Origin of the sequence: Natribaculum luteum (assembly GCF_023008545.1) — an archaeon.
GTDB classification, from domain to species: domain Archaea; phylum Halobacteriota; class Halobacteria; order Halobacteriales; family Natrialbaceae; genus Natribaculum; species Natribaculum luteum.
In genome coordinates this window covers 1741841-1798339 of record NZ_CP095397.1, presented here as the reverse complement: position 1 = coordinate 1798339, position 56499 = coordinate 1741841, and the positions used below count along the sequence as shown (strand labels likewise).

Here is a 56499-nt window from a genome sequence, read left to right as displayed (position 1 = left end):
TGCAGAACACGGTGTGCAGCGCCGTGCCGAGCGACTCGCCGCGACTGCCCTCCCGCTCGTCCTGGGTGCCGCCGCCGTGGTCGGCGTGGTACGGTTCCTCCTCGGCGCGAGTCCGACGGCGACGCTGCTGGCCGTGCTCCTGACCGTGATCGTCTCGAGTCCGTGGGCGCTTGGCTTCGCGACGCCGCTTTCGGTCGCCTCGAGCATCCAGGAGGCGATGGAGCGGGGGATCGTCGTCTTCGACGAGACCGTCTTCGAACGGCTCCGGGACGTCGACGTCGTCGTCTTCGACAAGACGGGGACGCTCACGACTGGCGAGATGACAGTCCTCGAAGCCGACGCGTCGGAGGAGCTCCTGCGGGCCGCCGCCGTACTGGAGCGGCGGACGTCACATCCGGCCGCGAGGGCGATCGAGCGTGCGTTCGTCGACGAAACGGACGGGAGCGAGCCAGTGCGGTCTGACGGCGGACGATTCGACGGTCGGGCGGACGAACTGGACGTCCAGGAGTTCCGGAGCCACGCGACCGGCGTCGAGGGAGTCGTCGACGGACGGACGGTACTGGTGGGCCACCCCGACCTCTTTCGAGAGCGTGGCTGGACTCTCGACGAAGGGACTGAAGCGCGCGTTCGCGAGGCTCGAGACCGCGGTCGCCTCCCCGTCGTCGTCGGTCGAGATGGAGCGGCAGACGGCGTCGTGATCGTCGGTGACGAGCCGAGAGACGACTGGGAGGAGACCGTCACCGCGATGACCGAGGCGGGGATCGAGGTCGTGGTCCTCACCGGCGACGACGAAGCGGCGACCGACGTCTTCAGTCGCCACCCCGACGTCGAGTACGTGTTCGCGAGCGTCCCGCCCGAGGGGAAGACGGCGACGATTCGGCGACTGAAAGCCGACGGCAGGGTGGCGATGGTCGGCGACGGAACGAACGACGCGCCCGCGCTCGCCGAGGCCGACCTCGGGATCTCTCTCGGCGGCGGTACGGCACTGGCGTCGGACGCCGCCGACCTCGCCATCGTCGACGACGAGCTCGTGGCGGTCGAGCGAGCGTTCTCCCTCTCGGTTGCTGCGGGACGACGCGTCGAACGGAATCTCTGGCTGGGACTCGGCTACAACGCGATCGTGATCCCCGTCGCAGTAGTGGGCGCGTTGAACCCGCTGGTGACGACTGCTGCCGTCACGGTGAGCAGTCTCCTCGTCGTCGCGAACTCGTCGCGGCCGCTTCTCGAGTGAAGCCGAACGGGCGACGCGTCGTCTCGCACCTCGAAGGAGTAAATGTATTTCGAGTTTATTTTTAACCACATTAATAGACAATTCTAGTACTATTTCGTGCAATAGTCTCTATTTATACTTGTATACGACCACGAACATGCCTCCTTCGAGATCGGCGGACGATCGAGAGCGAAAGTCCTCGACAATCCGTTATACGGATCGTATCTCACGACTTCGAGCAATAGGGAAAATCGATCTCGGATCGGGGTTCATTCGAGATGAGCGAGTAGTAACCGGTTGGGATCGGCGATAACGAGCCCGATTCGGCGTATTCGAGCCATTTACCGATGGATTAGTGCTGCAGATAAAATTCAGCCATTTATCACATGTATACAGTACTGGTTTCTTTATAAAGTATACTATCGATCCGATAGAAGTGCCACAAGAACGGCGATTTCATAAACTAAAGAATCGTTTCTCGAGGCGGCAGGAATCGACTACCACGTCCGCACCGGTTCGCGTGATCTCCGAGAACGGACGTCTCGTCGACCGGTTCCACGAGTGTCGGAGTCGGGGTCGTCGATCGGTCCGCCGTCGCCGGCAAACGAGTTGGTCGCGACGGTGGAACCCGCTCGAGTGTGTCGAACGTAGAGGCGCTTCACTGCGCTGGCGATTTCAGTTGTCGATCGTGTTGCGCAGCTGTTCGCTGTGTTGCAGTCGATCTATGATATCGCCGTGAATGTGTCCGTTCGAGCCGACGAGTTCCTGCCGGTCTTTTTCGGTGTAGATCTCGAAGGGGTCGCCGCTCGTGTCGGTGAGCGTCGCGCCCGCCTCCTTCGCGATGACGACGCCCGCGGCGACGTCCCAGGGGTGGGTGTCGTACTCCCAGACGGCGTCAGTGCTGCCGTTGGCAAGATAACACAGGTGAAGCGCTGCGGCACCGAGCCGTCGGACGCCGCGAGTCTCGTTGTAGAAGTGGGTGAGAAAGCTACCGTCCGGGTCGTATCCCGAAATCAGCATGCTTTCGTCGAGTTCGGTCCGGTCTGTCGTCGTGATCCGATTGTCGTCCTTGTAGGCACCCTGGCCCTCGATCGCCGTCCAGAGTTCGTCGGTTTCGGGCGCGTAGACGACGCCCATGACGGGGACGTCCTCTTCCAGCAGCGCGATCGAGACCGCGTAGTTGGGGTTCCCGTTGGCGTAGTTTCCGGTCCCGTCGAGCGGGTCGATCAACCACGTGTACGTGCTCCCGCTCTCGACGGATACGTGTTCTTCCGACCGGATGTTGTGAGCGGGGTACTCGTTCTCGATGGCCGTCGTGATGATGTTCTCCGACAGATAGTCGGCTTCCGTGACGATATCCGCCTTGTCGGTCTTGAACTCCTCGGCCTCGACCCGACCGTGGAGTTCCCTGAGCGGATCGCCAACGCTTCTGGCGGCTTCTTTCGCCAGGCTGTGTGCCCGTTCGATCATGTCCTCCGGTTCGTCGTCGTCGGCCGCGACGGTCCGCGGGAGCGACTTCGCCTCTGAGCCGCGAGCGCCCCACCCGAGGAGTTCGCTGACCGCCGTGAAGAAGTCGTCGTCGTAACTCGTCCGCACGATGTCGGCGGTGCTCTGGGCACCGGTGATCGTGACCACGTCGTCGGTCTCGAGTCGGACGTGGTGGCGACCGCCGTCGACCAGCATGTCGGCGTCCTCGCTGCAGACAACCCGGATCGTCGTATCCTCGCTGACGATCACGGGACGAACGCCGATCTGGTGGGTGTGCAGCGGCACGATCTCGAGCGACGAATTGTTCGTCGGGCGGTGGATCGGGCCGTTCGCGGACAGCGAGATGCCGGTCGATCCGGTCGGCGTCGCAACCGCGAGTCCCGTCCCGTCGTACTCGCCGACGTACTGACTGTCCGCGAATACGTCGAGTTTCGTGATTTTCCGGTCGACCGGATCGTCCGGTGGGACGTGCTGGACCATGACGTCGTTGATCCCCGTGGCTTCCACCCCGTTGGCTTCGACTGCCAGCTGCTGGCGGTTGTCGATCGTCGACCGTCCCTGGACGACCTCGGTCAGGGCCGCCTCGAGGTCGTCGACCGCCACGCGAACGAGGAACGCGAGCGTCCCCGTGTTGATCCCGAGAAGCGGGACGTTTCGCGGCGCGAACTGCTTGATACCCTCGAGAAAGGTGCCATCGCCGCCGATGGTGATTCCGAGCGTCTCCATCTCCCCGGCATAGACGTCGTCGATGGAGGTTCCCACGTCGACGGTTTTCAACCGTAACCCGTTCTCCTCCGTCCACGTGCGCAGTCGGTCAACGGCTACGTCGCTTTCCTCGCCAGGGCTCGTGATCGCGATGATGTCCTCGACTGTCGACAGGCGTCTCCCTCGCATATACCAAGTGTTATCTATTCACAAGGATTTAAATTGCTTTTGTTTAGCGCAATACTATCGGCGAGGGTTCACTTCGTCGCGATTTCTCTCGGCCGACACTGTGGCTGGTGCGGACGAACTGACGCCACAGAATCGCCACGAAGAACTACGGGCGGTCGTGTCCCTCGGCGATCGCGACGCGCTCGGCCGCCGTCTCGACGGACGGGTGGACGTCGCGTTCGGCCTCGAGGTAGTCGCCGATCGCCTCGCGTCTGCGCTCGTCGACGGCAACTTCGAAGACGAATTCGCCGCTCCCGTGCAGACCTCGCTTGCGCTGTAGGCTCGCACTAACGAGTTCGTTGTCGAAGTAGAAAGGCGCAGCCTTCGTCATCAACCGTTTGTAGACCACGTCTTCGACCGACCGAACGACACCGCGACTCACCGAGTCCGCTGCTCTGGTGAGATACTGGATCGACTCCCGCCAGCGATCGATGGCTTCGGTGGTGTCGTCGAGCCGTTCGTAGGCACTCGAGAGTTCGTCACCGGCTTTCAGCAGATCCTCCCCGGGGGACTTGTCGGCCCGTTCGCCGGGGCCTTCGCTCAGATGTGCTTGCTCGACTGTCTTCTCTCGAATTTCCTCTGCCACCCGGTCGTGTCGCTTCGGCCGCCACTCGTCCCACTCCGCCAGCTCCGCGCTAGAACAGCCGTCCTCGCGGAGGGCCGTGGTGATGCGTTCGCCGAGTTCGACGACGGCTTCCCAGTCGCCGCGGACTTCGTATCCCGAGACTGTTTCTTTCATGGTCACTGCAGTTTGACTGGATCGCGTTACCGTCGCTCCCCGTCCGCACGGTCGACGTTCGCGGCGAGGGTCTCGAGGCGTGCAGCAGTTCGTGTCGCGAGCAGTTCGAACGACGCGCGCGTCTCGCCGCCGTCGGCTCTGACCCCGACGGGTGCGAGCTGTCCCCGTTGCTCGCGTTCGTCACGCGTTCGTGGCAACTGGAGGCGACCGAAGCCGGGAATGGAGATGCCGGGCGGGTCGCTCTCCTCGTCCGACGTGGTCAACTGCCCGACGGCGGGATCGAGCGGAAGGCGCTCGAGGACGGGGACGTCGAACTCGTCGCCGAGTCGGGCGGCGCCGCCAGCGTCGAAGATCTCGTGGACCGATTCGCAGTCCGGACACTCGAACTGGCTCATGTTCTCGACGAGGCCGAGGACGGGGACGTCGTAGCGGGCGAAACCGCGAAGGCCCCGCCGTGCGTCGTCGACGGCGACAGCCTGTGGTGTCGTCACGACGACGGCACCGGAGACGGGCAGGTGCTGGACCAGCGACAGCTGTGCATCGCCGGTTCCGGGTGGCAGGTCGACGACGAGGTAGTCGAGCGATCCCCACCGGACGTCGCCGAACAGCTGTTTGATGAACTCGTCGACCAGGGGCCCACGCCAGATGACCGGGTCGTCTTCGCCGGCGATGAATCCCATGCTCATCACCGACACGCCGTGTGCGGTCCGTGGCACCATCTCGTCGTCGGGCGTCGCGTCCGGCGTCCGCTCGGAGAGACCGAGCATCGCGGGCGCGTTCGGGCCGTAGACGTCCGCGTCGAGGAGCCCGACGTCGGCCCCGCCGGCGGCGAGTGTCGTCGCGAGGTTCACCGCGACGGTGCTCTTGCCGACTCCACCCTTGCCGCTTGCGACTGCGACGACGTTTTTCACGTCCGGGAGGAGGTCGATCCCCGGTCCGGTCGCCGTAACCTGCGGTCGCCACTCGACGCGAACCGACTCGACGCCCGCGAGGTCCGCCGTGGCCCCACGTATCTCGCGTTCGACGTGGGACCTGGCGGCCGCCGACGGGGCCACCAGCGTGACGGGCACCGTCAACTGGCCGTCCTCGACGGAGATCGCTCCGTACCCCTCGAGGTCGGCGAGGCTCTCGAACAGCAGTTCGCGACCGACCTCGGCGTCCGCGAGCGCCCGCTCGACCGTCGCGGGATCGACGCGCGTTCGGTCCGCCCGGCTCATGTCGGTGGGCCTGACGGACGAGTCGTTCGCCGACCGGTTCGAGGCGCTGAATCGGTGATCGTCGACCACATCTGTGTTCAGTGTTGGCTAGTACCGTCAGCAGAATCGAGCATAAACCTTGCGGCACGGGACCGCCCGCCGTCGGGCTATCCCTCGATGCTGTCGATGAGCGTCACGAGGTCGTCGAGGTAGCGCATCCCCTTCCAGACGGCGACGAGTCCCGTCATGAGTTCGTGCTGTGACACCGCGTCCGGGTAGATGCGATACTCGAGGAAGATCCGCTGGAGATCTTCGAACGCGACGTTGGTGCCGCGTTCGTCGACGAACCCGTAGACGACGGGGATCGTCGTGAGCGTCTCGCGGACGCGGGCGACCAGTTCGTTGCGGTCGGCCGCCGTCATGTTCTGAATGCGCGATCTGATTCCCTCGCCGTACTCGATTTCCTGCCCGAGAAGCAGCGGGCCGCCGGGACGGCGCTGAATGACGTGGACGAGCATGCCGGACATCTCGACGGTGAGATTGAAGTGGGCCGCCTCGTCGGGGACGGGTTCGACCGATTCGACGAGTTCGTCGTCGATCCACTCCGTGACCTGCGCTTGATCGATCGTCTGTGGCATGGCTACCAGATGTGTGGGGCCGGGAAATGAATCTTGCCCCCGACCGAGTCGCGTCCGAACCGGACGATTTACGTTACCAAGTGTCGTGATGTACCGGACAGATGCGAGAGCTCGTCTTCCAGATCGAGTACGACCACGGCGCGGATCCCGTCATGGACGTCTTCATCGAACAGCCAGAGCTTCGTGCCCGATCGCTCGCCTGTCACGCTTCGCTGCGGGGCGTCTGGCGACTCGACTGGATCACCGGGCCGCCCGCTGCCGTCGAGACGCTCGAGGACGTCTTCCTCGACGACGAGCACTGTAACGACTGTTTGCGGACGCCGGGGTGTACCGCCAGCCCGACGTACGACGTCGTCTCGGAGACGGCGGGCGGGAAAGTCATCTACACCTCCCGAACCGAGACCGACCGGTGCAGTTCGATTCCCAGACTCGCACGCGAATGGCTAGAGGGGGGACTCCTGTTCCAGGCCACCCGATCCCACGACAGCTACGAATGGCACGTCCTCATGCAACGAGGTGACGCCGTCGGCCAGCTCACGGACGCCATCCAGCGATCGCTCGGGATGCAACGCCGCTTCGACCTCAGATACCTCGGCGAAGTGACCGAACGGGAGCGCCACCTGCTAACCGGGCCGCCACTTCCGTACGAGCAGCGACTCGCGCTCGAGCGGGCGGTCGAGACCGGATACTACGAGACGCCCCGCGAGACGACGCTCGAGGAACTGGCCGCAGACCTCGAGGTCCCCCGGTCGACGCTCTCGTATCGCCTCCGGCGAGCCGAGGCACGGCTCGTCCGGGCGTTCGCTGCGCCGCTCGGCGACGCGCCGTCGTCCGACTGAACTCGCCCTCGCTACCGGAGTTTGACGGTGACGCTCCGGCCACACGCCGGACATTGAGCGTACCGCGTCGAGTCGCCGTCGTACGTCCACCGGTAGCCACAACTCGAGCAGTTCAACCTCGTTTGAGTCATGTCGATTCTACTGTTCGTGGTTCGGAAGTTATATGTTTCGGCGGTCGTGTCCGACCGCGACCGCCGGCTAGGGCACAGTCATCACGGGAGGTCAACGAATCATCGTAATCGCCGTAAACGCCGTGTACCCGAGGACGATCGCGATGGTGAGCGACGCGATCCACGCGAGGATCGTATACCCCATCTTCTTTCGACTGACGCTCCCCGCACCGCCGCTGGCGTAGCCGCTACCGATGATCGCGCTGATGATGATCTCGTTGAACGAGACCGGAATGCCGAAGAAGACCGCGGTCTGGGCGATGGCAAAGGACGGAACCAGCGCGGCGATAGAACTTCGGGAGTCAAGAGCCGAGTAGTCGCGCGAAACAGCTTTGATCATCCGTGGTGCGCCGGTCCACGAACCGGCGAGCAGGCCCACCCCCCCGCCGATAAGGATCGCAGTTAGCGGGAGCTCGAACGGGTCGAGCATCGGGAGCAGCGGGCCGATCGCGAGACCGACCTGGCTGCCGCCGGCGGAGAACGCGACGAGTCCGCCGAGTACGAGCAGGAAACGCCGCTCTGCGCGAACCTCGTCGCGAGCGAGTTCTCGATAGCTGATTCCAGCACAGGTCAACGCGATAGTGAGCGAGATGAACGCCTTCCCCGCAGTGCTCTCGGCGCTGACGAACAGCGGGAACGCCTGGGCCCCGACGGTCGAGATGGACGCGGCGTTCGAGGCGCTCCCGAGGGCTGCAAACTCGATGTTCGCGATAACGAGACCGACGGCACCCGCCAGTCCCGAGATGTACATCGGTCGCCGGTCGGGATCGCTATCGAGCGACCTGGCCGTCGCGTAGGCGATCCCACCGCCGACGAAGGGGGTGAGCGTCCAGAGCAGTGCGATCTGTCGATACTTTCCCCAGGCTGGATCGCCACCGAGAGCCAGGCCGACGCCGACGACGGCACCCGTCACGGTAAACGCCGTCGCGATCGGGTACCCAGTGAAGACGCCGATCGCGACGAGTGACGCTGCCGTAAGCAGGCCGACCGTCGCGGCGACAGGCGAGAGCGACACCCCGTGGATGAGTTCACGACCCATCGCCTCGGAGACGTTCGCCCCCTGAAGCGTCGCACCGGCGAACCCGAGCAAGCCGACGAGAAAACTCGCGCGCATGATCGAGATGGCCTTCGCTCCGACCGCAGGGGCAAACGGCGTCGACCCGGACGACCCCGCGCCGATCGCCCACGCCATGAACAGGCTCGCGACTGTGGCGACCAGTAGTGCTACGATCGCGACCACGTCGGTACGGATCGTAGTCGATTACCAAAATAGTACCCCTTACAGTAATATCTATAACAAATATCGATCGGCTCGAGGCGACGCGGCGCAGGTCGAAAAGACGGAATCGAGGTGATGGTGGTTAGAAGAAAAGCGCCGGCACCGTCTGCCGGAAGATGTTCACCGCGATGATAAAGAGGATCGCGATGACGACGTAGTTGAACCGCTGTTCGTTGATCTCGAGTCGACGCAGGTAGGTCCCGATCAGGAGCCCGACGAGGGTGACGAGCGCGATCGCACACCCGAGCCAGAGCTGGTACGGCGTCAACAGCCCGTTGAACCACATGAGGACGATCCGCTCGGTGAAGACGAACAGGAATATCATCGAGAGGCCGCCGACGTACCGCTCGGTGTTCCGTTCGAACGTGTGCAGATACGCGGGCAGCAGCGGGCCGAGGTTCGCAGCACCAAGCAGGAATCCCCCGCCGAACCCGACGGATCCGAGTGCCAGCGGGTTGTGGGCCTCCTCGATGACGATGAAGTCCTTCGTGATCTCGAAGAGGACGTACGCCAGCAGGAGCAGGCCGATGAGGAAGGGGATGACCGGCCCGGTACTGTACTCCGAGAGGAAGAACACGCCGACGAGCGAACCCGCGAGCGCGAGCGAGATGAGCAACCACTCGCGTCGAACGTACGCCAGCCCCGTGTTCGTCTCACCGACCTGGAAGACGTTGATCATCCACGGTGGAATCGTCAGTACGACGACCGCCATCGTCGGGTCGATGACCGTCGCGAAAACGGGCGTCGTTATCAGCGCGTAGCCGAATCCGATCGTGCCCTTTACGACAGCCGCGACGACCGCCACGACGAAAAAGAGGATGAGCGTAGAGGTTCCGACGTCCGCCTGGATTTCCGACCCGACGTTACCTGCTCCGGGATAGAGCGCGATCGCTCCGATCAGGACTGCCCCGGTCGCGAACGCCATCATCACCTCGCGGTACTGGAACTGCAACAGGTTCTGTACGAATTGTCTTGGATTGACCTTTGCTTCCGATGACATCGTTCTGTCTCCGTGCTAACTCGTGCCGTTACTCGACGGCACACTTGTTCGGGCCGAGTTCGATCTCGGGGTCACATAGCTCACGTTTCCCTTCGTTGATGGCGATGATCTTGTCGTGGTTGGCCGGCTTCGAGCCGAGGCGATCGAGGATGTACTCGACGAAGGCGTCTTTCTCCTCGAGTTGAACCGCATCGTTCGTCTGTTTGATCTCGCCGATCGTCGCCGAGACCGGCTTGCCCGGTTCGACCTCCTCGCTTCCCCAGTGGGCGGGAAAGACGAACGTGTCGTCGCTACGCTCGAGGATCGTGTTGAAAATCGTGTCGTAGAGCACTTCCGCGTGCTCGGGGGCACCGTCGTCGCCGTGCTCCAAGTCCGGCCGGCCGACGCTGTCGACGAACTGCGTGTCACCCGTCAGCAGGGCGTCGCCCGCGACGTCGAACGTGATGCTCTCCATCGTGTGTCCGGGCGTGTGCATCACCTCGACGTCGTAGTCTCCGAGCGAGAGGATCTCGCCGTCTTCGACGTACAGCGGGTCGCCGTGACCCTCAGGCTGGTCGGTCCGCTCGCTGGCGGCACTGCCGACGACCAGTTCGGCGTCGTACTTCTCGGCCAAGTCGCTGCCGGCGGAGATGTGGTCGGCGTGAATGTGAGTGATCGCGACGTACTTCAGGTCGACCTGATCGTCGTCGTCGAACAGCCGTTCGTCCGCCTGCAGGTTCCGCTCGTAGACGTCCGTATACTGGACGGGGTCGACGATCATCGCTTCGCCGTCGTGCCCGAGGACGTACGAGAGACAGCCGTTCGAAAGGCGCTTTACCTGCTTGAAAACGAGGTCGTCGGCGAGGCCGATGTCGACGACATCGAACACCTTGCTCCACCCGAGCATCCCGTCCTCGAGGGTGACGGCGTCGAATCCCTGCTCTGCGAGTCGCTGTGCTGCTCGTCTGCTCGTGTTCCCGTGTGCACACACTGCGACGACCTGCTTGTCGTCCGGGAGGCGTTCACCGGGGTCCGACTCGAACTCGTCTCGGTCCTTGCTGTACGTGAGGTTGACCGCACCTGGAATGTGCCATCCTTCGTACGATTCGGTTCCACGGACGTCGACGACCGGTACGTCGTCGTCGGTCTCGAGTCGTCCCTTGAGCACTTCTGGCGAAATCTGGCCTACGATAGTTGCACCTGACATCATGGATCGTGTACTCTGTTCTGTGGCAACCGGTATCAGTCGCCACACAACAACCCCATATACATTATATGAATTAAAATTTGCGCCGTGGTCACCGCACACGTTGTCGTACGACAAGGATCGGAGTTGGCACGTGACAAACTCGTCACTTCGGTTAGATCACCGAGCGTCTCGTCGCGACTCCCCCGTGGTGGCAGCCGGGGCAACTTTGATACCAACCTGTGACATATTCACACGCGTGTTCGAGAAGATCCTCCTCCCGACCGATGGAACCGAGTTCGCAGACGAGATCGCCGAGTGGACGTACCTGCTCGCGGGGGCACACGACGCGGAGGTACACGGCCTCTACGTCAACAACGTCTCCGACGTCATCCCGGCAGCCACCTCGCCGGCACCACCGAACGAAGTCGCAGACGCCGTCGAGCGCGAGGGCGAACAGGCGCTTTCGAGACTCGAGCAGTTACGACCGAACGGAGTAGAACTGACCACGGAACTTCGAAGTGGGAATCCAGCGAAGCAGATCCTCGATTACGCGGACGAACACGACGTCGACGTCGTCGTGATGGGTCGAAAGGGGACGTCGTTGCTCAGCAACCTCGGCAGCAATACGCACGACGTGGTGCTGGCGAGCGACGTCCCGATCACGGTTTATCCGTCGTCGGCGTGAGCGCGGGCCGAAGCGAGACTATCGCTTCCGGTTTCTGGCGTCTTCCTGGTAGACGTTCCCCTGTGGGATGAGGTAGGTCTCCGTGTACTCCTCGCCGTTGGCGTAGTCGACGCCTGGCTGGATGTGCGGATACGGCCCGTCGGCGGGCGTGTTCTGGACGTCGCCGCCGTCCTCCGGCGTCTGCACCAGGTCCATGACCTCGTAGTCGACGGGTGAGTTGTTCTCGAGGTAGTCGACGAGGACGTCGACGGGGATCGTCCCTTGCTCGATCTCGACGTTCCGGAACGGGAATCCGCAATTTCCGAGGTCGCGTTTCGGATCGCCCGGCCGCCTCAGGGTCGCGACGGTGTACGACTCGTCCGGATCCATCGGTTCGCCGTCGACCGTCATCTCGACGAGGCGGCGACCCCGCTTCGCCGTCGGATCGATGGTGACCTCGACGTTCGAGGAGTAGTTACGCACGCGACCGTCCTCCTGGTCGTAGACGTAGGGCGTGAAGTTGTCGATGAGGAACTCCTCCATGTGGTTCATGATCTGCTGGCCGTAGGCGTCACCTTTCGCCACCGGCGCAGTCATCGGGAAGAACGTGTAGAGGTCCCCGATCGTGATCTCGCCCTCCGGGATAGCCGCTCCGTATCGGAATCCGTGGGAGATCGCCAGGTCGGCGTCGAGGTACTCCTTCAGCGCGTCGTTGTACATCGTGTTCCACGCGCTCTCGAGGAACGACTGCCGGTAGAGGGGCTTTTTCGTCTCGCCGACGACGGTGTCGATCGGCCGATCGAGCGTGCCGTTTCCGCGTTCGAAGTGGACGTCTTCGGCGAGGAACGGCTCGCGGATCTCCTCGACCGTCCGTTCGGCCGCCGGGTCCGGTTCCGGCGTGTACTCGTGGCCTTCGACGAGACAGTAGAGGTTGTGCCGGAACTCGGGTTCGCCGTCCCGAATACGGATGTCCACCCGCCCGAGGCCGTCGCCCATGCCCGACTCGACGACGAGGGTGTTGGTGTCCTCGACGACGATGGGCTCGTGCGTGTACTCGTGGGTGTGGGCGCTGAACATGACGTCGATGTTGTCGATGTCCTTGGCGGCCTGGACTTTCCACTGAAGCCCGATCTCGCTCACCGCGACGACGATATCCGCACCGTCGTCGCGCGCCATACTCGCGTACTCCTCGAGCAAGGAGGGGTGTTTGGCGAACTTGTACTTGTCCGTGTAAAACAGGGGCATCATGCGGTCGACGTAGACGTTCGTCATCCCCACGACGCCGACCGTCAGGCCGTTTACCTCCGTCAGCGAGTACGGGTCGAAGATGAGGTCTTCCGTATCCCACTCTAGGAGGTTGTTGGCGAGGACGGTCGCGTCCAGCGACTCCATGATGTCGACCATGTTGCCGTCCTCGACGGCCTCGTTGGAGTAGTCCCAGTTACCGGGGACGTAGAAGTCGGGACGGAGGTGCTCGTTGACCGGCTCGAGCATCGACTTGCCGTTCGTGTACGTCGTGACGGCCGTCCCGTGGAAGGTGTCCCCGCTCATCAACGTGACGACGTCGTCGTCGTACGCGTCGCGTACCTCCTCGAGTTTCGCCGCGAGGCGAGGGATGCCACCGCCCTTGCGAATGACCTTGTCCTCGCCGTCGAACTCGAAGTCCGGCCGTGACTTCGGGTTGTTGTAGTACACCTGGTGTCCCTCGGTCATCTGTCCATGCAGGTCGCTTACGTGCATGAACGTCACGTCGGGTTCACCGTCCGGATCCGCCGAAACCGTATCATCGAGGCGACGCCAGTCGCCCATCGAGTCCGTGTCCAATGGCATTGAATACCACACTAATGCATCAATGACAGAGGGGATAAAATTTTCGCCGTCAGTAGCAGGATAGAGTGTCGTCTACTCCGCAAGCGGGTGTTTCGCGGTGACAGAAATCGCCGTCAGCCAGGTAAAAGCTCACGGCGAGACCGCCGCGACGACGGACCGAACGAGGTCGCCACCGACTCAGTCGTCGCGACGTGCCGACTGGGACTCGACGTCCCACCGCTCTGGCCGACCGACCGGGCCGTCGACGTACCAGGCGTCGTCGTCACCGGGCGAGGTCGGGGGGGAGATGGGTCGTTTGAGCCACTTCGGTCGGCGCAGCCCGTTCGGCCCCGGTGCCGGCTTCGTCTCCTCGAGCCACTCGCGGTAGATCTCCATCGACCGGTCCGTGTCGACGTAGACGTCGCCGTAGTAGTCGTCGTCTTCGGCCGGGCGGACGGTCACCTTCTGGTGCCAGCAGTGCATGCCCGAGATGGGATCCGGGTGGGGCGCGTGCGTGAGGTTCTGTGCGACGCCGCCGTCGGTCCACCAGACGCGCTCGCTGTCGGGATCGTCGCTCTCGAAGGGTTTGATGCCCTCCACCTGGCGCATTCCCCACATGCTGTTCTCGTTGTCGAGGTCGACGGTCACTTTCCCGTACGGGTCGCCGCCCTCCTCGACGTCGGTGTCGGTCTCCTCGCGGTCGACCTTCCACTGGCCCATGTGGTGGCTCTGGGCGACGATGCCGGGTTTGATGGATTCGGTCACCCAGACCTCGTTGACGTAGTAGCCGATGTCCGTCTCGACGCGGACGAGGTCGCCGGTCTCGAGCCCCATCCGCTCTGCGTCGTTCGAGTGGATCCACACCGGGTTGTTGTGGGAGATCTCCTCGAGGTACTTGCTGTTCGACGAACGGGAGTGGATCTGGGTCGGGAGCCGGAACGTCGGCACCAGCACCATCTCGCCGTCCTCGTAGTCGACGTTCTCGGGGTGGACGTGCGACTTCAGGTAGTTGGGGAGCGTGTACCGCTCGTCGTCCCAGCCCCAGTCGGCCATCGTCTTCGAGTAGAACTGCTGTTTCCCCGTCGGCGACGGGAATCCCTGCTTCGGTTCGCCGTCGACCATCACGCCGAGCACTTCGGAGTCGTACTGGGCGTCCTCCGAAATTTCGATGGTGTCGTAGTCGTAGCCCCGATCCTCGTCGGATCCCGTCTCGTCGCGATCGCGTGCGTCACCGCCGTCGAGTTCGACGCGGATCTCGTCGCTTAGCACGCGTCGGATCGTCCCGTACTGGTCGACGTAGACGTCGTCTTCCTCGAGCACCGACGGATCGAGCGGTTCGTCGTAGAGTTCGTAGTCGTTCGTCGACGCCTGGAACGCCCCGTGGTGTTTCATGTACTCCAGGGGCGTCGTGTCTTTCTCCTCGGCGAGGTCCTGGAGACCCTCCTCGTGTTCGAAGACGTACCGGTAGTACTCGTCGATCGTCATCTTCGCCGGCTCGTCGCCCTCGCCGTCGCGGTAGGGGCTCTCGAAGTACTGGCGGATGCCGAGTTCGCCGTCTTCGTCGACGCGCCAGGAGAGGTCGATCCAGAACTCGTCTTCCTCCCACACCTCGCCGGGGTTGGCCTCGTAGGTTCGCTCGACGTCCTCGCCCTCGCGCTCGGCGTACTCCCGGAGGACGGGCTGGCGGTAGGTGACCCACGTCCCCGCGTGGGTCTCCTGGCTCTGGATGTCGTGGCGTTCGGGGCTGTGTCCCATCGGCAGGACGTAGTCGGCGAAGTACGCCGTCTCGTTCCACGTCGGCGTGAGCGCGACGTGCATACCGACTTTCTCCTCGTCGGTCAGTGCCTCGATCCACGAGAACCCGTCGGGGTAGGTGTAGACGGGGTTGAACACGCGCGTGAAGTAGACGCTGATCTTGCCGCGCCCTTCCTTGAGGAAGTACGGCAGCAGCTGACTCATCTCGTAGTGGGCGAAGGGATACTCCTTCGGGAGCTGGAGTTCGTCCCACAGCCGCTGGCGCGGCGGTTCGTTCGGCAGGTGCGGGTCGAACTTGTGCCACGCGTTCGGTGACGTCCCGCCTTTCGTGCCGACGCTGCCCGTCAGCACGGAGAGGAAGTGCAGCGTCCGCGAAACCTGCCAGCCGCCTTTGTTCCCGCTCGCTGCGCTGCGCCAGATGTGGCTCGCGTACCTCGAGCCGGCGGTACCGATCTTCCGGCCGACCTTCCGGATCACCGCGGCGTCGACGCCGCTCTCGGCTTCGGCGAACTCGGGTGTGAACTCCGCGTACGTGTCGTAGAGCACGCGGAGGTACTCGTCGAACGTCCGCGGCCGGTCCGGGTGTTTCTCGTCGAGGAACTGCTCCCAGTTCACCCAGTTTCGCATGAACTCGGCGTCGTAGAGCTCCTCCTCTAGGATCACGTTCGCCATCGCGAGCAACACGGCGGCCTCGCTGCCCGGCTGGGTCGGCAGCCAGTAGTCCGACATCGCGGCGGTGTTCGAGAGCCGCGGGTCCAGCACGGCCAGTTCGGCACCGTCTTGCATTCCCTCCATGATGCGCTGGGCGTGCGGGTTGAAGTAGTGACCCGACTCGAGGTGTGCCGACAGCAACAGGATGAACTCGGCGTTCGAGAAGTCGGGGCTCGGGCGGTCGTACTTGTGCCACAGCGCGTAGCCCGTGCGGGCACCCGCGCTGCAGATGTTCGTGTGGGAGTTGTGACCGTCCAGTCCCCACGCGTCGATGACCCGGTCCATGTACTCCTCGTGGCCAGGTCGGCCGACGTGGTACGTGATCTCGTTCTCGCGGTCGTCTTCGATCGTCTCGCGCATCTCGCCGGCGATGTCCTCGAGTGCCTCGTCCCACGAGATCTGCTTCCACTGGCCGCTGCCGCGCGGTCCGTCCCGTTTGAGCGGGTGGCGGATCCGCTGTGGGTCTTCAATCTGGTTGATCGTCGCCGGGCCCTTCGCGCAGTTGCGACCGCGACTACCTGGATGTTCGGGGTTCCCCTCGATCTTCCGGATCTTCCCGGTCTCCTTGTCGATGTACGTCAACAGGCCACAGCCGGCCTCGCAGTTGAAACAGGCCGTCGGCACGACCGAGTACTCGCGGGGCTCCCCGCTCGACTCGTACTCCGTCCAGTTGTGCCACTCTGCGGGGTCGGGGTAGTCGGCCAGGTGACCGTTGCTCGAGGCGGGCGTGACGCGACCGCTCGAGCCCTGGCGTTGTTTCGTCGTCTCCGCCGAACGATTCGACAGCAGGCCGAGCTTCTCGGCGACTTTTTCGATCTGACTGAGGTCGTATCCGTGTCCCATGGGTTATGCGAGTGAGATTGTCTGCGGGGCGGTTATCCAGCAGTACTCGAAGGCGAACAGGCCGACGAGCGCGAGCGCGCCGGCGAGTGCAACGAACGGGAGGCTCCCGCCGGCCGCGAGAACGGCAAGCGGCAGCACGATGCCGACGCCGATGCCACCGAGCCAGAACGCCGTGCGGAACCGGCCTCGAACGATCCGGGCGGCCGCCTCCTCTGCGTCCTCGGTCTGGTGGGGCGTGAAGATCTCCGAGGCGATCAACACGAGGTGGGTCAGCAGTCCGGCGGCGAGCGCCAGCCGCGACGGGCCGGCGAGGCCGTCGAACCCGGCGAACCCGAGCAGCGCCGTAGCCGCACCTCCTGCGACGACGGCCTGTGCGAACATGTGCAGCGGCATCGCCGGGCTCTGCCAGAGGTCACGGCCTTTCGACTGGCTGAACAGGAAGGCCGTGTAGACGGCTGTCGCCGTCGCCAGCGCGGCACCGCCGAGCAACACGGCGGGATTCGTGACGTAGCCGAGCTCGAGGAGCCAGCCCGCGAGGACGACCGCGAGATAGGCACCGTAGGCCGTGATTATGTACGCCCCCTTGACCAGCCAGGAGTTCCAGTTCGGGCGCAACAGCACCCAGTGGAACCGCTGTGGTTGCTCCAGGTCGACGATGAGCAGGAGGCCGGTGAGCCCGAGGAATGCCATGCTGACGAGCGAACTGGCACCGATCAGGCTCGCACTCGGTTCGACGATGCCAAGCGCCATCAGCAACGCGGGGACGAGGAAGACGCCCGCGGAGATGGACTTCGTCCACGTGTAGGAGTACACCTCCCAGCCCCACGACTGGTAGTGGCTCTCGCCGATGTCGTAGACCCGGCGTGCCTCCTCGTGGAGAAGTTCGTACGCCCGCGTGACGCTTCCGGAACTCGAGTCGGCAGTGTGTCCGCCTCCGGAACTCGTCGCAGCGTCTGCGCTCGTGGCGACGCCGCCGTCGGACGCGACCCGGCCGTCGCCGTCGGACTGACAGCGGCAGTTTCCACCGCAGCCACAGCCGCCGTCGGCACGAGCCTCGCCGTCGCTCGAGGAAGACAGCGTCACGTCCGAGTTCGCGAGCGACTCGGCGGCACGCTGGAGATCGAAGTCCTCACGCTCGCCGCCTTGCACCTCCGTTTGCGTCGGTGCGTCGCTCCACATGTAGTGTTCTTCGCGGCCGGTCGTCCCCGGCGTCACGCTGCCCTCGTCACCGTCGACGTAGAACAGCTTGGGCTCGGTCCCTTTCTCGGGCTTGCGCGCTTGCACCTCCTGGTTCGAGATGGTTCGCGTGATCTCGGTGTCGGGATCTTCCATGTCGCCCGCGACGATAGCGTCTTCCGGGCAGACCGTGACGCAGGCCGGTTCGCGACCCGAATCGACGCGGTGAGAGCAGTAGTTACACTTGGCCGCCGTCGACGTCTCCGGATCGATGTACAGGGCGTCGTACGGACACCCCTGCATGCACGCCTTGCAGCCGATGCACCGCTCCGTGTCGAAGTCGACGATGCCGTCTTCGCGTTCCCACAGCGCCGTCACCGGACAGACGTCGGTACAGGGCGAGTCGTCGCAGTGGTTACACCGCATCACGGAGAAGTTCCGATTCGTGTTCGGGAACTCCCCTTTCTCGATGTACTTGACCCACGTCTTGTTGACGCCGATCGGATCGTCGTGTTCGGCCTTGCACGCGACGGTGCAGGCGTGGCACCCGATACACTTCCGGTTGTCGATGACGAATCCATAGTTAGTGATTGGGGATCACCCTCATTGTTCTGTGTTACTACGTATCGTGAGGTTGATTAGCACTTAAGCTTTGTGTCGAAAGCGGTATGCAGCGACGCCCACGACTCGACTGTCTCCTGCGAGTCCGCCGGGGCAACGAAGATGCAGGCGGCCAGCCGGGAGGGCAACTACTCGATGGAACGGCGGGTTGTCATCGGGCGTGCGCGAAGCTCGGCGGACGCTGCCTTCGATCGAATCGTCGCCACAGTACCGTCGACAACGTAGATAGTAATTCAAATACGAGATAATTCTCTATACGAGAACGGACGTGCGTGCACCTCGAGTGGGGTAAAAATTGCCACAGAGTGCGGGGCATGATGACGTCTGACAGAGACGGGAGCCCACACCGAAGCGCCATCTTTGTTCTCTATTTCAGAACAGATTGTGGCGTCGGGGATACACATTTGTAGGAGCACGATGAAAGTTGTGAACAGAACCCACATGTCAAACGAGGCGAAACACCCGGTTGGGACGACGAAGAAAACGTTGCGGCTCATCGAGGTGCTAAAAGAGGACGAATGTGGTCGCGTCACGGAACTCAGCGAGAAAGTCGGCATGGGAAAGAGCGCAGTCCACAATCACCTCCAGACGCTCAAAGAGGAGGGGTACGTCGTACAGAACGGAGATCGGTACTGTCTCGGCCTGAAGTTCCTCGAGATCGGCGGCCACCTTCGAAGCCAGATGAAACTGTACAAAACCGCCAAACCGAAAGTCAAGGAGATGGCCGAGAAGACGGGCGAACTCGCGAATCTGCTCGTTGAGGAAGACGGGATCGGCGTCTACCTCTACCGATCGAAAGGCGAGCAGGCGGTCGAGTTGGACACGTACGTCGGCCACCGGACGCACCTCCACTACACGGCACAGGGAAAGGCGATCCTCGCGTACATGCCCGAAGAACGCGTCCGAGAGATCATCGACCAGCACGGACTCCCCCAGGCGACGCCGAACACGATCACCGATCCCGACGAACTGTTCGACGAACTCCAGCAGGTTCGAGACCGCGGCTACGCGACACACGAGGAAGAACGCCTGGTCGGACTGCGATCGGTCGCCGCACCGATCAAACCCGGCGACGACTCCGCCTGCGGATCGATCAGCATCTCGGCACCCTCGAGTCGGCTGCGAGACGACGAGATTACCGAGACGGTCCAGAGCGCTGCCAACGCCATCGAACTCAACCTCAAGTACTCGTAACGGTCGCGTTGTCAAATAGAGAACGCGACCGGTCTCGACGGCCCAGGCAAGCCAACAAAGCGCCTCGAGGCGACACGACCGACCTCGCCACCGCTTCCGTCGTCCGTCCAGCAACCAGTTTCGTCTCCTGGCGACTGCTTTACATCACTATGTGCGTAATATTCGGGGCGTCGAACGCGAGCGACGAGCCCACTGGTCGTTATCACTCCACCGTCAGATAGTAATCAACAGAACTATATATACGGATATGATTAAATATATTGTAAGTTTATATAGTAGATCGAGGCGAAGTCGTGTCGAGACAGACGACCGGTCTACGCTCACAGAAACGCCGATCACCCCGTTGTCCGTGGACAGCACGACGGCACCGACGGACAAGGAATCCGACTGCCGAGAATTCGTCTGGCGCGATGGGCACGACGCCTCGTCCAGTCATCGCCGATCTCGTGCGAGCGAGTCCCCACACTGGCAGGGCCAACCGCTCGAAGCACGTTCACGGGCACGACACTCCGCCCTTGTGCCGGAAGCGCCAGCAGCGGTCGGCATCGAACGTATGAAGTTCCGTTGCCGTCTCACGTTTTAATAAATATATTTTTGTTTTATTAGCTAATCAGTCACATCAGATCCCTGTTTGGTTGGGTACTACCATTACACATTGGTTCGAGTGTCGTCGCGACGAGTCGTTTCGATCGCAAGCGGCAAACGGCTCGGTCCCCGTACTCGAGGCGATGATCGACTACGAGAACGCCGGCTACCGGCGGCTGTTCGACGGCGACGGGCTCACGTTCGGAACGGGATTTCCGCTCACGGGCGCGAACGAGTCGACACCGTCTGTCGACGAGGAGCTTCGGCTGGCGGCACGCGCCGAGTCACTCGGCTTCGACGCGCTCTGGGCACGCGACGTGCCGACGTACTGGCCGTCGTTCGGCGACGCCGGACAGACGTTCGACGTCTGGCCGTGGCTCACCCTCGTCGCGGAACACACCGACGAGGTCGCACTCGGGACCGCGAGCGTCGTGCTCACGCTCCGCCATCCGATTCACGTCGCGAAAGCCGCGGCGTCGCTCGACCGGCTCTCCGATGGACGGCTCGTCCTCGGCGTCGCGTCGGGCGATCGCGATCCGGAGTTCCCCGCGTTCGGCGTCGATCCGTCGGAACGCGGCGCGCGCTTTCGCGAGAGCGTCGATCTGCTCCGGACCCTCTGGACCGAGGAGTTCCCCGAGATCGAGTCGCGGTGGGGCCGACTGGACGGCGACCTCGAGCTCGTCCCGAAGCCGACGACCGACGCCGTGCCGCTGTTGCCGACCGGCCACGCCCGACAGACGGTCGAGTGGATCGCCGACCACGGCGACGGCTGGCTGTTCTACCAGCTCCCGCGTAACACGCTCCAGACGTACCTCGACGACTGGCGCGACGCGGCCGGGGACGCACCGTTCGCGATGGTCGTTCGCGTCGCGTTCGCCGACGACCCGCGGGCCGACCCCGAGCCGATCCACCAGGGCTTTCGCGCCGGAAGCGAGTGGTTCCGCGAGTACTTCCAGGACCTCGACGACCTGGGGGTCGATCACGTACTCGTCAGCCTGGAGGACGACGACCCCGAACGCGCGCTTTCCGTGTTCGCCGAGGAGGTCCTCGAGGACGTGGCGTAACCCCCAGGAATTTGCGTCTTCGACGCGAAACGCGGGTATGAGCCGAACGGCCGTCGTCGCCGGCGTCGGCCCCGGTCTGGGGGCCTCGATCGCACGCAAATTCGCACGAGAGGGCTGTGACGTGGCGCTTCTCGCCCGGACGGAATCGTCCGTCGAAGCGCTCGCGACGGAACTCGAGGCGACCGCCGGGTCGGGAGTTCCGATCCCGGCGGACGTCACCGATCCGGGCGAGGTCGAGGCCGCCTTCGAGCGGGTCCACGACGAACTCGGCCCGGTCGACGTCCTCGTCAACCACGCAAGCGGGGGCTCGTGGAAGGGACTGCTGGAACTGGACGTCGACGAGTTCGAGTCGGCGATGGCGGTCGGCCCGCGCGGCGGCTTCCTCTGTGCTCGAGCGGCGGTCCCCGACATGCTCGAGGGCGACGGCGGGACGGTCATCTTCACCGGCGCGACCTCGGCGGTGCGCGGCCGCGGTGGGGCGCTCGGGTTCTCGGCGGCGAAGTTCGCGGTCCGGGGCATGGCCGAGTCGATGGCTCGAGAACTCGGCCCCGACGGGATTCACGTCGCCCACGTCGTGATCGACGGCCAGATCCTGCCGCCAGGGACGGACGTCGACGACCCCGCGGAGTACCTCGATCCCGACGAGATCGCCGAGAGCTACTGGCACCTCGTCGAACAGGACCGAAGTTCGTGGACACTCGAGCTGGACCTCAGACCGCACGTCGAGTCGTTCTAAGCGGGGCTCTCGAGCGGTGGATTACCGCTCAGAACGATGGTTACGGGTCATTTCCGGGGCATCTGCGAAGACGGTTTACGGCTGCCTGGCACACAGCCACAGTCGTCCGTATCAGACGTAGTCGCTCTCGCTCTCGTAAACCGACGGGTCGTCCTCGTACTTCCGGGCGATCTCCTCGAGCGTGGTGAACTGCGCCCGTTCGTGGCCCTCGACGTACCGGATGAACTCCTCGAGCAGCGGGATCATGTGCGGCAGGCCGTGGATGTCCGGGTGGATGGTGAAGGTGTAGACGCCGGCCCCGCGTCGGTCGTACAGGAAGTCGAACTGGCGCTTGTAGTACTGCTCGTACATCATCTCGGGGTCTTTGTACCCCGCGTGGTAGATCGGCTGTTTGATGAACAGCATCGGCGGGATGTCGTCGCGATACCAGCTGATCGGGATCTCGACGACGTCGGTTTCCTCGCCGTACTGGTACGGCTCCATCCACGTCTCGGGTGCTTCGTCGTAGCGGATCTTCTCCCAGCTGTCGCCTTTTCGCATCCAGCCCGGTTCGAACTGGCGTTCCATCAGGCTGCTGTCGTAGAGGAAGCCGTGTTTCTCGACGAGTTCCGGCGTGTGCTCGCTGAACTCCCACCAGCTGGCGCGGTGGCCGACCGGTTCCGATCCCGTGACGTCCTCGATCAGGTCGATCGATACCTCGAGGATTTCGTCTTCCTGTTCCCGCGAGAGGTCGGTCGGGTTCTCGTGTGAGTAACCGTGGACGCCGAGTTCGTGGCCGGCGGCCGCGACCGCCTCGATCTCGTCGCGAAACGTCTCGATCGTGTGACCGGGGACGTACCACGACGTCGAAACGCCCTCGCTCTCGAAGAGTTCGAGCATCCGGGGGATGCCCTCGTTGCCGGCGGACAGCCCTCGAGAGAGGTCCGCGGGGGAGTCCGCGCCGCCGTACGAGCCGAGCCAGCCGGCGACGCAGTCTGCGTCGACGCCGATTGCAACGTCGATGTCACCCATAGTGCGCTCGATCCTGCCGACGGCCACCCACAAAGAGGTGTAGCCGTCGCGTTCGTGACGGTCCTACGTTCGAACGCGTTCGACGGCGAATCCGACTCGAGTACCCCCTCGTCGAGCACCGATAGCGCGTACGGCGTCGCCCCGAAACGACGAGCGATCGGTGGCGAGACCGTCGCTCGAGCGACGGAGGGTGTACTCGGCGACCTCGAAGCTGTCGAGCGCATCACGAGTCGAGGACAAGCACTATTGTTATAATACAATCGTAATTGTTTTACCACCCTCGAAAATAGTCACGATCGGTGTCAAACGAAGATGCACATCATGGAAGGATTCCTGCCGCCGTTCTGGGCGGCGGCCTGGTATCTCGTCGCCGCGCCGGTCGTCGCGTTCGGCGCGTACAGAACCGCGAAGATGGTCCGTGAAGACTCGAGTCGCATCGCGCTCGTCGCGATCGCCGGGGCGTTCGTGTTCGTCTTCTCGGCGCTGAAGATTCCCTCGGTGACGGGGAGCACGTCCCACCCGACGGGAACCGGCGTCGCGGTCGTCCTGTTCGGTCCGGCCGTCACGGCGTTTCTCTCGACGATCGTCCTCCTCTATCAGTCGCTGTTGCTCGCCCACGGCGGCATCTCGACGCTCGGGGCGAACGTCGCCGCGATGGGGATCGTCGGCCCGTTCGTCGGGTGGCTCACCTACCGGTTTACGCGACGGTACGCGGGTCTCGAGGGGTCGACGTTCGCCGCGACGGTCGTCACGAACTGGGTCACCTACCTCGTGACGTCCGCCCAGCTCGCGATGGCCTTTCCGGCAGGCGGCGGCCTCGAGGGGGTCGTCTCGGCGATGGCCGGGTTCGCGGCCGTCTTCGCCGTGACGCAGGTCCCGATCGGCCTCGTCGAGGGGGGGATCGCCGCGGGTCTGATCGGCTATCTGGTCGAGGTGAAAGCGGACGTTCGGACGCGACTGAGGGTGTCAGCGTGAACCGAGCGATCCTCGTCGGCGTCGTCTTGCTGGTCGCCCTGGTCGCGATCACGGGGGTCGTCCCGGGAGCGTGGGGCGGTGCCGACGGCGAGGCCGAGGAAACGATCGGCGAGGTCGCACCGGAGTACGAGCCGTGGCTCTCCCCGATCTGGACGCCGCCGAGCGGCGAGATCGAGAGTCTCCTGTTTAGCCTGCAGGCAGGGCTCGGCGGGGCGGTCATCGGCTACTACGTGGGCGCGTTCGGACGAAACCGGAATGCATCAAACGCTTGAGTCGGTGCAGGTCGCCTCGAGGCCCGCGATCGACGGCCCGCTGAAAGTCTACGTGTCGCTGCTCGCACTGGCGCTGGTCGTCGCGAGCCCGAACGAGGCGACGCGACTCGGCGCGCTCGCGCTGTTTTCGGCGCTCGCACTCGACGCCGCCGGACGTCACTACCTGCGTCTGCTCGGTCCGCCCGTGGCCTTTCTGGTGCCGAGTCTGGTCGTGATCCTCGCCGTCACCGGCGGCGAGACCGTCGTCGTTCGCGTCTGGCTCCTCGAGGTGACGGCAGAGGCCGTCGAGACCGCCGCGACGACGGGGTTGCGCTCGGTCGCTGCGCTGTCGGTGATGGCCTTCCTCGTGCTCAGCACGCCCGTCCCGGAGCTGTTCGCGGCCCTCCGACGGCTCCGCGTGCCCGCGTTCGTGGTCGACCTGTCGCTTTTCGTCTACCGCGGAATCCAGATTCTGCTCGCCGAAGCCGACCGGCTACGAACCGCCGCCGCCGCCCGACTCGGGTACGTCGACCGGCGAACGCAGGTCCGAACCACGAAGCTCGTCGCCGGCTCGTTGCTCGTGGGGTCGCTCGAGCGCGCCGAACGCGTCGACGAGGCGATGCGTGCGCGGTGTTACGACGGGCGGATGCCGACCGTCGAGCGGGCGAACGAGGGGTACGCTCCCGCGGCCGTCGTCCTCGGCGTGCTGATTGCGACGGTGGTACTGTGACGATCGAGACGACCGACCTCGAGTTCGCCTACGAGGGCGAGCCGGTCCTGCGTGGCGTCGACTTCCGTGCCGCAGGCGGCGAGGTGACGATGCTGCTCGGACGGAACGGGGCCGGCAAGTCGACGCTACTCAAACACCTCAACGGACTCGTCGAACCCGACGGCGGCGCAGTCTACGTCGACGACGAGCGCGTGACCTACGACGACGCGAGCCTCCGCGACCTCCGGACGAAGGTAGGCTACGTCTTCCAGAACCCCGACGACCAGCTCGTCGCGCCGACCGTGGGCCAGGACGTCGCGTTCGGACCCGAGAACGTCGGCGTCGACGCTGCCCGACGAACTCAAGAGGCACTCGAGACGGTCGGACTGTCCGGGTTCGACGACCGGCTGTGTACCACGTTGAGCGGTGGCGAGAAAAAGCGCGTCTCGCTCGCAGGCGTGCTGGCGATGGACCCCGACTACCTGCTGTTCGACGAACCGACGCTCGGGCTCGACGGCGACGGCTGTTCGACGATCAGTGCTGTGATCGACGCGTTGCGACGCGAGGGGATCACGGTCGTCGTCGCGACCCACGACCTCGGGTTCGCGCTCTCCGTCGGCGACGTGCTGACGGTACTCGAGGACGGGGAGATCGGCTATCGGGACGCGACCATCTCCCGCGAGCGCGCCGCGGAGTTCGGTCTCCGGACGTTCGCCTTCGACGGCTACTAGGCGCTCGTCGCTATCCGCGATCGCGTTCGGGAAGTTTCCACCGCTGGGTCGTCTCGGCGTACGTCCCGTCGGTCGAGAGCGTGACCTCCCGGTAGAGGCTCTCGAGTTGCTCGAGCGTGTGCTGGATCGAGTACGTCTCGACGGCGGCTCTCGTGTCCCAGTCCGTCTCGAGGCAGGTCTCGATCGTCTCGGCCATGTCGTCGCGGTCCCCGTATCCGAAGCGCGCGCCGTTTTCCGGCCCGATCGTGTCCGTAAACGGCGGGACGTCGGCGGCCGCAACGGGCGTGCCACAGGCGTTGGCCTCGAGCGTCGACAGACCCAACGTGTCGCCGGTCGAGGCGGTGACGAACGCGTCGATCGACGAGTAGAAGACGGGAAGCTCCTCTCGCGGCAGGAAATCGAGGAACTCGACGTTGTCGGGGGCGTCACATTCGAGCGATCGACGGGCGGGGCCTTCGCCGACGACGACGAACTCGTACTCGGACAGCCGTTCGGCGACCGCGACGATCTCGTCGACGTTCTTCTCGCCGCTGATTCGGCCGCTGTACCCGATCACCGTCCGGTCCGGGTACCACTCCTCGTCGGTCGGCTGGAAGAACTCCATGTCGATCCCGACGGGGAGTTTGACGGGGTCGACCTCGCGGTCGATCCGTTCGGTCGAGGCGGTGACGGCGTCGAAACTCCCCAGGAGCGTGTTCTCCCAGGGGAGGTAGAGCCGAGTCAGAAGCGACGCCAGCCGTCGCGACTTGACACTCTGTGGGAAGTACTCCTCGAGCGGGGTATGGTGCGTGTAGATCGCCGGAACGTCGCGCTTCCAGGCGTAGTACCGCCCGAGGATGCCGACCGGTGCTGGCCCGTGACAGTGGACGAGATCGAGGTCGGGAAGCGCCGAGAGGCGTTTGAAAAGCGGGATCCGGTAGCCGCTGTAAAACGGGTTCGGGACCGAACTGACGGGGATCTCCCGCTCCCCTGGTTCGTAGTCGCCGTCGGGATAGACGACGTAGACCTCGTGACCGTTTCGCTCGAGTCGTTCCCGCCAGTGTTTGATCGTGTACGTTACCCCGTCGATCTCCGGGAAGTAGCTGTCCGTGAAGAATCCGACTTTCATATCAGGTCAACCCCGTGTACAGCGAGTGCAACTGATCTGCCGTATTCGAGAGCGAGAACTGTTCGCTGGTCTGTAACGCGTTCTCGCCGAGTCGCTCTCGTACCGTCTCGTCTGTGAGCCGCGCGAGCTGTTCGTCGAACGTCCCGTCTGACTTCAGGCAGTCGTGTCCGTCCTCGAGCCACGCGAACGTGTCGATGTCCCTGACGACGACCGGCGTCCCGGTGCTCATCGCCTCGAGCAGTGCGATTCCTTCGTTCTCCTCGTGTGTTGGGAAGAAGAAGATGTCTCCGGCGGCGTACGCGCCACGGATATCGTCGACAAAGCCCGTGAACGTGCAGTTGTCCGGCGACTCCTCGATGAGTTTCGTCGTCTCTCGTCCCTTCAGCGAGAGGTCGAGTGGACCGAACCAGACGAAGTCCAGTTCGGGCATCCGGCGGGCCGTCTCGACGAACTCGCGAAGCCCCTTTCGCTTGATCACGTGCCCGACGAGGAAGACGACCGGCGGCGTCAGGTCGTACCGCTTTCGGTACTCCTCTGTGAGCGTCTCGAAGCCCTCGAGTTTCTCCCGGTCGACGCCGTTCGAGATGACGGTCGTCTTCGCATCGGAGTACGTCTCGATGAGTTCTCGGTTGTACTCCGAGGGACAGACCAGCGCGTCGCCGAGACTGTAGGCCGTCTCGAGATACGGCCGCAGGGGTTTGGCGAGCAGGTTCGTAAATCGAAAGCTGTCGCCGAAGTCCTCGGCGGTCACGTGAGTGTGGATCACGACCGGAACGTCGCGACGCTTCGCGCGCTTTGCGTAGTAGATCGACCGAGGACCCATGAGATTCAGATGCAGAACGTCGGCGTCGAGATCGGGCTCGACGGTGTACTCGATCCCCCGCTCTTCTAACATCTTTCGCTGGTGTTTCACCGACTCCCGGACCCCCCCTGTCACCACGTCTTCGAACTCAAAATAGTGACTGGTCCTCATTCTGATCGGTATGGTTGGCGGTTAGATGGGACGGTTATCAATTTTTCCCTCCCGAACGTGTGAACGGCTCGAGACGACGATTTTTGGCGAGTTTCGAGGGCGAGGCGATGTGCGACATCGTGACTCATATAGGCGTCGTCACCGAGACGAGTGCGACGTCGGCGACCAGCGTCGGGACGTCGCTGCTGACCTCGAGTCGCGTGCGGTCGATTCGGGCCACGACAGCCGATCATCGTCGTCGATACGCGTCCGGACCGCTCTCCCGTTCCAGCGATGCATCGTGTGGTAGAACCCGCCTCGAGTCCTACTGCACTTCGAGCCACGGGACCTCCATCAGCGCAGGGATGTGTGTCTCGATGTGGTGTTCCCAGACGCCTTCCTCGCCGAACGCCTCGCCGTGGTCCGCGGTGACGACGACGGTGCCGTCGAGTTCGTCGATCAGGTCCACGACGGACTCGAGGGCGATCCGGAGGTTCTCCTCGTAGTACGCAAGCGCCGCCTCACGCGTGCCGTCGCGCAGGAGGGTGCCGGGGTCGAGTTCGAGCCACAGGCCGGCCTTCTGTGCGACCTCGCTGTCCTCGAGGGCGCTCTCGACGCGCGGTCGAACGGTGTCGCCGACCGACGAGAGCAAGCCGCCGTCCTCGTTGCTCTCTTCGGCTTCCTCCTGACGACGGATCCCCTTGCGGATCTGTTTTAACTTCTGGCCCTTGCCTCGAGCGAGGTAGGGAGCGTGCGGTTGCATGTAGTGGATGACGGTCCGCTCGGCACGCTCGACGGCGTCTCGGTGGTCGTGAAACGACTCCGCGAGGCTCTCGGGCGGGACCGTCCCGAGGTCGTCGTCCCAGCCGTGTTTCCACACGTCGAAAACCTGGCTTATGTGGTCTGTCGCAGACCACTCGTAGTCACAGCTTGCACCCCACTTCAGTTCGTTCAGCGGGATGCCGAGGCTGTTGATGAAGGGGTTCGACGAGAAGTACGCGAGGTCGTGGTCACCGGTGAACGTCCGGTAGGCCCACTCCGGGGTGGACGAACCGGTGCTCCAGCGCTTTTCGAGAGTACCGTCGAGATACTCGTCGTAAAGCTCGCTGAAGACGTCGTAACGACACGCGTCCAGCACCACGCAGTAATCCCAATCGGACTCGAGGAAACGCTGGTCCTGCATCAGTCGTCACAAAATTCGATCAAAGAGACATATGCCTTCCGATGCGAGAACGACGGCGTAACGTCCAGCGTGCGTGTCGTCGCGTCGAGTCGGCGTAGACGACCGTGTCACACCCATCCTTGCGGGCCTGTTCGACGACGTTGACACACGCCACGACGGGGAGTTTCCTCGTGCATCGCGTACGAGGAAAGTGCCGCGAGGTGGAAGACGACGTCGACGTCCGTCGGGAGGTCCTCGTCGAGGACGCTCGCCTCGACGAACTCGACGTCGGGAGAGAGAATCTTCGGTGTGTCGAGGTGACAGTCGTCGACCGCGACGACCTCGTTGCGCTCGGCCAACTCGTTGGCGAGGTTCGATCCGATAAAGCCAGCGACGCCGGTGACGAGTACGCGTGGATCCAGCATCCGTCAGTAAGACCGATCAAAAGGGGTTCAACTGCGAGAGCGGGCAAACGCGGCCGGCGGTGCCAAGAGCATATGACGCTTCCCGTAGAACGGCGCAGGTAGGTCCTCGAGACATGTCACGTTCTCCACTGCGCGCGCGGGTGATGATATCGTGAACGTCCGCTCGGTTCTCACCCGAAACCGCCTCCGGGCCACCTTCGTGATCGTCGTCGTGCTGTCGAGTGCCGTCATCGCCTACGGGTCGGCTCACGGCCGCTCGACCGCGAGTGAGGCGGACGTCCCCAGGGCGGAGCCTCGAGACGGCCACACGGTCGTCACCGAGTCGGGCCGGTACGGGACGATCGTCGCCTACGCGCCGGACGGCAGCCTCGAGTACTACGACAGCAGTCACACGAAGTACTTCGACGTCGACCCCGTCGACAGCGAGGCGACGACCGTCGAGTACGCCGCAACCGACACGATCCACACAGAGGGACCGACCTGTCGAACGCCGCCGTGTACGCGCAACGTCGTCGAACGGGTCAACCTCTCGACCGGCGAGACCGAGGAGATCTACGCCCGCTACGACCACCGGGAGAAATCCGGCGAGTGGCACGACGTGGATCGCATCGACGACACCCACATCGTCGTCGCCGACATCGTCGCAGATCAGGTGTTCGTCGTCGACACCGAGACGGAACTCGTCGAGTGGCTCTGGGACGCCCAGAGCGAGTTCCCCGTCGATGGAGGCGGCGCGTACCCGACCAACTGGGCACACATCAACGACGTCGAGTACGTCGAGCGCGGAGAGCAGGCGGGACGGATCGTGGTCAGCCTGCGAAACCAGGACCAGGTCGTCTTCCTCGACCGAGACGAGGGCCTGCTCGAGGAGTGGACCCTGGGTGCCGAGGACGACTACGACGTCCTGTACGAGCAGCACAATCCGGACTACATCCCGGAAGACGAGGGCGGTCCAGCCGTACTCGTCGCCGACTCGGAGAACGACCGCGTCCAGGAGTTCCAGCGCGAGGACGGCGAGTGGAACCGAACCTGGGAGTGGACCGACGCACGGATGGAGTGGCCCCGCGACGCCGACCGCCTGCCCGGCGGCAACACCCTCGTCGCCGACACGCACGGCGAACGGATCCTCGAGATCGATCCCGACGGCGATATCGTCTGGGAGGTGCCGGTGTCACACCCCTACGACGTCGAACGCCTCGAGACCGGCGACGAGAGCACGGGTGGGCAGAGCGCGGCGCAACTCGGACTCGAGTCGCGAACTGTCGGCGCAGGTAACGCGAACGACGAGCGTAGCCTCCTGCCGATCGGGACGCTCCGATCGCTCGCCAGGGACCTCCTGCCCCACCGCCTCACCAACGCCGCCGTCTACGTCAGCCCGGTGTGGATGGGTGCGTCGGAGTTCGCTGCCGCCATCGGGATCGGACTGACCGGCCTCGCGTGGGCCACACTCGAGGTCAAGTGGGGGCTGGCCGCCGCCGGGGTTCGGTTTCGAACGCCGGTGTACCGCCAGGACGACGAGTGATCGGGTCGCCCGCTCGCGACCCTCGAGCGTGGTGCCATCCGGTCAGTCCGATGCCGGACGCCGATGCGAACGCGGCGTCGGCGAGTCGGCGAGTGACGCTCGGACGATTCGACGCCGGAGAGGAACCGGCCATCCGGCCAAGCTTTAACCCGTTTTGCGTCTGACTAGCGGTTGACAGTCGAAACCGGAACTCGAGTTGGAGTATGTCACCCAAGGTCACACCCACGCGAGGAGACGGACGCCGCCCCTCCACCGGGGGGACGGAATCGACGGAATTAGCCGGGTCGATTCCTGTCCGGCACCCGAACGGCGGTCCCGGGGTAGGTGAGCCATGAAGTTCCTCGAGGTGTTGCCGCTGGTGTTCGTGATGATCGGGGGCCCCCAGATCCTCAGCGCCATCTTCCTCGCGACGAGCGAGAACTGGCGACGAAACTCCGCCGCGTTCGTCGGTGGTGCGGCCATCTCGATCCCGCTCGTCGTCACGGTCGCCTACGTATTCAGCGCCAGTGCGACCGAACAGGGCGAACCGAACACGACGGTCAGCACGATCGTCCTCGTCGCGCTTTTGCTCGCGATGGTGCATACGTATCAGACGAGAGAGGAGGCGGAACCACCGCGGTGGATGGGGAAACTCGAGACCGCGACGCCGCGATTCTCGTTTCGGCTCGGCTTTCTCCTCATGGGGTTTTTCCCGACCGACATCCTCACCTCGGTCGCCGTCGGCTCGTACCTGGCGGCCCGTAACGCCCCGTGGACGGACGCCGTCCCGTTTATCCTGCTCACGCTCTTGGCCCTGGCGCTCCCGTCGCTTGCCCTGGTCGCGTTCGGCAAGCGCGCGGAAACCTTCCTCCCGAAGGTGCGAGCGTGGATGAACTCACACTCGTGGATCGTCAACGAGATCGTGCTCCTCCTGTTCGTCGCGATGTCGCTCAACAACCTGCTCGGCTAGACGAGCAGGTGTCCGCCGAGGACGTACAGCACCGCGAGAATCGACTGGAAGGAGAGCGATCCGAGCGCCGACAGGACGACGAACGTCCGCGGGTCCATCGTCGACAGTCCGGCGGGGATAGTAAGCAGGCCGCGGACGAACAGCAAGGTGTTGCTCACCGGGACCGCGATCACGCCCCAGCGGTCGAACCAGCCGTCGAACCGATCGAGTCGCGACTCCGAGAGGCGAAGCCAGCGCGACTGGAGGACGTACTCGCGGCCGCCGCGTCGGACGACGAAAAACAGGAGCAACTGCCCGACGGTCGTGCCGACGACCGCGATGGCGACGATGGCGGCGACCTCGGGAAGCGACGAGCCGATCAGCAAGAGCGCCCCCGGCACCACGAGTTCGCTCGGCATGAAGCGCAACAGCATCGCGCCCTCGAGGATGCAGATGCCAAACAGCACTGCCAGGCCGAGTTCCGAGTCGAGCATCGACGTGAGCCACTCGGGCATTCGATCGACCTGGAGCGGGATCATCGGCAGCGTTGTTATCGGTTGTCGCCCTTAAGTGTTCAGATCGGTGCAGGTCACTCCATGTACCCCAGGTCCCGGAGGCGCTCCTGGATCTCCTCGTCGGCGTCGGCGAGTGCCTCGTCGGGATCGGCGTCGTCGACGTCCGGCGTCGTCCACGCGCCACCGGCCGCGTCTTCGAACGCCGCGAGCGCGCGCTCGGCCGCCGCGACCGCCTCGTCGTCGGCCGCCTCGAGCGGCGACTGCTCGGCGGGGTCGACGTCGAGTCTGAATCCTTCGTCGTCGATCACGTCCGCGCGAACGTACTTGGCATCCGTGCTGCGAGCGGCGCGCAGTCGGGAGTAGCCCCGATGGTCGTCCGGCAGGTCGATCCCGGCATCGGCCGCCTTCTCCTCTAGGTGGTGCAGTTCGATGACCGGCCGAGAGTACTCGACGAACGCGTAGTCGTCCTCACCGTCGCGGACGGCTCGCTGTCCGGGATCCGGGTCGGCGACGTCGTCGAACTCGCGGTAGGAACTCGAGAGCAGCGACCGCGTCGGGTCGCAGGCGACGGCGTCGGTCCTGGTGGGGTCGACCTCGAGAGCGTCGAGCGTCGTGTGATAGAGGTCGACCAGTTCGACGAGGTCGGTTCGTCGGTCGCCCTCGAGTGCGGGGTGTTTGACCAGCAGCGGGACGTTGATCAGTTCGTCGTAGAGGGCGAACTCGTGTCCGTAGAGGTCGTGTTCGGCGTGCAGTTCGCCGTGATCGGCACAGACGACGACGGTCGTGTCGTCCCAGCGGTCGGTCGCCTTGAGCCACTCGAACAGGCGACCGAGTTCGGCGTCGATGTGTGCGATCTCGGCGTCGTAGAGTCCGCGTATGTCCGCCCACTCGTCGTCGTCGATTTCGCGAGCGCCGGAGTTGTACTCTTTCGAGTTCTGGCAGACGTCCGATGGGTCGACGTCGGGTGCGAACCGGGATCGGTACTCCTCGGGCGGGTGATACGGCAGGTGGGCGTCCATCAGGTTGACGAACGCGAACCAGCCGTCGTCACTCTGGCTTCCCTCGATGAACGACTTCGTCCGGTCGACGACGGCCGGCGTCTTCGAATCCGCACCGTCGTCGCTGGCGAGTCGAGCGTGTGCTTTCGCTCCGATCCGGACGACCCGGGAGGCCAGGTTCCGAAGGGACTCGTTGTCGTTGACGAGTTGCCACGCCCTCGAGAGCGGACCCGAGAGGAAGTCGCCGGGCATGACCTCGAAGAACGTGTCGTGGTCGTCGAATCCGCGGGTGAGATTCGTGTACGGCGTGATCCACGCGTTCGAGGAGTAACACGCCGTGTCGTAGCCGGCTGCCGACAGGACCGACGCGAGCGTCCCAGCGTCGTCGAGGTACGGACTCCCCTGGTCGGCCCCGTGCTGGGAGGGATAGAGCCCGGTGAACATCGACGCGTGCACCGGCAACGTCCACGGTGCCGGCGCGACGGCCGACTCGAAGACGGTCGCTTCCGCGGCAAACGATTCCAGTGACGGCGTCGTCGGCCGGTCGTACCCGTAGGGCGTCAGATGGTCCTTTCGGACCGTATCGAGCACGACGAAGAGGACGTTAGACGGGCCCTGACTATCCATCGTCGGTGATACCGAACTATCACTGATAAATCGATCGGAACGAATACGCCCGCGGCACGCTCGAGACTGCGGCGGGTTCGGATTCGGGTACGAGAATTCGAATCTCGAGTGCAACGGGAACGCCTTTCACCGCAGGCTACGTGGCTACGACCTGAATGGACGGGCGAAACTGGCGCATTCTCGCCGCGAGCGTGGCCGGCACGATCGCCATCTTCGCAGTGTTGTTCTTTCTGGTCGGCGGTCGCCGTGTTCTCGAGGTACTGTTCACGGCGACGCCGTCGCTGGTCGCCGTGACGTTCGTCTTCGGCCTGGCCTGGCTCGCCGCCTGGAGTCTCATGCTGTGGGTCATTCTCGGGACTCTCGAGGTAGACGTCCCGGCCGGCAAGTCGTTTTTCATCTACGCTGCGGTCGTCTTCGCGAACAACGTGACGCCGTTCGGCCAGGCCGGCGGTGAGCCGGTCGCAGCCTTGCTCATCTCGCGAACCTCGAGGGCACGGTACGAAACCGGGCTCGTCGGGATCGCGAGCCTCGACGTGCTCAACGTCGTCCCGTCAGTTTCGCTGGTACTGGTCGGCGTCGGCTACTACGCGGCCCACTTTACGCTCGGCGACCGACTGCAGACGGCCGTTGGCTCCGCGATCGTGGTGGTCGTCTCGGTCGCCGCCGTACTGCTGCTCACGTGGCGGTACCGCCACAGGTTCGTAGACCGGACGGCCGGCGTGATCTCGAGGACTGCCGGACGGTTTCGGCTGGCTCGCTTCACGACGGAAGCGATCACCGAGCAGACGATCGCCGACCGCATGCACCGCTTTTTCGGCCACGTCGAGCGGGTAGCGGTCAACCGCCGTCGACTCGTCTCGACGCTCGGGTTGTCGCTGCTCGGGTGGCTCTTTCAGGGGGCCGCACTCCTGGCCGCGTTCGCCGCGGTCGGCCACACCATCCCGCTGTACGTCGTGTTGTTCGTCATCCCGCTCGGGAACCTCGCCGGTGCGGCCCCGCTTCCGGGCGGTCTCGGTGGGATCGAAGCCGCATTCGTCGCACTCCTCGTTCCGACGACCGGAGTACCGGCGTCCGTCGTCACCGCGGCCGTCCTCATCTTCCGTGCAGCGATCTACTGGATGCCAGTCTTCATCGGTGGCGGATCGATGACGGCGTTAGGCGTCCGGACGCTCGCGTGATACGGACTCCCGCTGTACGTCAGTTCCGGCGCAACCACAGGGCGGTCGCGGTTGCACCGGTACATCGGTACAGCAGGCCTGCGAGTCGACGGCACAGCACGAGTGATACGGTCTGCTGTCCCTCGTTTCCACAGCGACCGCCCGACGGGACGCGGTCGCTGCGGGACGGATGGACAGCGGTCCGTATGAGAAAGGTCCTCGCGATTCGAGAGAAAGAGACAAGCAAGGTCAGGCTGCGTCAGAGTCGTCCGACTCGGGGAGCGTCGCCCAGAACACGATCACGCCGATCGCCAGAACGCCGATCAGGAGCGTTCCCGCCACAGATATTTCGATGCCGAGCATGTCAAAAAGCGTCCGAAGCTCGACGATGACCGGAATCAAGATCCCGATCAGGATGAGCAAGCCGCTACGAGAGATACGCATCAGTTCGTCACCTCCCGGACAGTGGCAGGGTCGAGTGGCGTGATGATCATCGTAGTCAGGCGTGAAAACGAAGCCAGGAAACCTATATCGCCCTCCGATTCCCAGTCCGTGGGAACGGGCGGCTCAGCGACTCGTCGTCCAGAAAATGGGACACGTCCCCCGAGAGGAGGAGCCCCTAGACGAGTCCAGCGGCGGACTCGAGTGCGACCTGCGCGAACAGCGTGAGGTAGTCGATGCTGACCGGGAACGCGTCGCCACCCGGACCGAGCAGACCACCGCGCGAGATGATGCTGGCGAGCGGAAGCGTGTACGCGAGGATGACGAGCACGACAGCGATCGCCGTCCACAGCTTCATGTTGTCGAGGACTGCCGGCGAGTCGTCGGGACCGGACAGCGGCGTGGGGATGACGTTCTCCCCGGGCGACTCGGCGGACTTGTTGAACGCCGTGATGAGCATGTTCCAGAGGAACAGCGTAAGCGAGAGGAACAACAGCGTCGCGCCGATCGCGAGCTGGGCGTTGAGTTCACCGACGGAACCGAGTGCCGCCTCGAACTCGAAGCCCTGGTACTGTGGCTCGGCCGTCCGACGTGGGATGCCGATCAGCCCGCTCCGGTGCATGCTGTTTGCCATGAACGTCATGCCGACGAACCAGAGCACGACCTGGAGGAGCGCGATCGGTTTACTCGCGAGCTTTCGACCGGTCATCTGCGGGATCAGCCAGTAGGAGCCGGCCATGAACGTCAGCGCGACTGCGGTCCCGACAGTGAGGTGGAAGTGACCGGGGACCCACAGCGTGTTGTGCACGAGGTAGTTGATGTTCATCCCGGCGTTGATCATGCCGGAGAAGCCACCGGCGGCGAACATCAGTCCCGCAAGCGCCATCCCGGTGAAGGCAGGTTCGCGCCACGGGAGCGACTTCAGCCACGAGAAGTAGCCGTCACCGCCGTGCTGGCGAGCACCGTGTTCGATGCTCGCGACGACGGTAAACGCCGTCAGGAAGCTCGGCAGCAGGAGGAACATCGTGTTCGTCATCACGATGAACTTGAATCCCTCCGCGATCCCGGGGTCCATGTACTGGTGGTGGATACCCACGGGCGTCGACAGCAGCAAGAACAGGATGAACACGACGCGTGCGAGCGGATCACTGAACAGCCGTCCACCGGCGAACTTCGGCAGGAGGAGGTACCACATCATGTACGCCGGCATCAGCCAGAAGTACACGATGGGGTGGCCGAAGAACCAGAACAGCGTCCGCGTCAGCAGCGGATTCACGTGGTCGAAGATACCGAGCGACCACGGGAGCAAGAACCCGAGAATCGAGACGGCGATGGCGAGCGTCGCGATGTACCACATGATCATGGTCGTCAGGACCATGAACGTCGGTAGCGGGATCCGCTCGTCGGGGTTCTCACGCTTCCAGGCCCACCAGGAGCGGAACCAGTCTGCGCCCGCGAGCCAGGTGCCGATGACGAACAGCACCAGCCCGATGTAAAACAGCGGGTGTGCCTGCAACGGCGCGTAGAACGTAAAGAGGACGTCCGCGCTCACGTCGACGGACTCGACGAAGCCAAGGAGGATCGTCACGCCAGTAATCACCGCACCGACCGTCATCATGAGGAACCACAGCCACGAGAAACTCATGTCCTCGAGGGGCCGCTCGAGACTTGTCGTCACGGCCCAGGTGAACATACCCACGAGGAAGAAGATCGTGAACGCGATCACCATGAAGACGCCGTGTGCCGTCAGAACGGTGTAGTAGTCTGCGGAGTCGATAAATCGGACGACGTCAGTCCGGTGGAGCGTCTGGATTACCCCGAAGATGCCGCCGAGGGCAAGCATGATAAACGAGGTGTAGAACGCCGACCGGATGAGTTTCGCTTCTCTCGGGAAGTGGTCGATGTAAGCACCCATTGTTTAGGCCTCCGTCTCGTCTGTAGTGTCGTTACCGGTTTCGACGTCGGTTCCGTTGATGGCGTACTCGTCTTCGGGGTGGACGATGATCTTCCCCTCCATCGTGTGGTGACCGGCGCCGCAGTACTCGGCACAGAGGATGCCGTACTCGCCGGGTTCGTCGAACTCGACGGTAACCGAGGACACCTCACCCGGGATCGCCATCGTGTTGATGTTCGTGCCGACCACGCTGAAGCTGTGAATCACGTCTTCGCTGGTGATGTAGAACGTGACGGTACTGTTTGTGGGCACCTCGATCGGATCGAGGCCGGCCTCGACGGAGCCGGGATCGAAACCGAACTGCCAGGCCCGAACGTACACTTCGTACTCGTTTTCACCGACCTGTTTGACGCCCGGCTCGCCGAAGTCTTCGTGTTCGTTCAGCGTATTGGGGTTGACCGTCTCGGCTTCGTCGTCGATCATGGCGATTCCGAGCCCGACCGATCCGTACGTAATCGTCGCGATGAAGCCGACGATCAGAACCAGTGCAGCGACGAGCCAGAGTTTTTCGTACCTGTGAATATTCATATCATCCCCACCACCGTCGGACCATTACCCAGGAACTCCACGAAGTACATGAACAGCCACATAGATGCCAGAATCAGGAAGTAAATCCCGATTAGCGCGAGCGTCCCGATCGGGTCGAACTCGTCGTGGCCGAGTTCACGCTCTCGTTCTTGCTCCTGTATTGCCGAACTCATACGGGGGCGTAGGTAAAGCCGCGACTTACGACGTAGCCCGGTTCCCAAACGATGGGAACGGGTCAACCTTTTAAGTATCTTGGGTGCAGAGCTACCCGCATGTCATTCGACGATCTGCAACCGAGGATTGCCGTGGCAGTCGGGCTCCTCGCGCTGATCCCGGCGATCATCTACGCAGTCGGACGTCCGAGCTTCGGGGGATACGTCGCAGCGATCAACGTCGTTCTGATCTTCTGGTCGCTATACCTCGCGACGGAACCCGTTGCTAACGACCACCACGGGGACGAGTCTGCTAGTAGCGCGCCGTAACGGACATGGACACGACCGCGGTGACGGAGATTTCTATCTACGCGCAAGCGCACTCTCGTTCGGTCGCCGCAGAAAACGTCGATCTACTCGTCTTTCTCGTCGTCGGGTTGCTGGCAGGAGCACACTGTCTCGGAATGTGCGGTCCACTCGTGACCGCGTACACGGACCGGGTCACTGACGGGTCGTCGCGTCGCGCACACGCGCTATCAATGTATGAAGTGCGACAACACGCCCTGTTCAACCTTGGGCGGGCAGCGAGCTACGCGATTCTGGGCGGCGTCTTCGGACTCCTCGGCGCTGCTGCGTTTACCTCCCTCGAGGTCGTCGGGTCGGTCGGTGACGCGGTCAGGGGCGTGACGGGCATCCTCGTCGGCGCCGCCATCATCACGAGTGGTCTCTACTACGTTCGCGGGAAACCGGGCATTCCACACGGGATGCCGATCGTCGGCCCGCTGTTCGACCGGATCTCGAGCGTTCTCGTCGGTCGAATCGATCGACTGGCGAACTCGCCCGGCATCGTCGGGCTGGGAGCGATCCACGGCTTGCTCCCGTGTCCGATCATCTACCCGGCGTACTTCTATGCGTTCGCACTCGGCGACCCCGTCCGGGGTGCGCTGTCACTCGCCGCACTCGGACTGGGCACGATCCCGACGCTGTTCGTCTACGGGACGGTGATCCAGTCAGTCGACGCGACAAATCGGGTTCGTCTGCACAGAGCACTCGGCGTCGCGTTCGTCGTCCTGGGGTACGTTCCGCTCCAGCACGGACTGATGATGTACGGAATTCACCTCCCACACCTGCCGCTGCCGTACCAGCCGCTACCGCTGTGAATACACGTCTATGAGCTCCGACCTCCAATCGACCGACGAAACGGAATCAGCCTCCGGTCAGTGTACCCTGTGCGATCTGCCGACGCCGGACGAACCGATCACCGACCCCGACGTCGACGGGACGTTCTGCTGTCAGGGCTGTCTCGAGGTACAGCGCGCGCTCGGCGACGTCGACGACGCCGAGTCGGAAGCGATCCAGGACGCCCTCGAGGGCGAGACGACCGACCTCGAGGACGTCGACGGGGAGAACGCCTTCTTCGCCGTCGACGGAATGCACTGCTCGACCTGTGAGGCGTTCCTCGAGGGGAAGGCGGCAAACGTCGAGGGAGTTCACGCCGCAGAAGCGAGTTACGCCACGGACGCCGTCCGACTCGTCTACGATCCGGACGTCGTCGACGAGCGCGAACTCCCCGACGTCCTCTCTGGGTTGGGGTACACCGCCCGCAAACGCGGTGACGCCGACGACGGTGAAGAGGGGAGCGAAGCCGACCTCGTGAAGTTTCTGATCGGCGGTGGGCTCTTCGGGATGATGGTCATGATGTGGTACGTGCTCTTCCTGTATCCGACGTACTTCGATTACGAGCCGATTGTCGACCTGGGAGGCTACGATGGGCTCTACATTTTCGGTAATATCTGGTTACTGACGACGTTCATCCTCTTTTATACCGGCTATCCGATCCTCCGCGGTGCGTACGTCAGCCTCAAAGCGGGGTTACCGAATATGGACCTGCTGATCGCGCTCGCTGCCGTCAGCGCCTACACCTACAGTACGCTCGCGATGCTCGTCGGTCGGACGGAGCTGTACTTCGACGTGTCGGTCGCGATCATCCTCGTCGTGACTGCCGGCAACTACTACGAGGGGCTGATCAAGCGCCGGGCAGCCGGCCTGCTGTCCGACCTCACCGAACAGCAAGTCGAGGAGGCACGGCGGTACGACGATGGCGAGACGATCCCCATCGACGAGGTCGAACCCGGCGACCGACTCCTGGTGCGACCCGGCGAACGAGTGCCGCTCGACGGCGAGGTCGCCGAGGGGAACGCCGCAGTCGACGAGTCGCTCGTGACCGGCGAGTCACTCCCCGTCGAGAAAGGCGTCGGCGATGCGGTACGAGGCGGGACGGTCGTGACCGACGCCCCGCTGGTCGTCGCGGTCGGCGACGACGCCGTGAGCACGCTCGATCGTCTGGTCGAACTCCTCTGGGCGATCCAGAGTTCGCGACCCGGCGTCCAGCGACTTGCGGACAAGATCGCGACGATCTTCGTTCCGCTCGTCGTCGTCCTCGCCGTCCTCACCACGGCCGGGCTTCTGATCACGGGGTCGTCCGTTACGGCAGCGCTGCTGGTCGGGCTGACGGTGCTCATCGTCTCCTGTCCCTGCGCGCTCGGGCTCGCGACGCCGCTTGCGATCGCCTCGGGCATCCAGTCGGCCGCGAAGCGAGGGATCGTCGTCGCCACGGAGAGCATCTTCGAGGACGCCCCGGACGTCGACGTCGTCGCACTCGACAAGACCGGGACGCTCACGAGAGGGTCGATGTCCGTCGAGGCAGTCCACGCGGCGAACGAGGAGACGGCAGACGCGGTCGTCGGCCGCGCAGCGGCGGTCGAACGACTCTCGGAACACCCCATCGCTGCGGCGATCGCCGAGTACGCCCCCGAGACGACCGCCGACGTCGACGGGTTCGAGCGGGACAGCCGCGGCGTCAGCGGCGTCGTCGACGGCGACCGCGTCGTCGTCGGCCACCCAGAGCTGGTGCGCGAACGCGGACTGTCGATCTCCGACGAACTCGAGTCCCACGCCGACAGCGCACGCGAAGACGGCGACGTTCCGGTCGTCGTCGGCTGGGACGGCCGCGCTCGCGGCGTGATCGTCGTCGGCGACGCCCCGCGCGAGGAGTGGACGGAGGCCGTCGAGGCGCTCTCGAGCGGGCGCGACGTCGTCGTCATCACCGGCGACGAAGGTGCAGCGGCAGACCGGTTCCGCGACGTCGACGGCGTCGACGAGGTGTTCGCGGGCGTTCCCCCCGAAGCGAAAGCCGAGACGGTCCGTCGTCTCCGGTCACGGGGCACGGTCGCGATGGTCGGCGACGGCAGCAACGACGCCCCCGCCCTCGCCGCCGCCGACGTCGGCATCGCACTCGGTAGCGGTACGAAACTCGCCACCGACGCCGCGGACGCGGTGATCGTCTCCGACGACCTCGGGTCGGTCGCCGAGGCGTTCGACGTCGCGGGTGGAACACACCGGCGCATCCGCCAGAACCTCGGCTGGGCGTTCCTCTACAACGCCGTGGCGATCCCGCTCGCGATCAGCGGGCTGTTGAACCCCCTGTTCGCCGCCGTCGCGATGGCGGCGAGCAGCACGCTCGTCGTGCTCAACTCCTCGCGATCGCTCGGGTCTCGAAAGTAGGGCTCGGACGACTCTCGAGTCGACGTCGGAGACTCGAGTTACGTGGTCGAGCCGTCATCTGCGTGCTCTTTTTCCCCTGTAGTACTCATACGGACTCCTCTCAGTCAGTTCCGGCGCACCCGCGATCCGTCCTGCGGGTGTGCCGGTGCCCAGTGATAGCAGACCGTATGTTCGGTGCCCATGGCCCGGTGGTAATTCTAGCCGAGACAAGTGTTAGAATACAACATATTAAAACTACATCATAAAATATAAATTTATATAATACGACATGAATATGATGCGTGGAGAAGATATACAACGTTTTGCAATTGTCCTATCCGTTTCTGGAGGATCGATTTATTTACAACACCCAACAGGTGGTCCTGGTCTCGTACTAATATACGCGGGATTGGTTCTGGGACTTCTCGGGTTAGTATTAGAAATAGATTAAATAATATATCAGTCCCGTCCTAAAGTCGTCTATCTTTTTTAGGAGAGAGCATCCCGCCGTCGACGGCGGGCGTGAATCGCTGCACGAAGGATTTCGGTGCGCTGTGGCTGTACCGGGTGCTAACCAACGCAAAATAACCAAGATACTCTCGAGTCAGCAGGGTCGAACCACGACCCCACTGCCGGATAGAAATAACGATTGTACGGCCCCGCCAGCACCTCGTCGGTGTGTAAACGTACGTTCCCGACTCGGCAAGCCTCGGCTTGTGGGAAGCCCTGTCGTTTCCGACGGGGAGAAGTCACAGTTCGCCTCTAGTAGCATCAACTGACGACGCCTGCTAAACGAAGTTACCGGCCTTGCTGCTGTGCTCACAAACTCGGCAGTTAACTGTCGAGATCGAGGGAATAGACCTAAACCGGTCGCCGTAGGTGATGGCTTTACGACAGTCGAGCGAGGGTGTGATACGGACTGCTGTAAGTCATTGCCGGCGCACCCGCGACCCGTCTTGCGGGTGCGCCGGTAAATCGTTACTGCAGACCGTATGAGTTCGGCAACATGGAGTGGGAGATCCTCTCGATAGATGCATTGGCCGTCGAATTCGATGAGAAGTTATGCGAGAGCAGCGCTGTGTAGGAATTACGGTCTGCGACGAAGGAGCAAGCCTAGGCCGGGATTTGAACCCGGGCTCTCGTCCTTACCAAGGACGCGCTTTACCGCTAAGCTACCCAGGCGCGCATCTTTTCGTTGACGGGAGTCGTCTTTATGGGTTTCGATTCGACGGAGGGATGCGGCACGTTCTCAGTCACGGATCGGTCGCCGACGTCGCTCGATCCGACCGGACGGTCTCGTGGGCAGTCGCGTCGGTCTCACTCGAGTCGAGCGCAGGAATACACTCCTCGGCGGGTGGGAAGTCGACGCCAGCGGCGTCGCTGATCTCGTTTGCGAGCGCGAGCAGTTCGGCCGTCGGCGTCGCGCCAACGGTGGCCGCTCCGGTGACGACCGCCAGCTCGAGGACGTCACGCTCGAGGTTCGCGTCCAGTCGCTCGACGTCGGCTTCCGACTGGTCGCGCAGCGTCTGATCGCGACCGAACGCCCGGACGGTTCGGACGGCTTTGCCGGCCGCGTCGGTCCGGGCGAGCAGGTAGAACCCGCGGGCGACGAGGATGTCGGCGGCGAGGATCTCGAGGTCGGCGTCGCCGTCGTCCCCGTCGACGGCGGTCCAGGGTTCCTCGTGGGCCAGCGTCCGCGTCAGGCGAAGGCCCTCGTAGATGAGCTGGACGCCCGCCGCACGGTGGGCGATGCTCTCGAGATCGGCGGTCGGATCGATCGCAGCGGCGCTCTCGAGCGTGAGTACGCCCGGCGTCATCGATGCGCCCTCGAGCGTATCGGTGATAACGTCGTGCAACTGAGACGACTCGACGTCCGCGACGGCGTCACGGGCGGCGCGCCGGCAACTGGCGGCCCTGTCCATCAACCGGGGCTTACGGCGGGGGAGGCAAAGACCTTTGGAAACGCCGGTCCACACTCACGCATGATCGACTCTCACGCAGACGGACGGGTTCGAACGATCACGATCGATCGCCCGGACGCCCGCAACGCGCTCACCTGGGACGGGCTGGACGAACTCGAGGCGGCCGTCGCGGCTGCAGACGAGCCGGTGATCTTCCTCGAGGGGGCCGGGCCGGCGTTTTGCGCGGGTGCGGATCTCGACGTCGTCGCCGAACTCGACGGCGACGGTGCCGAGGAATTCGCCAAACGTGGACAGCGCGTCGCGCGGGCGGTCGAAACGTCGTCTGCAGTGGTCGTCGCGGGAATCGACGGCGCGGCACGCGGTGGCGGCCTCGAGTTGGCGCTCGCCTGTGACGTTCGCGTCGCGACGCCCGAGGCGACCTTCGGTGAGCCGGGAGTGACCTTCGGCCTTTTCGGCGCGTGGGGTGGCACCGTCCGCCTCCCGCGCGTGATCGGGGAGGGAAACGCCCTCGAGTTCGCGCTCTCGGGACGAATCGTGGACGCCGAAACGGCACTCGAGATGGGGCTCGTCTCACGGATCGTGGCCGATCCCCGATCGATCGCGACGGAGATCGCCGAGAACGCCCCGGATGCGCTGACAGTGCTGAAACGACGGCTTCGCGACGACGCCGATCGGGAGACGCGAGAGCGGCGAGAAGCGGAGGCATTCGCGGAACTCGTCGCGGCCCACGCCGACGACGTGGCCGCGCTGCGCGGCGAGGACTGAGGTCACGACGACACATTCGAGAACGTGCGAGAGCGGTCAGAAGAGGGGGTCGGGTGCGGGCGGAACGTCGCGTTTGTGCTCGCTCGATTCGTACATACCTCGAACCTGGGCGACCGTCTCTTCGTCGACGCCGAGGTGGCGGCAGGTCGCGGCAGCCGAGAGCGGCCCGTCGACGTGGGTGGCGAGAATCGTGTCGAGGGTGTCGTATGAGAGTCCCATCTCCTCTTCGTCGGTCTGGTTGGCCCAGAGTTCGGCCGTGGGGGTCTTCTCGACGAGGTCCTCGGGGACGCCGACGTGGCGGGCGAGCTGGCGAACCTGTGCCTTGTAGAGGTTTCCGATCGGGTGACAGTCGACCGCTCCGTCGCCGTACTTGGTGAAGTAGCCGACGGCGGCCTCGCTGCGGTTGCCCGTCCCGAGTACGAGTCGATCTTCGTGGTTCGCGACCAGGTAGTTCAAAACCGCGCGGACGCGCGCTCTGGCGTTGCCCACGGCGACGTGGTCGCCCTCGGCCTCGGAGTAGGCCTCGAGTAGCGTCTCGATTACCGGTTCGATCTCGATCACGTCGAAGGGCATATCGAGCTCGAGAGCGACTCGTTCGGCGTCGCTCATCTGCTCGTCGGCGCTGACTCGAGCGGGGAGGACGAGTCCGTGGACGCTGTCCGCCCCGAGTGCTTCGACTGCGAGATGAGCCGTGAGCGTGCTGTCGATGCCACCGGAGAGACCGAGGACGGCCCCGTCTGCACCTGCGGCGTCCACCTGATCGCGAATGAAGTCGGTTATGTGCTGGCGGTGCAACTCGAGTTCCTCCTCCGAAAATCGAAGGTCGAGCATCACCACGCCGTACGATGGCAGCGGTGAAATAGACACCCATGACGCGAGAGACGTGGACGAACGTTCGATTTCGGCTCTGACGGTGGCGGGGAGACGCGTGAATGATCGGAAGCGCTACGTTCAAGTGCCGCCGGCGAAAATCTCGATACGGGAGCGCCGGTGGTCTAGTGGTAGGACATGAGCTTCCCAAGCTCATAGCCCGGGTTCAATTCCCGGTCGGCGCATCTTGCGACGAACAGCCCGTGAGTTGCAACTGGACTCGAGGGAATTGAATGAGACGAGTCACAGCCCGGAACGGCGGCAAAGCCGCCGCACGCCCGGACTGTCTCGGCGTGGTTCAATTCCCGGTCGGCGCATGATCTTCCCGCCTTCCTCCCGGTAGGTATCTGCGTGTCGTGAGAGAGGCGAAGACGACGGGACGAGCTCCTGCGCCGGGGTCGATTTTCGAACCCCGACATCGCCAGACGGGTTGCCGATGGCGGAGCGAAATCCCTCGAGAAGATGGGCGCAGACGCGTCGACAACCTGGATCTGCGGATGGAGCCGAGTTCGCTCTCGATTGCCGGAGCGATATATCGAAAGAGCGGACGATATTCAGAACCGACCGGCACGCAGGTCCCCTCGACGGACGTATTCTTGCCAAAGGATTTCAACCGGCCCATGGAACGTAATAGAAAGTGATGGGCTCGAATCGGAAGCTGATTCCACGGAAGAACCGTCTTCGAACGGCGTCCGCTTTACGGGGCGTACGAATACGTACCGATCGGTCATGCTGAACCCAGTCCGCGTCGACGCAATTATCGATCTCGCCTACGGGGCGTTGATCATCTTTGCGATCGTGCTGATCGCGAGACTCGAGTTCGGCATCGGGATCGCCTTCGGTCTCGGTGTCTTCTCCGCCTACATCCTTCACGTCGTCTGGAAGATGGCCAGGTTCGATCCCGAGTGGATGAGCCAAGCCGTCGAGGAGACGGTAGATGAGACGGTCGAAACCAAAGTGGAGGAGACCGTCAAGGAAACCGTCGAACAATCGGTCGAAAAGACGGTGGGCGGACAGATCGAGACGATGCAGGCGCAAGTCGAAGCCGTCGACGAGCGCGTGGATCGACGGCCCCGCGAAGAGCAGGTCGAAGAGCTCATCGAGGAATCGGACGAAAAGGAGTCCGACACGTAGCAACTCGAGAATGGAACGGCATCAACGCACGATCGTTACCGGTACCGACGCCCGCTTCGACACCGTCTCGGCGACGTTCCCGACGAGAAAGCGGTGCGTCGCACGAGTCCAGTCCTCGCCGTGACTTCCGAGGATGATCGCGTCGTAGTCGTCGGCGCGATCGATGATATTTCGGGCCGGGTGGCCGATGCCGACGACCGTGTCGATCTCCCGATCCCGTTCGTCGGCTCTCTTGCGAGCGCGTTCGAAGACGGGGGTAGCGCGTTCGGCAGCGGCCTCGTTGATGTCGTCCTCCAGCGAGAGACCCACCGCGTCGCCCATCATCATCGACGGGACGCCGACGACGTGTAAGACGGTGATCTCAGCATCGGGGTGGTTGTCGAGCGCGTACTCGAGGGCATGTTCAGCGTGTTCAGAGTCGTCCATCGGAACGAGAATTCGCGAGAGCATGCGGCAGTTTAGATCGTCCACCTATGTAAGTGCTCGATCAGGTAATCCCCGGAACGACGGTGAAAAACGCGTAGGCCAGGAGCGTCGACATCGACGGGCCGATGATCCACATCGAGACGTACTTGACGATCGCCCGTGGATTGAAGAGATCGGCCGCGTTGAGCACTTCTTCGGGCTCTTTCTCGCCGATCGCTGGCGTCGGTGCCTCCTCCTTTTCTTCGGCGACGATCGCACCCAATTCGATCTCTCGATCCTCGAGATCGCCGGTGACCGCTTCGCGGACGGTGATCGGACGCGTCGCCCGCCCCCAGCCGATGCCGACGATCGTCATCACCGTCGCCATCACGAGGCTGATCGGGATGCCGATCCAGGAGAGGGTGGTCGTGATCGTCGACGCGGTCACCATGACGAACAGCGCCGCAAGCAGCGGAATGTCGCTCAGTTCGCCGCCGACCGACTCCATCGTTCGGCGAGCGATCGTAAATCCACCCAGGCCGATCGCGAGCGTGGCGACGACGATCGCGATGTCCGTGTTTAGTCCGCTGACGCCGCCGACCAGCGGCGCGGCGGCGTTCGGGACGTTGCTCGCACCGGCGCTGAACGCCATGTAACAACCGATGACGAGGACGACCACCGTTGTGGCGAGTTCGAACCACGTCGTGTTCGGACCGAACGCCGGCTTCGGAACCGCCCCCTGCCGATCGAGGACCAGTAACGGGCCGTCGGATTTTTCGATCCGGACCCGGCGGTTGACTTTGGGATAGATGTAGCGCCCAATGATCACGCCGATCCACAACCCGATAATCGGCGTGACGATCCACCACGACAGGATCTCGGCGATCGTCGCATAGTTCAACGTGTCCGTCGCCAGTCCGAGTCCGGCGATCGCACCGACAGTCGTCATCGACGTCGGAACGGGGACGCCGAAGATATTGGCGACGAGGATCCCCAGGCCGATGAAAAAGAGCACGGCGACGCCCGCCGTCAGGGTGAGATCGATCGTGATGATACCCTCGCTGAGCGTATCCATCACGTTTCGTCCGACGGTCCACCCGCCGAAGAAGACGAAAAACGTCATGACCGCCGCGGCCGTCGTCTTCCGGACGATCCCAGCACCGACCGACGGCCCCCACGTAATCCCCGTCGACGAACCGCCGATGTTGAATCCGACGAAAACCGACGCGACGACCCCGACCAACAGAACGGTCTCGACCATCGATCGATGATACAGGTGTACTGGTAAAATAAGTACGGTAGCAAATAGATACATTATCTCGCAAGAAGAGCTTCCGAACCAGTGTGACACTCCCGTCGAAAAAGCATAGCCTGAGTTTCCAACCCGAACGTTCAAGTTGCAAGAATCGCTATACAGTGGGACGGTCAGGTCGGAACGGAGCGGATTCCGAACGGCCTTCGGAGGCGGCCACGCCGCCAACCCAATGAGACAATATCCGAAACACCGACGCGGTGAACGCGAATCCTCGAAGGGTTCGTCACTGTGCCCGTCGGTCGAGCAAGCCCGACGATACCTCCGAGTCCGTCGAAGCGTCAGCGACTCCCTGCTGGCAAAAACAACTGATGGAAGTTACCGACGCCGAGGATAGGAGTAACGGCGGTTTGGCACCGCCAGCCAGCCACCGATCACAACGACTGGGTGAAACGAGTTCCCGTGAAGTGGCGGCGTCCGTGGTTGCAAACCTGAAACTCCCACCGCTCGGGATTCCTGCGTCTTCAGGCGCAAGAGGATGTCAAGGGCTGGGCAAATTGTAATTCTACTCGTCGTGCTACGACTCGACCGCCCGTACCGAAATTTGAAGACGACTTAGACGATTACACTCCGAACACCCGATTCGGGTTTTATAAATCCGGCTCTGTTGAGATCCTCTTCTTTAGAGACAAACTCTCGTGGAAACACCGCTCACTACAGGCGCGAACGGGACCGGTCCACCGAGTCGCGAACGCGGCCACAAAATCTAATACGCCCGAATCGATGGCCACAATGCTCAATACGGTCGTTCACCATTGTCGACGTGGAGTCGGGCTACAACGGTCGGGGTGGTCGGTATGGGCGATGGATGGGAAAGGAAGGCCACAGCCCCCACGAGCGAGCGTTCGACGACAGGCTGTCGGTCAAATGCTACGGGGGCAGACGAGTGCGTACCGAACGCGGGCTGAGTCGGTGCGGCTCACGCACGGCGTTTTACCATCATCTTTGAGGCGACTCCCGAGACGTGTCGCTCGAGAAATATATCGGTTCGCCAGACTCGAGTCGCTCAGAGGGTCCCTCGGAGGTGGACGCCCTCGTCGGTGATTTTCTCGATGCTCCCCTCGTCGAGCGGGTGGGCGTCGGCCGTGACGTCGCCCCAGCCGAGTTTGGCTTTGATCGTGTCGGTGAGGCTCGGATCGGGGTCGACGTAGCCGCGGCCGTCTTCGACCTCGACGATGCGGCCGATCGCGGCCCCGTCTGAGTTCAGTACTCGTTTGCCTTCGTCGTCTTTGGTGAGTGTCGTTCTGGACATGGATTACGGAAGATGAGGGTCGGACGGATCTCGTTTGGACGAATCCGGCGTGCCGATTCGCAGTTCGTCGTCCGAGGAGTCGTCGCTGTCGGCGTCGGTGGAGGTGTCCGCCCCGGTGACGCGGGTCGCTGCTGGCTCTCTCGCTGGCTCTCGTTCGGTGGCGGGCCTCGTCGGCTCTCGTCGCTCGTAGCCGGTTCCCGACGGGCGACCCGGCGTCTCGAGACGCGGCTCACCCCGCGGGTCGCCTCGCTCCGACAGTCCGCGTTGGCCACGAGACGGCGGTTCCGGTGGTGGCCCTGACTCCTCGCCGGTCGATGGCGGACCCGCCCTGCGGTCACTGCTCGGAGACGGCCGGCCGCGGGAGCGCTCTACGTCTGGGTCGGACGCCGTTCGGGACGTGGAACCGCCGCGAGTGGGCCGTAAACCGCGTCCGGAGTCGGCTCGCGGCCGAGTGGACTCGCCGAAAGGCTGTGGTGGAGCGTCTGTCGGTGGTCGAGGCGAGCCGGGTGACTGCTCTCGAGGAGGTCGTGACTGCCGATTCGTCTGCAAATCAGAGCGTGATCGCCGAGAGGATTGTGGCCGTTGTGGCGGTGGGTCTCGTCGAGATCGAGACCGGTGCTCCCGACCAAGTGGTTGTTGGGGTGGCGGTGACGTTGGCTCCTCCGGCACGAACTCGCGTCGCTCTCCTCGCTCCGGAGGCGACTGGCGAGCGGGTGGCGCGGTTCGAGACGCTCGTGCCGAGCGGCCGCCAGAGACCGTAAACTGGTCGGCTTCGGGCGGGCGTTCCGACCGTCGCTCGCCTGTCTCCGACTGACGTCGATCAGGGAAAGGGATGCGTTGCCATCCTTCCCGTGGCCGCCGGTGGGGCTGGTCTGTCGGTTGCGAGGGCGTCACCGACCACTGGCGACGCTCGGACGGCGAATGAGGGTCCTGACGTGGCAGGTCACGCGCGGCGTTTCGTACCTCCGGGGAAGGTTGCGAGCGGACAGTTCGCGAGCGATTCTCGGGGCGTTCGGGTCGATCGTGTCGGCGCTCCGGCCGGTTCGACGCTCGGTCGCGGGTCGGCGGGTTGGTCTCGCGTGATCGTCGCGTCCAGTCGTCGTCACCCCGGCGCTGGTCGAGCGGGTGGTCGGACGCCTCTCTGTCGGTTCGATCTCTCATGCTCGAGTCAGTCTCACGAACGACACGCACGCATCGGGCAATAAAGCGAAGAAATCGTTTTGTCGTGCCACCGCCGCTTACTGGAAGATACACTGTAGAAAGTGATGATTACGAATACGAGCGCGAGAACCGATTAGAGAGCGGACGACGGCAGGGAATCGTTTCCAGGCGGCGATCGTCACCGTCTCGAGCAACGAGTTGTTTGCAGTCAGCAACGGAAGTGTTATGCTGGTAGCAGCGTATTACTATTCGACTTCATGGCCGAGTTTCCGTCGAGTGTGGTCTCGTTCGACGACCCCCGCGTAAACCCACGATTCCTCCGGTGGATTCCAGGAGACGAGGGCGACGTGGTCCTCGTCGGTGTCGTCCACGACCATCCCGCGAGTGTCGCTCGCGTACGCATCGTTCTCGAGTCGGTTCGACCCGACTCTCTCGCTCTCGAGTTACCGCCCGCTGCGGTCTCGCTGTACCGGGCGCACGCCCGAAAGACGGCCTCGTTCGGTGGCGAGATGACCGCGGCGATCCGCGCCGCTCCCGACGCGAGAGTGATCGGCATCGACGCGCCAAACTGGTCGTACGTCGGCCGACTGGCCGCGCGACTCGCCGCCGATCGGGTCCCGCTGTCGACCGCGAAACGAGTGCTCTCGAGTCTCGGCGCGGCGACCCGCCAGGCGCTCACCTGCCGGCTGGCCGCGACGCTCACCCACGCGACCTCGATGACGGTGACGTGTGGCGAGCCGATCGAGTACGACGTCGACGCGGCCGACCCGCCGGAACGACAGGCCGACCACGAGCAGAGACACGTCGCCGGCGTCCAGGCGCTGCTGGGGAGCACGAGCGGAAGCTCGCTGGCCTACCGCGACGAGACCCGCGAAGCGTGTATGATCGACCGGCTCGAGTCGGCCCGCAAAGACGGAGACGTCGTCGCCGTGGTCGGCATCGATCACCTCGAGGCGCTCGAGGCGGCACTGTCGGACTCGACGTAACGACAGTCGGTCGAGTGACGGTCGAGACGGACCAGCCACGAGCCGAGATGGATTACTGCCGAAGCGTCGAGATGCAGTTCCAGCAGTAGGTGAACGTCTGGTCGGCCTCGTTTCTGACGCCACAGTGAGGACAGCGGATGGTCTCACCGTCGAACTCCGGGTCGCTGTCGACCTCGTCGCTCGAGCCAGGATAGCCGTCGGGACTCGAGGAGTACCGTGCGCCCGCGCGGTTGCCGTCGGCGAACGAGGGCGAAAGCGACTGCTCGTCGCTCTCGTCGCGGGCGTAGAAGTAGTACAGTAGCAAGTGGAGGAGGGCGAACAGGATCACGTACCCGACGAGCCAGCCCCAGAGCTCCATCGGTGTGCCATACGTTCTCTACCCACTTGGCTATTCCGCGGGCAGTTGCTGGCGATGACCGTCTTCCTGCGAAGAAAGAGACGAGAGCGATCACTCCGCGGTCGTTCGCGGGCAGGCGGTTACTTCGGGGGCTCGAGGTCGCGTCCGAACTCGTCGAACTGCTCGAGGTCGTCGGGGAGGTCGTACTCGATCCGGCGGTCTTCCTGTCGGTTGACGCCGGCCTCCTCTATTGGGACCGCCACGTCTTCCCAGCCGGGTTTGATTCTGACGCTCTTTGCGGGCATACCGACGGCGATGTGGTGGGCGGGAACGTCGTGCTGGACGATGCCGCGCGCGCCGATGATGGCGTTTTCGCCGACTTTGCAACCGGCACGAACCATTGCGTCGTAGGTGAGTCGAACGTCGTCTTCGACGATGGTGTGGTAGTTACGGACGGTCGTCTGGTCGACGACGTCGTGATCGTGGCTATAGAGATGGACGCCATCCGAGACCGAGACGCGGTCGCCGATCGTCAATCGGCCGCGATCGTCGAGATGGACGTCGTCGTGGATCACCGTGTTGTCGCCGACGGTGATGTTGTGTCCGTAGGTGAACGTTATTCCCTTGAAGAACCGACAGTTGTCCCCACACTCCTCGAAGAGGTGGTCCGCGAGCATCCGGCGAAACCGGAGGGCAAACTCGACGTTGTCCGCGATCGGGAGGCTGTCGAACTGTCGCCAGAGCCACTGGAGGTGTTTCGACTCCCGGAACGCGTCTTCGTCTTTCTCGGCGTAGTACTCGCTCTCGAGCGTGGTGTTACAGGGGTCGTAACTCTGTAACCGAATGCGCTCGGCGGGCGAGACTGCTTCGCCGGCTTTCCACCGTTCGTAGGCGTCTCGGTCCCCCGAAAGGTCGATCAAAACGTCCTCGACGACGTCGCAGGTGTCCTCGTCGCTTGCGAGTCGCTGATCGACCTCCTCGATGAACTCGCGCATACCAGCCTCGGCCTCGTCAGGGAGCGAGACGTACCGCTTGGTCATACACACTCCTTACCTGGCAGCATTGATAGGCATTCGGTTGTGCGTTCGCTTTGCCAGACCGCCTCACTGGACCGTGTGACGAGGTGATAGAGCGGGAGACGCCACTGTCTCACTTCGACAGCGCCCGTTCGACGGCCGTCGCGACCCCTCGAGCCTTTTCGGCTACCGCTTCGGAGACGTGCCCCTTCGAGACGGCCGCGGCGAGCTCGTCCTCGTCGACGACCGCGACCGTTCCGTCGGACCGCCGGATCACGTCCACGTGGAGGTCGACGTACCGGGCGCAGTCGGGGAACAGTTCGAGGGGCGTACAGACGTTGACGTACGTCCCCTTCGCGTTCCCGTCCGCGTCACGGTAGGTCGTCGGGTACCACCAGCGACCCTCGCGCAGTTTCGTCACCGCGACGTCGCCCTCTTCTTTCGGAACGTCGAGCGCGTCGTACGTTCCGCCGCCGCGCATCCTGCGTTCGAGCGTGACCGTACCGTCTGGCTCCCACGCCGTCACGTCGCCGGTGCCGAGTGTGAGCAGTCTGCCGTCGGGTTTGCCGTGTCCGAGCGCGAGTCGGTCGCCCTTGAGTGGCCCGAACTGCCGGGCGACGGTCGCGAACGGGAACGCCTCGCGGTCGTCGTCGGCCATCGCGTCGTCGTCACCCGGCGACCAGCGATCGCCACAGACCGCCTCGGCGAAGTCGACTGCCGCACTCGCCGCCCGGTCTGCAGCCTTGGTGCGGTGGTGGCCCGGCATCGTCGTCTCGACGGTCCGGCGAGCGTCGTCCAGCGCGAACCGCGACTCGCGGCCGAACCAGAGCCAGGCCGTCGCCTCGGGCGCGACGAGTCGGCGCGGTTCGCCGGCTTCGTCGGGCGCGTCTGCGAGCGCGTCCTCGAGGTCGCGCGCCCGATCGGCGACCTGCTCGAGTGCGTTCGTCATCGCCTCGAGGTCGGCGTCGGTCGCGGCGTGACGCCAGCGCAGTCCCCACCCCTGCGGGGCGTCCACCGAGAGCAGGTCGGTCATCCCGACGAGTTCGGTTCCGCGCTCGCCGTCGACCGCCGCCGAGACGCCCGACCGGCCTTTCGAGAGGGTGAGCAGTCCGGCCTGGACCTCGAGCGTCGGAGTAACGAGCGGACGGTCGTCGTCCCACGGCGGCGTCGGCTCCTGGACCTGGACCCGGTAGCGGTCGCCCTGATCGACGTAGCCGTCGACGTCGTCGTACTTCAGGTAGCCTCGAAGTCCGTCGCCGAGGTCGACGACGGCTCCGCGGCCGGTCGTCTCGACGACCTCGGCGTCGAAGACGGCTCCCCGCGGTGCGTCGTCGTCCCACAGGAAGGTGTCGATGGCGACCGACTCGAGTTCCGTCGCGACTGTATCGACCGCCTCGGGCGCGCCGGAGACGGCGACGCCTTGCCGGTCGCGGGTCGTCTCGATCGCGACGTCCGCGGGGGCGACCGAGAAGTCGGCGTCGAACCGCTCCTGGATCGGTTCCGAGGCCTGGACGACCTCGAGACCGTTCTCGTCGATCAACTGGGTCACCGCCGTCGCGTAGATGCCACGGACGCGAACGGTCGTCATCGCGGCGTCACCTCGAGCGACGAACGATTGGCGTGCATGTCGACGGCTTGGCGTGGAACGCCTTTGTGGATTCCGAGTCGTCGTGGGGGACGAACGCTCTCGGTTAACGTATTACTTGACGGAGAACATATCGGAAACTATGGGTACCAGGCGAGATCCGGTCGATCGAGCGGCCGACGAGTCGACTGACCTCTACGACGTCTCGACGTGGGAGCCGCGATCGGCGGTCGACGTGGTCGCCGCTGTCCTCTACAGGGGCCTCACGTACGGGCTCCGGACGATCGTCATAGTGACCGCCGCGTTGATTACCGTCTCGTTGCTCGCGACGCCCGCCGTCGTCGTCGCCGAAGAGCCTCTCATCAGCGTCTTCTTCGGCCTGTCGACTGTCCCGGCGCTCGCGCTCGCAGCCTACATCTGGTACGCGGACATCACGACGAGCGAACCGCTCTCCCTGCTGGTCGCCACGTTCGTCCTCGCGGTGCTGTTCGCGACGTTCGGTGCGGTGGTCAACGCGGTCGGGGGCTCGTTCGTCCAGCCGATCCCGGTCGTCGGGAGCGTCCTCTTTTTCTACCTGATCGTCGGCCCCGTCGAGGAGACGGTGAAGTTACTCGCCGTCCGGGTCCTCGCCTACCGGAGCGACAGTTTCGACGCCGTCATCGACGGCGCGGTGTACGGTGCCGTCGCCGGCCTCGGCTTCGCGGCCATCGAGAACGCCGTCTACATCGCGGGGTACGTGGCCGACGTCAGTCCCGAAGCGGGGCTGTTCACCGCCGCGAGCGGCATCGCGACCCTCCGGGCGCTCGTCGGGCCCGGCCACGTCATCTACTCGGCCATTGCCGGCTACTACCTCGGTCTCGCAAAGTTCAACCCTCAGTACGCCGGCCCGCTCGTCGTGAAGGGCCTGCTCGTCGCCTCGTTCGTCCACGCGACCTACAACACGACCGTCGGGGTCGTCCCCAACGCCATCGCGAGCCTCTACCCGATCAGTTCCGAGGTCGCGTTCGTCGGCTACGTCGTCGTCTACGACCTCGCCATCGGCTACTACCTCTACCGAAAGATCGCCCGGTACCGCCGCCTCTACCGCGCCAGCGGCGCGGACGGCAACGACGACCTCTCGTCCGAGTTGACAGAGTTCGAGCCGCCACAGCGGTAGCGGGCGTTCGTCCCGGGGCAAGCTGCGATCGGAGCGGTCACGGCCAGGAGTCGGCTACGCATCCTCCCAGTAGCCGACGTCCCCGTCGATCGGGTAGTAGCCGTGGAACGAGCGTTCGTCGCGTCCGCCCGGTGGTGATCCGACGAAGACGCCGAGCTTCTCCATCTCCGGGTAGATGGTCACGTCCGGTTCGTTCATGGTCGACACCGCGAGGTACCGCAGCGGGTCGTCGCCGTCGTTGACGACCTGGTGGCCGCCGGTCTCGTCGGCCGGCAGGGAGACGTAGTCGCCGGCCTCGAGCGACGCCTCGCCGTCTTCGAGCCGGATCGTTCCCTCCCCCTCCAGGACGAAGATCGCCTCCTCGTTGGCCGTGTGGTAGTGGTACGGCCACGACCGCTTGCCAGCCTCGAGTTCGTACAGACTACAGCCGAGCTGTTCGGCGTCGACCGCGTTCGAGAGTTCCTTGCGACGGAACGCACTCGTTCCGTGGTCGTACTCGTTCCACTCGACGTCCCGTTCGTTGCATTTCCCCATCCCTCGGAGAAGGGACGGCGAACGGCTTGAAAATTGTGCCGCAGTTACACGACAGGGTGCTCGAGCAGAGTGTCGCTACTCGACGTACCCCTCGAGCAGTCGCTCGACGTACTTCGCCAGCACGTCCACCTCGAGGTGGACCGGATCGCCCGGCTCCTTTTCCGAGAGCGTCGTCAGTTCGTAGGTCGTCGGGATGATCGCGACCGTCACGCGGTCGTCCTCGAGGGCCGCCACCGTCAGGCTGATCCCGTCGAGCGTGATCGAGCCCTTCTCGACGACGTAGCGGTCGTACCCCTCGGGGAGCTGGAACTCGAAGAACCAGTCTTCGCCCACCGATTCGATCGAACGGACCGTCGCGACCGCGTCGACGTGCCCCTGCACGACGTGGCCGTCGAACCGGCCGTCGGCCGGCATCGCCCGCTCGAGGTTGACCACGTCGCCCTCTGTGAGGTCGCCGAGGTAGGTCCGGGAGACGGTCTCCTCGGCGAGAAACACCTCGAACCACGACCCGTCCTCGAACCGTTCGACCGTGAGACACGCCCCGCTGACGCTGATGC

The 56499-nt window shown here is 64.0% G+C and carries 51 protein-coding genes, 2 tRNA genes and 2 pseudogenes (2 of these 55 only partly in view); 23 read left to right on the top strand and 32 right to left on the bottom strand.

Annotation, left to right across the window (positions count from 1 at the left end; all coding sequences use genetic code 11):
* Window positions 1-1231, top strand: partial view of a heavy metal translocating P-type ATPase gene (locus tag MU558_RS09200; protein WP_246974685.1) — the 3' portion only. Its footprint begins 1283 nt before the window's first position; the window shows 1231 of its 2514 coding nt (coding positions 1284-2514); its start codon lies beyond the left edge, outside the window; it ends in the stop codon at window positions 1229-1231.
* Between the two features lie 654 nt (window positions 1232-1885).
* On the opposite strand, the gene MU558_RS09195 is transcribed toward MU558_RS09200, so the two are convergent.
* From MU558_RS09195 to MU558_RS09180, 4 genes are all read right to left on the bottom strand, one after another.
* Window positions 1886-3592 carry an NAD(+)/NADH kinase gene (locus MU558_RS09195; RefSeq protein WP_246974681.1) on the bottom strand — a complete coding sequence of 569 codons (1707 nt, stop codon included), beginning with the start codon at window positions 3590-3592 and terminating at the stop codon, window positions 1886-1888.
* Window positions 3593-3737: 145 nt separating this feature from the next.
* Window positions 3738-4370, bottom strand: coding sequence for a DUF5828 family protein (locus tag MU558_RS09190; RefSeq protein ID WP_246974678.1), 633 nt, complete (start codon window positions 4368-4370; stop codon window positions 3738-3740).
* Between the two features lie 26 nt (window positions 4371-4396).
* Window positions 4397-5587 carry an Mrp/NBP35 family ATP-binding protein gene (locus tag MU558_RS09185; protein WP_246974675.1) on the bottom strand — a complete coding sequence of 397 codons (1191 nt, stop codon included), beginning with the start codon at window positions 5585-5587 and terminating at the stop codon, window positions 4397-4399.
* 146 nt (window positions 5588-5733) lie between these two features.
* The gene (locus MU558_RS09180) at window positions 5734-6204 is read right to left on the bottom strand and encodes a DUF2299 family protein (RefSeq protein WP_246974672.1); all 471 of its coding nucleotides are present in this window, start codon (window positions 6202-6204) and stop codon (window positions 5734-5736) included.
* Between the two features lie 101 nt (window positions 6205-6305).
* Here MU558_RS09180 and MU558_RS09175 point away from each other — a divergent pair, with 101 nt between their 5' ends.
* On the top strand, window positions 6306-7043 hold the full coding sequence (locus MU558_RS09175) for a helix-turn-helix domain-containing protein (protein WP_246974669.1): 738 nt from the start codon (window positions 6306-6308) through the stop codon (window positions 7041-7043).
* A 222-nt stretch (window positions 7044-7265) separates the two neighbouring features.
* Here MU558_RS09175 and MU558_RS09170 read toward each other — a convergent pair whose 3' ends face one another.
* The 3 genes from MU558_RS09170 to MU558_RS09160 all read right to left on the bottom strand — a co-directional run bounded on the left by MU558_RS09170 (window position 7266) and on the right by MU558_RS09160 (window position 10678).
* Entirely contained in the window at window positions 7266-8405 is a 1140-nt protein-coding gene (locus MU558_RS09170) for an inorganic phosphate transporter (protein ID WP_246974908.1), read from the bottom strand.
* 169 nt (window positions 8406-8574) lie between these two features.
* Complete coding sequence (locus tag MU558_RS09165; RefSeq protein ID WP_246974666.1) at window positions 8575-9492, bottom strand: sulfite exporter TauE/SafE family protein; 918 nt, start codon at window positions 9490-9492, stop codon at window positions 8575-8577.
* 28 nt (window positions 9493-9520) lie between these two features.
* Window positions 9521-10678: an MBL fold metallo-hydrolase gene (locus tag MU558_RS09160; protein ID WP_246974663.1), complete on the bottom strand. Its 1158-nt coding sequence runs from the start codon at window positions 10676-10678 to the stop codon at window positions 9521-9523.
* 238 nt (window positions 10679-10916) lie between these two features.
* Here MU558_RS09160 and MU558_RS09155 point away from each other — a divergent pair, with 238 nt between their 5' ends.
* Window positions 10917-11345 (top strand): universal stress protein, encoded by a 429-nt coding sequence (locus MU558_RS09155; RefSeq protein WP_246974660.1) that lies wholly within the window; start codon window positions 10917-10919, stop codon window positions 11343-11345.
* Window positions 11346-11363: 18 nt separating this feature from the next.
* Here the strand turns inward: MU558_RS09155 and MU558_RS09150 are convergent, their stop codons facing one another.
* The 3 genes from MU558_RS09150 to MU558_RS09140 all read right to left on the bottom strand — a co-directional run bounded on the left by MU558_RS09150 (window position 11364) and on the right by MU558_RS09140 (window position 18170).
* Complete coding sequence (locus MU558_RS09150; RefSeq protein WP_246974658.1) at window positions 11364-13154, bottom strand: bifunctional metallophosphatase/5'-nucleotidase; 1791 nt, start codon at window positions 13152-13154, stop codon at window positions 11364-11366.
* A 177-nt stretch (window positions 13155-13331) separates the two neighbouring features.
* Entirely contained in the window at window positions 13332-16442 is a 3111-nt protein-coding gene (locus MU558_RS09145; protein ID WP_246974643.1) for a molybdopterin-dependent oxidoreductase, read from the bottom strand.
* Between the two features lie 3 nt (window positions 16443-16445).
* The gene (locus tag MU558_RS09140) at window positions 16446-18170 is read right to left on the bottom strand and encodes a 4Fe-4S dicluster domain-containing protein (protein ID WP_322987049.1); all 1725 of its coding nucleotides are present in this window, start codon (window positions 18168-18170) and stop codon (window positions 16446-16448) included.
* Window positions 18171-18680: 510 nt separating this feature from the next.
* Between MU558_RS09140 and MU558_RS09135 the strand changes: the two genes are divergently transcribed.
* The 3 genes from MU558_RS09135 (at window position 18681) to MU558_RS09125 (ending at window position 21818) form a co-directional block, all read left to right on the top strand.
* Entirely contained in the window at window positions 18681-19433 is a 753-nt protein-coding gene (locus MU558_RS09135; RefSeq protein WP_246974633.1) for an IclR family transcriptional regulator, read from the top strand.
* A 728-nt stretch (window positions 19434-20161) separates the two neighbouring features.
* On the top strand, window positions 20162-21082 hold the full coding sequence (locus tag MU558_RS09130) for a TIGR03571 family LLM class oxidoreductase (protein WP_246974630.1): 921 nt from the start codon (window positions 20162-20164) through the stop codon (window positions 21080-21082).
* 37 nt (window positions 21083-21119) lie between these two features.
* A complete protein-coding gene (locus MU558_RS09125) occupies window positions 21120-21818 on the top strand; it encodes an SDR family NAD(P)-dependent oxidoreductase (RefSeq protein WP_246974627.1) in 699 nt (232 codons plus the stop codon).
* A gap of 111 nt (window positions 21819-21929) precedes the next feature.
* Here the strand turns inward: MU558_RS09125 and MU558_RS09120 are convergent, their stop codons facing one another.
* Entirely contained in the window at window positions 21930-22829 is a 900-nt protein-coding gene (locus MU558_RS09120; protein WP_246974624.1) for a polysaccharide deacetylase family protein, read from the bottom strand.
* Window positions 22830-22883: 54 nt separating this feature from the next.
* On the opposite strand from MU558_RS09120, the gene MU558_RS09115 reads away from it, so the two are divergent.
* From MU558_RS09115 to MU558_RS09095, 5 genes are read left to right on the top strand one after another with little or no spacing between them, the layout of a single operon-like run.
* A complete protein-coding gene (locus tag MU558_RS09115; RefSeq protein WP_246974613.1) occupies window positions 22884-23084 on the top strand; it encodes a hypothetical protein in 201 nt (66 codons plus the stop codon).
* 57 nt (window positions 23085-23141) lie between these two features.
* Window positions 23142-23804 (top strand): energy-coupling factor ABC transporter permease, encoded by a 663-nt coding sequence (locus tag MU558_RS09110; RefSeq protein ID WP_246974609.1) that lies wholly within the window; start codon window positions 23142-23144, stop codon window positions 23802-23804.
* Entirely contained in the window at window positions 23801-24076 is a 276-nt protein-coding gene (locus MU558_RS09105; RefSeq protein ID WP_246974606.1) for an energy-coupling factor ABC transporter substrate-binding protein, read from the top strand. The genes MU558_RS09110 and MU558_RS09105 overlap by 4 nt, the downstream gene beginning before the upstream one ends.
* On the top strand, window positions 24060-24785 hold the full coding sequence (cbiQ, locus tag MU558_RS09100) for a cobalt ECF transporter T component CbiQ (protein WP_246974604.1): 726 nt from the start codon (window positions 24060-24062) through the stop codon (window positions 24783-24785). The genes MU558_RS09105 and cbiQ overlap by 17 nt, the downstream gene beginning before the upstream one ends.
* Entirely contained in the window at window positions 24782-25495 is a 714-nt protein-coding gene (locus MU558_RS09095; RefSeq protein WP_246974601.1) for an energy-coupling factor ABC transporter ATP-binding protein, read from the top strand. Before cbiQ ends, MU558_RS09095 begins: the two co-directional genes overlap by 4 nt.
* 10 nt (window positions 25496-25505) lie before the next feature.
* Here the strand turns inward: MU558_RS09095 and MU558_RS09090 are convergent, their stop codons facing one another.
* From MU558_RS09090 to MU558_RS09075, 4 genes and pseudogenes are all read right to left on the bottom strand, one after another.
* On the bottom strand, window positions 25506-26603 hold the full coding sequence (locus MU558_RS09090) for a glycosyltransferase (protein WP_246974598.1): 1098 nt from the start codon (window positions 26601-26603) through the stop codon (window positions 25506-25508).
* 1 nt (window position 26604) lies between these two features.
* Window positions 26605-27576 (bottom strand): glycosyltransferase family 4 protein, encoded by a 972-nt coding sequence (locus tag MU558_RS09085; protein ID WP_246974595.1) that lies wholly within the window; start codon window positions 27574-27576, stop codon window positions 26605-26607.
* 304 nt (window positions 27577-27880) lie between these two features.
* The gene (locus tag MU558_RS09080) at window positions 27881-28738 is read right to left on the bottom strand and encodes a hypothetical protein (protein WP_246974592.1); all 858 of its coding nucleotides are present in this window, start codon (window positions 28736-28738) and stop codon (window positions 27881-27883) included.
* Window positions 28739-28820: 82 nt separating this feature from the next.
* Window positions 28821-29142: pseudogene (locus tag MU558_RS09075) on the bottom strand (NAD-dependent epimerase/dehydratase family protein); the annotation flags it as partial.
* Between the two features lie 151 nt (window positions 29143-29293).
* Between MU558_RS09075 and MU558_RS09070 the strand changes: the two are divergent.
* Window positions 29294-30664, top strand: a complete 1371-nt coding sequence (locus tag MU558_RS09070; protein ID WP_377070959.1) for an aryl-sulfate sulfotransferase — start codon at window positions 29294-29296, stop codon at window positions 30662-30664.
* 331 nt (window positions 30665-30995) lie between these two features.
* Entirely contained in the window at window positions 30996-31613 is a 618-nt protein-coding gene (locus MU558_RS09065; RefSeq protein WP_246974589.1) for a GAP family protein, read from the top strand.
* On the opposite strand, the gene MU558_RS09060 is transcribed toward MU558_RS09065, so the two are convergent.
* Entirely contained in the window at window positions 31610-32131 is a 522-nt protein-coding gene (locus tag MU558_RS09060; protein ID WP_246974586.1) for a DedA family protein, read from the bottom strand. The genes MU558_RS09065 and MU558_RS09060 overlap by 4 nt on opposite strands.
* Before the next feature lie 50 nt (window positions 32132-32181).
* Window positions 32182-33732 carry a sulfatase gene (locus tag MU558_RS09055; RefSeq protein ID WP_246974583.1) on the bottom strand — a complete coding sequence of 517 codons (1551 nt, stop codon included), beginning with the start codon at window positions 33730-33732 and terminating at the stop codon, window positions 32182-32184.
* Between the two features lie 155 nt (window positions 33733-33887).
* Here MU558_RS09055 and MU558_RS09050 point away from each other — a divergent pair, with 155 nt between their 5' ends.
* Window positions 33888-34910, top strand: coding sequence for a lysylphosphatidylglycerol synthase transmembrane domain-containing protein (locus MU558_RS09050; protein WP_246974580.1), 1023 nt, complete (start codon window positions 33888-33890; stop codon window positions 34908-34910).
* A 228-nt stretch (window positions 34911-35138) separates the two neighbouring features.
* On the opposite strand, the gene MU558_RS09045 is transcribed toward MU558_RS09050, so the two are convergent.
* The 4 genes and pseudogenes from MU558_RS09045 to MU558_RS09030 all read right to left on the bottom strand — a co-directional run bounded on the left by MU558_RS09045 (window position 35139) and on the right by MU558_RS09030 (window position 37985).
* Window positions 35139-35333, bottom strand: a complete 195-nt coding sequence (locus MU558_RS09045; RefSeq protein ID WP_246974577.1) for a CbaC protein — start codon at window positions 35331-35333, stop codon at window positions 35139-35141.
* A gap of 175 nt (window positions 35334-35508) precedes the next feature.
* Window positions 35509-37245, bottom strand: a complete 1737-nt coding sequence (locus MU558_RS09040; protein ID WP_246974574.1) for a b(o/a)3-type cytochrome-c oxidase subunit 1 — start codon at window positions 37243-37245, stop codon at window positions 35509-35511.
* A gap of 9 nt (window positions 37246-37254) precedes the next feature.
* A pseudogene (locus MU558_RS09035) lies at window positions 37255-37812 on the bottom strand (cytochrome c oxidase subunit II); the annotation flags it as partial.
* Entirely contained in the window at window positions 37809-37985 is a 177-nt protein-coding gene (locus MU558_RS09030) for a hypothetical protein (protein ID WP_246974534.1), read from the bottom strand. The pseudogene MU558_RS09035 and the gene MU558_RS09030, both read right to left, overlap by 4 nt.
* Window positions 37986-38084: 99 nt before the next feature.
* Here MU558_RS09030 and MU558_RS09025 point away from each other — a divergent pair, with 99 nt between their 5' ends.
* Genes MU558_RS09025 through MU558_RS09015 form a run of 3 tightly spaced genes read left to right on the top strand, consistent with a single transcriptional unit; the run spans window position 38085 to window position 41528 of the window.
* Complete coding sequence (locus MU558_RS09025) at window positions 38085-38294, top strand: DUF8131 family protein (protein WP_246974531.1); 210 nt, start codon at window positions 38085-38087, stop codon at window positions 38292-38294.
* A gap of 5 nt (window positions 38295-38299) precedes the next feature.
* The gene (locus MU558_RS09020; RefSeq protein ID WP_246974528.1) at window positions 38300-39124 is read left to right on the top strand and encodes a sulfite exporter TauE/SafE family protein; all 825 of its coding nucleotides are present in this window, start codon (window positions 38300-38302) and stop codon (window positions 39122-39124) included.
* A gap of 10 nt (window positions 39125-39134) precedes the next feature.
* Window positions 39135-41528, top strand: a complete 2394-nt coding sequence (locus MU558_RS09015; RefSeq protein WP_246974524.1) for a heavy metal translocating P-type ATPase — start codon at window positions 39135-39137, stop codon at window positions 41526-41528.
* A gap of 1089 nt (window positions 41529-42617) precedes the next feature.
* Here MU558_RS09015 and MU558_RS09010 read toward each other — a convergent pair.
* A tRNA-Thr gene (locus MU558_RS09010) sits at window positions 42618-42689 on the bottom strand.
* A gap of 71 nt (window positions 42690-42760) precedes the next feature.
* Window positions 42761-43429 carry a DUF7114 family protein gene (locus MU558_RS09005; protein WP_246974523.1) on the bottom strand — a complete coding sequence of 223 codons (669 nt, stop codon included), beginning with the start codon at window positions 43427-43429 and terminating at the stop codon, window positions 42761-42763.
* A gap of 60 nt (window positions 43430-43489) precedes the next feature.
* On the opposite strand from MU558_RS09005, the gene MU558_RS09000 reads away from it, so the two are divergent.
* Entirely contained in the window at window positions 43490-44194 is a 705-nt protein-coding gene (locus MU558_RS09000) for an enoyl-CoA hydratase/isomerase family protein (protein ID WP_246974520.1), read from the top strand.
* 36 nt (window positions 44195-44230) lie between these two features.
* On the opposite strand, the gene MU558_RS08995 is transcribed toward MU558_RS09000, so the two are convergent.
* On the bottom strand, window positions 44231-45025 hold the full coding sequence (locus tag MU558_RS08995; protein WP_246974517.1) for an NAD+ synthase: 795 nt from the start codon (window positions 45023-45025) through the stop codon (window positions 44231-44233).
* 153 nt (window positions 45026-45178) lie between these two features.
* Between MU558_RS08995 and MU558_RS08990 the strand changes: the two genes are divergently transcribed.
* Together MU558_RS08990 and MU558_RS08985 are read left to right on the top strand one after the other, a co-directional pair.
* Window positions 45179-45249 (top strand) — tRNA-Gly (locus tag MU558_RS08990).
* A gap of 544 nt (window positions 45250-45793) precedes the next feature.
* Complete coding sequence (locus tag MU558_RS08985) at window positions 45794-46198, top strand: hypothetical protein (RefSeq protein ID WP_246974514.1); 405 nt, start codon at window positions 45794-45796, stop codon at window positions 46196-46198.
* 21 nt (window positions 46199-46219) lie between these two features.
* On the opposite strand, the gene MU558_RS08980 is transcribed toward MU558_RS08985, so the two are convergent.
* The 3 genes from MU558_RS08980 to MU558_RS08970 all read right to left on the bottom strand — a co-directional run bounded on the left by MU558_RS08980 (window position 46220) and on the right by MU558_RS08970 (window position 49167).
* Window positions 46220-46648, bottom strand: a complete 429-nt coding sequence (locus MU558_RS08980; RefSeq protein ID WP_246974511.1) for a universal stress protein — start codon at window positions 46646-46648, stop codon at window positions 46220-46222.
* Between the two features lie 37 nt (window positions 46649-46685).
* Window positions 46686-47864 carry an inorganic phosphate transporter gene (locus MU558_RS08975; RefSeq protein ID WP_246974508.1) on the bottom strand — a complete coding sequence of 393 codons (1179 nt, stop codon included), beginning with the start codon at window positions 47862-47864 and terminating at the stop codon, window positions 46686-46688.
* Between the two features lie 1057 nt (window positions 47865-48921).
* The gene (locus tag MU558_RS08970) at window positions 48922-49167 is read right to left on the bottom strand and encodes a PRC-barrel domain containing protein (RefSeq protein ID WP_246974505.1); all 246 of its coding nucleotides are present in this window, start codon (window positions 49165-49167) and stop codon (window positions 48922-48924) included.
* A gap of 314 nt (window positions 49168-49481) precedes the next feature.
* On the opposite strand from MU558_RS08970, the gene MU558_RS08965 reads away from it, so the two are divergent.
* Window positions 49482-49928, top strand: coding sequence for a hypothetical protein (locus MU558_RS08965; protein WP_246974503.1), 447 nt, complete (start codon window positions 49482-49484; stop codon window positions 49926-49928).
* A gap of 657 nt (window positions 49929-50585) precedes the next feature.
* Window positions 50586-51314: a TraB/GumN family protein gene (locus tag MU558_RS08960; protein ID WP_246974502.1), complete on the top strand. Its 729-nt coding sequence runs from the start codon at window positions 50586-50588 to the stop codon at window positions 51312-51314.
* Between the two features lie 52 nt (window positions 51315-51366).
* Here MU558_RS08960 and MU558_RS08955 read toward each other — a convergent pair whose 3' ends face one another.
* The 3 genes from MU558_RS08955 to MU558_RS08945 all read right to left on the bottom strand — a co-directional run bounded on the left by MU558_RS08955 (window position 51367) and on the right by MU558_RS08945 (window position 54255).
* Entirely contained in the window at window positions 51367-51672 is a 306-nt protein-coding gene (locus MU558_RS08955) for a DUF7577 domain-containing protein (RefSeq protein ID WP_246974499.1), read from the bottom strand.
* A gap of 119 nt (window positions 51673-51791) precedes the next feature.
* Window positions 51792-52691, bottom strand: a complete 900-nt coding sequence (locus MU558_RS08950) for an acyltransferase (RefSeq protein ID WP_246974497.1) — start codon at window positions 52689-52691, stop codon at window positions 51792-51794.
* 109 nt (window positions 52692-52800) lie between these two features.
* Entirely contained in the window at window positions 52801-54255 is a 1455-nt protein-coding gene (locus tag MU558_RS08945) for a ribonuclease FAU-1 family protein (protein WP_246974495.1), read from the bottom strand.
* Between the two features lie 139 nt (window positions 54256-54394).
* Here MU558_RS08945 and MU558_RS08940 point away from each other — a divergent pair, with 139 nt between their 5' ends.
* Window positions 54395-55408: a PrsW family intramembrane metalloprotease gene (locus MU558_RS08940; RefSeq protein WP_246974489.1), complete on the top strand. Its 1014-nt coding sequence runs from the start codon at window positions 54395-54397 to the stop codon at window positions 55406-55408.
* A gap of 54 nt (window positions 55409-55462) precedes the next feature.
* On the opposite strand, the gene MU558_RS08935 is transcribed toward MU558_RS08940, so the two are convergent.
* Both MU558_RS08935 and MU558_RS08930 read right to left on the bottom strand, forming a co-directional pair.
* Window positions 55463-55942, bottom strand: a complete 480-nt coding sequence (locus MU558_RS08935; protein ID WP_246974486.1) for a cupin domain-containing protein — start codon at window positions 55940-55942, stop codon at window positions 55463-55465.
* Window positions 55943-56017: 75 nt separating this feature from the next.
* Window positions 56018-56499, bottom strand: the 3' portion of a protein-coding gene (locus MU558_RS08930) for a riboflavin synthase (protein WP_246974483.1). The gene runs 118 nt beyond the window's last position; only the last 482 of its 600 coding nucleotides appear in the window; its start codon lies off the right edge, out of view; the stop codon is at window positions 56018-56020.

What these genes read in the sequence shown, in the direction of transcription:
- MU558_RS09195 (WP_246974681.1), bottom strand. Translation starts at nt 3,592, where the DNA reads ATGCGAGGGAGACGCCTGTCGACAGTCGAGGACATCATCGCGATCACG.
- MU558_RS09190 (WP_246974678.1), bottom strand. Translation starts at nt 4,370, where the DNA reads ATGAAAGAAACAGTCTCGGGATACGAAGTCCGCGGCGACTGGGAAGCC.
- MU558_RS09185 (WP_246974675.1), bottom strand. Translation starts at nt 5,587, where the DNA reads ATGAGCCGGGCGGACCGAACGCGCGTCGATCCCGCGACGGTCGAGCGG.
- MU558_RS09180 (WP_246974672.1), bottom strand. Translation starts at nt 6,204, where the DNA reads ATGCCACAGACGATCGATCAAGCGCAGGTCACGGAGTGGATCGACGAC.
- MU558_RS09175 (WP_246974669.1), top strand. Translation starts at nt 6,306, where the DNA reads ATGCGAGAGCTCGTCTTCCAGATCGAGTACGACCACGGCGCGGATCCC.
- MU558_RS09170 (WP_246974908.1), bottom strand. Translation starts at nt 8,405, where the DNA reads ATGGCGTGGGCGATCGGCGCGGGGTCGTCCGGGTCGACGCCGTTTGCC.
- MU558_RS09165 (WP_246974666.1), bottom strand. Translation starts at nt 9,492, where the DNA reads ATGTCATCGGAAGCAAAGGTCAATCCAAGACAATTCGTACAGAACCTG.
- MU558_RS09160 (WP_246974663.1), bottom strand. Translation starts at nt 10,678, where the DNA reads ATGTCAGGTGCAACTATCGTAGGCCAGATTTCGCCAGAAGTGCTCAAG.
- MU558_RS09150 (WP_246974658.1), bottom strand. Translation starts at nt 13,154, where the DNA reads ATGCCATTGGACACGGACTCGATGGGCGACTGGCGTCGCCTCGATGAT.
- MU558_RS09145 (WP_246974643.1), bottom strand. Translation starts at nt 16,442, where the DNA reads ATGGGACACGGATACGACCTCAGTCAGATCGAAAAAGTCGCCGAGAAG.
- MU558_RS09135 (WP_246974633.1), top strand. Translation starts at nt 18,681, where the DNA reads ATGTCAAACGAGGCGAAACACCCGGTTGGGACGACGAAGAAAACGTTG.
- MU558_RS09130 (WP_246974630.1), top strand. Translation starts at nt 20,162, where the DNA reads ATGATCGACTACGAGAACGCCGGCTACCGGCGGCTGTTCGACGGCGAC.
- MU558_RS09125 (WP_246974627.1), top strand. Translation starts at nt 21,120, where the DNA reads ATGAGCCGAACGGCCGTCGTCGCCGGCGTCGGCCCCGGTCTGGGGGCC.
- MU558_RS09120 (WP_246974624.1), bottom strand. Translation starts at nt 22,829, where the DNA reads ATGGGTGACATCGACGTTGCAATCGGCGTCGACGCAGACTGCGTCGCC.
- MU558_RS09110 (WP_246974609.1), top strand. Translation starts at nt 23,142, where the DNA reads ATGCACATCATGGAAGGATTCCTGCCGCCGTTCTGGGCGGCGGCCTGG.
- cbiQ (WP_246974604.1), top strand. Translation starts at nt 24,060, where the DNA reads ATGCATCAAACGCTTGAGTCGGTGCAGGTCGCCTCGAGGCCCGCGATC.
- MU558_RS09090 (WP_246974598.1), bottom strand. Translation starts at nt 26,603, where the DNA reads ATGAAAGTCGGATTCTTCACGGACAGCTACTTCCCGGAGATCGACGGG.
- MU558_RS09085 (WP_246974595.1), bottom strand. Translation starts at nt 27,576, where the DNA reads ATGAGGACCAGTCACTATTTTGAGTTCGAAGACGTGGTGACAGGGGGG.
- MU558_RS09080 (WP_246974592.1), bottom strand. Translation starts at nt 28,738, where the DNA reads ATGCAGGACCAGCGTTTCCTCGAGTCCGATTGGGATTACTGCGTGGTG.
- MU558_RS09065 (WP_246974589.1), top strand. Translation starts at nt 30,996, where the DNA reads ATGAAGTTCCTCGAGGTGTTGCCGCTGGTGTTCGTGATGATCGGGGGC.
- MU558_RS09060 (WP_246974586.1), bottom strand. Translation starts at nt 32,131, where the DNA reads ATGATCCCGCTCCAGGTCGATCGAATGCCCGAGTGGCTCACGTCGATG.
- MU558_RS09055 (WP_246974583.1), bottom strand. Translation starts at nt 33,732, where the DNA reads ATGGATAGTCAGGGCCCGTCTAACGTCCTCTTCGTCGTGCTCGATACG.
- MU558_RS09050 (WP_246974580.1), top strand. Translation starts at nt 33,888, where the DNA reads ATGGACGGGCGAAACTGGCGCATTCTCGCCGCGAGCGTGGCCGGCACG.
- MU558_RS09045 (WP_246974577.1), bottom strand. Translation starts at nt 35,333, where the DNA reads ATGCGTATCTCTCGTAGCGGCTTGCTCATCCTGATCGGGATCTTGATT.
- MU558_RS09040 (WP_246974574.1), bottom strand. Translation starts at nt 37,245, where the DNA reads ATGGGTGCTTACATCGACCACTTCCCGAGAGAAGCGAAACTCATCCGG.
- MU558_RS09030 (WP_246974534.1), bottom strand. Translation starts at nt 37,985, where the DNA reads ATGAGTTCGGCAATACAGGAGCAAGAACGAGAGCGTGAACTCGGCCAC.
- MU558_RS09025 (WP_246974531.1), top strand. Translation starts at nt 38,085, where the DNA reads ATGTCATTCGACGATCTGCAACCGAGGATTGCCGTGGCAGTCGGGCTC.
- MU558_RS09020 (WP_246974528.1), top strand. Translation starts at nt 38,300, where the DNA reads ATGGACACGACCGCGGTGACGGAGATTTCTATCTACGCGCAAGCGCAC.
- MU558_RS09015 (WP_246974524.1), top strand. Translation starts at nt 39,135, where the DNA reads ATGAGCTCCGACCTCCAATCGACCGACGAAACGGAATCAGCCTCCGGT.
- MU558_RS09005 (WP_246974523.1), bottom strand. Translation starts at nt 43,429, where the DNA reads ATGGACAGGGCCGCCAGTTGCCGGCGCGCCGCCCGTGACGCCGTCGCG.
- MU558_RS09000 (WP_246974520.1), top strand. Translation starts at nt 43,490, where the DNA reads ATGATCGACTCTCACGCAGACGGACGGGTTCGAACGATCACGATCGAT.
- MU558_RS08995 (WP_246974517.1), bottom strand. Translation starts at nt 45,025, where the DNA reads ATGCTCGACCTTCGATTTTCGGAGGAGGAACTCGAGTTGCACCGCCAG.
- MU558_RS08985 (WP_246974514.1), top strand. Translation starts at nt 45,794, where the DNA reads ATGCTGAACCCAGTCCGCGTCGACGCAATTATCGATCTCGCCTACGGG.
- MU558_RS08980 (WP_246974511.1), bottom strand. Translation starts at nt 46,648, where the DNA reads ATGCTCTCGCGAATTCTCGTTCCGATGGACGACTCTGAACACGCTGAA.
- MU558_RS08975 (WP_246974508.1), bottom strand. Translation starts at nt 47,864, where the DNA reads ATGGTCGAGACCGTTCTGTTGGTCGGGGTCGTCGCGTCGGTTTTCGTC.
- MU558_RS08970 (WP_246974505.1), bottom strand. Translation starts at nt 49,167, where the DNA reads ATGTCCAGAACGACACTCACCAAAGACGACGAAGGCAAACGAGTACTG.
- MU558_RS08965 (WP_246974503.1), top strand. Translation starts at nt 49,482, where the DNA reads ATGGCGGACCCGCCCTGCGGTCACTGCTCGGAGACGGCCGGCCGCGGG.
- MU558_RS08960 (WP_246974502.1), top strand. Translation starts at nt 50,586, where the DNA reads ATGGCCGAGTTTCCGTCGAGTGTGGTCTCGTTCGACGACCCCCGCGTA.
- MU558_RS08955 (WP_246974499.1), bottom strand. Translation starts at nt 51,672, where the DNA reads ATGGAGCTCTGGGGCTGGCTCGTCGGGTACGTGATCCTGTTCGCCCTC.
- MU558_RS08950 (WP_246974497.1), bottom strand. Translation starts at nt 52,691, where the DNA reads ATGACCAAGCGGTACGTCTCGCTCCCTGACGAGGCCGAGGCTGGTATG.
- MU558_RS08945 (WP_246974495.1), bottom strand. Translation starts at nt 54,255, where the DNA reads ATGACGACCGTTCGCGTCCGTGGCATCTACGCGACGGCGGTGACCCAG.
- MU558_RS08940 (WP_246974489.1), top strand. Translation starts at nt 54,395, where the DNA reads ATGGGTACCAGGCGAGATCCGGTCGATCGAGCGGCCGACGAGTCGACT.
- MU558_RS08935 (WP_246974486.1), bottom strand. Translation starts at nt 55,942, where the DNA reads ATGGGGAAATGCAACGAACGGGACGTCGAGTGGAACGAGTACGACCAC.